Below are 57,671 nucleotides of genomic sequence, written 5' to 3'. Positions count from 1 at the left end.
TAGGGTGTTCTTTATGATACATTCCGTGTGTGCCGGAGAGTTGGTTGATCATGAAGGTCTACGATCATATGGACGGCAATTATGTTTACTTATAGGAGCATACATATGTTAACAGGTTGGAAACTATCTGTATTAGGTATTATTATTGTAGGCATTACAGGCATTATAGCGTCCGTTACCGGTCTGATCGAGCCTGGCCGTGCCGCCGCACTCTTCGTGGTATTCGTGCTTTTTATCGGGGCGCTGGAGCTGCTGGAACGAATAAAGAGCCGCAGGAAGAAGAAGGGAGACATGCGATCTCCCAAGTGAGAATATGAAGACGGCAAGGAGGGAGCTTGTGAATTGGGTAGCCGTACAGCCGTACTACAAAATCAACCGAATCGTGGACGGCATTGAACAACGAACGGAAGAGCAAGGGCGGGAGATGTTCCTGTACGAGGATCGAATCGTAACCAAATACCGGGAGTTTCCGATCCGGCAGGTGTTTGACCTGTCCTATCGGCCGATGGGAGACGGCGGAGGTTTCTTGTACCTGCATACCCAGCAAGGGGTGTATTCGTACACGGTGAAGGAGGATCCGGGGTCCTTCATTTCGGCATTTAAAAATCTCTGAACGAGCATAATCCCAAACAAACCTGGTCTCAGGTCCAGTTGATATCCTCGTCTACAGCACGTTTGCGAAAGCCGCGTTGTCATATAAGCTGATATATATTCCAGGGACGGATTAGGGGGCCAGGGCGTGGATACGCTATTGAATTTTATTGAACAAATCGGGCATTACGCATTATTCCTCGTATTATGCCTGGGATTGGTCGGGCTACCCGTGCCGAATGAAGTCGTGGCCATGACTGGCGGAGCGTTGGCGGCATCCGGGATATTATCGCCGGCCCCGTCTTTTATCATGACCTTTCTCGGCGTGTGCTCGGGATCGACGGTCGGTTTCATGCTTAGCCGCTTTACCGCCAGCAAGCTGTTAAACCGCGTAGGGGAAAAGTCGAAGATTCGCCAGTTTCTCGATGTATCCGAACGCTTGACCCGCCAATATGGCAATTACGCCATATGCATCAGCGCCTTTTTGCCCATCCTGCGCAATGTTACTCCGTATGCGGTCGGGATGAAGGGAATGCCGTATCGCCGGTTTGCGATCTACTCGTATACCGCGTCCTTGGTGTGGACCACCGGTTATTTTTCTTTGGGCATGTTTGTCGGCGATCAGGTGGTCGATCATATTGGGTTGCTGATTAACCGGTATGGATATTATGCGGCTGGAATCGTTGCGGCGCTGGCCGTCATCCTGATCATTTCGTGGTGGATGCGAAGAAATAAACGAAGCAAGGAGAATAATGAGATCCAATTTCATGGATAGTCCTACGGATTGGGTTCTGCGATAGCTTAAGGTTGATCCGGCAAGGTCTCGGGTGAATGGCGAATGATTTTCACGTATTCCCGGGGAGAGAACAAGAGGGATCCTCCTTGTGAATGCTGCATGTGATATACGCCGTTTGACGGGTTTTCTTGAAGGTAGGCGGACTGCGTGCGTAGATTCGTCACGATGGCCGCCGTCAATATCACAAGAAAGACGAAGGCGCAAACTGCCGCTTTTTTGATCATCATGGGAACCACTCCTTTACATACAGTAATTTCCCGAGAGCCTCCACTTCATTCCCCGACATACCCTTTGACAAAGATTTGATCTCAAGATATACTGATTTTCAGTGTGATTCGAAAAAATACCATATGGTTTTACCTGGAGGAGCCTGCCAACAGCGGGCTCTTTTTGTTTTTTTTTGGACTTATGCCTAAATTATGGGGAAATACTACTAATGAAGGAAAAATCGGACTATAGGAGGAGTAGACTTTGTCTTTGCTGCACATCGCCGTTTTGGCACCTTTTATCGTAGCGCTTGTGGTTATGCTGACCTACAAGCTCATCGGCCGCGTCCACACCGGATGGGTGGTTTTGCCGGTCCCGGTTGTCCTGTTCGCCTATTTTTTGGGACTTATCCCAACCATTCAGGGAGGTGAACAGCTCCAAGCCGTCCTGGAATGGATCCCAAGCGTGGGAATAAACTTTACCGTTTATTTGGATGGATTAAGCTTGATTTTTGCACTATTAATATCCGGCATTGGTTCACTCGTTGTCCTGTACTCTATCTTTTATATGGATAAAAACAAGGAAGCGGTCCACAGATTCTATGTGTACCTGCTTCTGTTCATGGGCGCCATGCTGGGCGTCGTGCTCTCCGATAATCTGATGGTGCTGTATGGCTTCTGGGAACTGACCAGTATCTCGTCATTCCTGCTGATTGCATTCTGGCATCATCGGGACCGCTCCAGATACGGAGCCTTAAAATCCATGCTCATTACCGTATTCGGCGGACTTGCCATGTTCGCGGGGTTTATCCTGCTTTATGTCATGACAGGTACCTTTAGTGTTAGGGAGATCGTTTCCAATGTGGGGAGCATTGCTGGCGATGCGATGTTCATTCCGGCCATGATTCTGATCCTCCTCGGGGCATTCACCAAGTCCGCGCAGTTTCCGTTCCATATCTGGCTGCCGGATGCGATGGAAGCACCGACCCCGGTAAGTGCTTATCTGCACTCCGCGACCATGGTGAAGGCCGGGATTTATCTGGTGGCCAGGTTTAGTCCGGTGTTCGCCGGGCAGGTGTCCTGGTTCTGGATCGTAGCGGTAACGGGCTTGACCACGCTGATTTATGCTTCGATCCGCGCGATCAAGCAGACGGATCTAAAAGCGCTGCTGGCATTCTCCACCATCAGCCAATTGGGGCTGATCATGAGCTTGCTCGGCCTGGGCTCTGCCGCCGCTTATTATGGAGGCGGCGTGGACACGCTGCTCTACGCGAAAGCGACGACGGCGGCCATCTTTCATCTGATGAATCATGCCATATTCAAAGGCTCCTTGTTTATGGTCGTCGGCATCGTGGATCATGAGACGGGCACCCGGGATCTGCGGAAGCTCGGCGGGCTGATGTCGCTCATGCCGATTACGTTTACCGTGGCGGTCATAGGGGCTTTTTCCATGGCCGGGCTACCTCCGTTCAACGGATTCTTGAGTAAAGAGATGTTCTTTACGGCGGTCCTTCAGGCCTCTGACATGAATTTCTGGAATGCAGAGACCTGGGGCATACTGATCCCGGTCGTCGCCTGGATTGCCAGCGTGTTTACGTTCCTGTACAGCATGATCCTGGTCTTCAAAACCTTCACCGGACGCTTCCAGCCTGAAAAGCTGGAGAAGAAGCCGCACGAAGCTCCGCTGGGAATGCTGATTCCTCCGGTCATTCTGGCATCGCTCGCCATCGTGTTCGGTTTGTTTCCGAACCTGTTGTCCCCAACGCTCATCGAACCGGCGATGGCCGCGATTCATCCAGGGCTGCTTGGGGCGGAGGATCGTTTTCACGTACACATCGAAATGTGGCACGGCTGGACGACGGAGATTTTCATGACCATCGGCATCATTGTTCTCGGTACCGTGCTGTATAAGCTTCACGGCAGAACTCGAATATTGAACACATCGCTGATGAAGCGATGGACATGGAACAAGCTGTATGACGGGGGATTGCGAGTCCTCGAAAGAGGCGGCGAAACGCTGACCTCAACCTACATGACAGGCTCTCTCCGTCATTACGTGATGTATATCTTCGTATTTTTTATAGCCGTTCTTGGCGGGGGGCTTCTACTGGTCGACAATATCGGGTTTGATAGGACCGCTTACGCGCCGATGTCCTTCTATGAGGCCGTTGCCATACTCGGCCTGGTCATTCCGGTCATCGCGCTGCCGTTCGTCCGGACGCGACTGATGGCGATCATATTGACCGGTGCTGCCGGTTACATGGTGACTTTGTTCTTCGTCCTGTTCCGGGCGCCGGATTTGGCGCTGACCCAGATGGTCGTCGAGACGGTATCCGTGATGCTGTTCCTGCTCTGTTTCTATCATCTGCCGAAGCTGAAGCGGGAGAAGGTGCCGATGAGCTTGAAATGGAGAAATCTGCTTATTTCGGTAGGCGTCGGTGCTGTCGTGACCTTGATCGCCCTGGCTGCGAGCAGCGGCAGGACCTTCGACTCCATTGCGGATTACTTCATTCAAGAGAGCTATCGCTCCGCCGGCGGCAAAAATATCGTCAACGTCATTCTGGTGGATTTCCGCGGCTTTGATACCCTGCTTGAAATTACGGTTCTGGGCATTGCATCCCTTGGAATTTATGCCTTGATCAAAATCGATTTGGGAGAAGGGATACTGGGAGAGCGGGATCGTTATGAAGGAGCATACCTGCCCAACAGCAATGATGTCATTCTTCGAACCGTATCCAAGGTGGTTATTTTTATCGTGGTAACCTTCTCCTGGTTCCTGTTCAACTCGGGACACCATGAGCCGGGCGGCGGATTTATCGGAGGACTGATGACCTCTGCGGCACTGGTTCTGTTATCCATGGCTTTCGGCATGGATATGACCCGCAAGATCGTGCCCTTCGAGTTCCGAAAGGTTACGGCGGCGGGGCTTGCCATCGCCCTGCTTACGGGGATCGGCTCCTTTGCCTTTAACGCACCGTTCTTAAGTCATTCCTTCGGTTATTTCAACCTGCCGCTTCTCGGGAAAACGGAGCTGGCTACTGCGGTTCTCTTCGACCTCGGCGTTTATTTGGCCGTAGTCGGCGTGACAATGACCATCATCAATTCGATCGGGAGGGATAACTGACCATGGAACTATATATGTCGCTTGCCATCGGAATTATTTTCGCGGTTGGGATCTACCAGATCTTATCCAAGAGCCTGCTGCGGATCATTCTCGGCACGTCGCTGTTAACCCACGGCGTCCATCTGCTGCTGCTCACCATGTCAAGGCTGAAGACCGGGGCTGCCCCGCTGCTTGGCGAGGAGGCTTCCTCTTACGTTGATCCGGTTCCGCAAGCATTGATACTGACGTCCATCGTCATCAGCTTTGGCGTCACGTCGTTCTTTTTCGTACTGGCTTATAAAGCATATCAACGCTTGGGCACGGACAACATGGAGGAGTTAAGGGGGACGGACGATGAATAACGTGATTGTGCTTCCGCTCCTGATTCCTTTGGTTACGGCCGTCATTCTTATTTTCTGTTCCAAATACGTCCGCGCGCAGCGGTGGATCAGTGCGGTTAGTATTCTAATCAACCTGCTTGGCGCCCTGTTCATCGTCAACCAGGTGAGTAACGAAGGCATCCAGACGCTTCATATGGGCGGATGGCAGCCGCCGTACGGAATAGTGTTCGTGGCGGATATGCTGGCGGCACTGCTGGTGCTTACGACGCTGATCGTTGCCGCAGCCTGCCTGTTCTATGCTTTTCGGAGCATCGGGGAAGAGAGAGAGAAGCATTACTTCTATCCCTTTTTTCAATTTTTGCTGGCCGGCGTGATCGGATCGTTTCTGACGGGGGATCTGTTCAACCTGTTTGTCTGCTTTGAGGTCATGCTGATTGCTTCCTATGCGCTGATCGTTCTGGGCGGAACCAAGCGGCAGCTGAGAGAAACCCTGAAGTACATGCTGATTAACATTATTTCATCCACCTTGTTTGTTGCAGCCGTAGCTTATTTGTACGGCACGGTCGGCACGCTGAACATGGCGCATCTGTCCCTGCGTGTGGCAGAAGTACAGCAGGACGGAATATTGTCGGTCATTGGCCTTTTGTTCCTGATCGTATTCGCACTGAAGGCAGGCTTGTTCCTGTTCTTCTGGCTGCCCGGTTCCTACAGCGCACCTCCGGCGGCCGTAACGGCTCTGTTCGGCGCCCTGCTGACGAAGGTCGGTTTATATGCGATTATCCGAACCTTTACGCTGATTTTCCATCACGATACCGGCAACATTCACGCCGTCATCGGCTGGATGGCTGCGGCCACGCTTGTTCTGGGCAGCTTGGGCGCGGTTGCGTATAAGGATCTCGGACGCATCCTGAATTACAACATCATCATTAGCGTGGGCTTCATCGCCTTTGGTGTGGCGGTTGCCTCCTCGGATTCCTTAAACGGAGCCGTGTTCTATTTGATGCATGATATGATCGCTAAGGCGCTGCTCTTTATTCTGGGCGGCATCATCATGGCGAGCGCGGGCGCGAGCAAGCTGAGCGATATGGGCGGCCTGATGAAGCGCCATCCCCTGGTAGGGTGGATGTTCTTCATCGTGGCGCTGGCGCTGGTCGGCATTCCGCCGCTTAGCGGATTTCTTGGCAAGGTCCTTATCGTTCGCGGCGGACTGAGCGAGGGGCATTATGCGCTGACGGGATTGGCGCTGGCATCAAGCCTGGCGGTGCTCTACTCCCTGATCAAAGTGTTTATGGGAGCATTCTGGGGCGAATTCCCAGGGCCTAACGAATCGCGGCCGGTCAGAATCCATCGGACCGCTTATGCGGGAGCGATCGGGCTTGCGATCATAGTGATTGTCCTGGGAGTCGGTTCAGAATGGGTATATACCTATACCTCCCAAGCAGGCGCCGTATTATCCGATCCGTCATTATACATTCAAGCCGTATTAAAGGAGTAGTGGATATGGGCCATCAAATCCTGTTGAATATCATCATTGCCATTGTCTGGATGTTCCTGAACAACAACTGGTCTCCCCAACAATTCATTGTTGGGTACCTGATCGGCATCTTGCTCATTTATATGCTGCGGCGATTCTGGCCGAACGACTTCTATTTGCGCAAGCTGTGGTCCATCCTGATGCTGCTGCTCCTTTTTCTAAGCGAACTGTTTAAATCGAGCGTCACGGTCATCGGTCAGATCATAAGACCGAAGCTGAACGTTCGTCCCGGCATCTTCGCTTACTCCACGGAGCTGAAATCCGATTGGGAGATCACGGTGCTATCGTGCCTGATCTGCTTGACGCCAGGAACGCTTACCCTGGAAGTGTCGCGCGAGGGTCAGACGCTTTACATTCATGCGATGGATATCGAAGACGTCGAAGAGCTGTCGAATCAGATTCGCGGTACCTTCGAACGGGCGATCAAGGAGGTGACCCGCACATGATCCAGAGCATGCTGATTGCTTCGCTGGTGATTTTGTCGCTTGCCATCCTGGGCTGCTTGTATCGCTTGATCAAGGGACCCTCCATGAACGACCGGATCATGTCGCTGGATACGATCGGAATCATCCTGTTGTCCATGATCGCCGTGTTGTGCATGCTCTTCCGCACAACGGTCTATTTCGACATCATATTGCTGATCGGAATTCTAACGTTTATCGGAACGACCGCACTCGCCAGATATATCGAAAGGGGTGACGTCATTGAGCGCACAAACGATGAGTCAGATCGGTGAGTTTCTGATTGCGCTGATGGTGCTGCTCGGAGCTTTACTCGGCGCATTGAGCGCATTCGGCCTGATTCGCCTGCCGGATGTGTACATGAGATCCCACGCAGCCACGAAGAGCGCTACCCTTGGCGTCCTCTTTATTCTTGCGGGCGCATTTCTATATTTCACCTTTTACTTGGAGCATGTCAGCGCGAAGCTGCTGCTGGGGATCGTGTTCGTTTTCATTACGGGTCCGGTTGCAGGCCACTTGAACGGGAGGGCGGCTTACCGGTCTGGCGTCTCCATGTGGGAGAAAAGCGTACATGATGACCTGAAGCCTGCTCTCAAGCGCGAACGTGAACGCATGCGCGATTCCCGGAAGGCCGAACATTCCGAGAAAGGATGACCGCAAACCGTAAACAAGGTCCCGATGAATAATCGAGAAGATGAGATGGGCTTTCCAAGCATATGGGAAGCCCATTTCTGGTTTCATGCTTGGCTCACGGATATCATTTCGTGGTAAAATTGACCAAAACGGATTCGCGGAGTGATGGGATATCACGCTAGGAAAGCTGATCCTGAACAAGGAGAATGTGTACAGATGGTATTGGATACAGATCAAACGAAATTAAGAGAGCTGTCTTCCTTTCTTGCCCGAATGAACGGGGATCGTCATCATCATGTCGGATATTGCGGCGAACAGGAAGGGGAGATTTATAGCACGCTGCTGGAAGATTTTTCGGAAAATGGCCGGCTGAGCAGCCAGCGATTTACCGTGATCTATGATCAAGATCAGATGGTAGGCGCGTTGGGATTCGATGTGGACGAAGAAGAGGGAACTGCTGAGATATGGGGACCTTTTATCGATGGACAAGGCGAGCTTTGGCATCGATTGGCGAAGGAGCTATGGGTTGAAGGAACAACGAAGCTGAATGGTAGCGTATCACGCTATTTCGGATTTTATAATGCAGCTCATCTGTCCGCTGCGAGGTTTATGGAGGACAAAGGGGGAAGAAAGACAGGCGTGCATCATGTACTGAGAATCCAAAAATCCACCTTGCTAACGAATGCCGCGTCTGGATTGCAGGATATCACGCCCGAATATTGGGATGAGTTCGCGGATCTGCATGGCAAAGCCTTCCCGAATACCTATCTCAACTCGGAGTCTATTTTGCAGAAGCTGGATGAGGATCACAGGCTCTTCATACTTACGGAAGAAGGCCGTTTCGCCGGGTATGTGTATGTGGAGGGAGACCCTGAATTTCAGGAAGGAAATATAGAGTACATCGCGGTATCCGAACATTTCCGGCGCAAAGGCTATGGCCGGATCCTGCTTGATCAAGCGCTCCATTATTTGTTCCAGGTCCTGCAGCTGGAAGAAATCTCGCTATGCGTGGACCAGGACAATGCAGGGGCGCTCCAGCTGTATCATCGTGCGGGCTTTGAGACGGTGCATAAACTGGCGGCATACGTATTGGAGTGAACATGATGATTTCCAACATAGCACGCCCATAAATAAGAAGACCCGCCCATCCCAGCAATCGGGACCGGCGGGTCTTGTTAACCTCTAACGCTTCGTCTTTTTACTGCTGATGACGACGCTTCCGGGCTGATCATCGTGATGGTAACGGTTTTCCATCTTTTTGCCGGCCAGCCACAACAGCCAGAGGACGACGGCCGCGATAAGAATGCGCCAAGGCTGCTGGATAAAGGCCTGCCAGTCATGTCCGATGAATGCCACCATGAAGATCATCACGGATTTGCCTGCCATAACGGCGATCGTGAACGTTGTAGCCGATACCGTGCTGATGCCGGATGCGATATTGATCAGCGAGGAAGGCGTAAAGGGAAAGCAGTACAGGATGAAGATCGGCGTAAAGCCCTTTTCTTCAATCCAATGGAAGAAACGCTGGGATCCCGGCATTCTTTTTTGTATAAGCAATCCCAGTTTGCCTCCCAGCTTGCGAACAATCCAAAACACCGTGACGGATCCAAGGCAAACGCCGATCCAGGACAGCAGGAATCCCCACCATAAACCATAGGCTGCGGAGTTTCCCATCACCAGGACGATGAGGGGCAGAAAGGGGAGAAACGCCTCTATAAATGGTAGCAAAATACCCGGAATGGGACCCAGCTGCGAGTACTGCTGCAGCCATCCCTGCACTTGATCCATGTCAATTTCTTTCATATGGGTCCACACGTTCTGAAGCCATTCCAACATGATGAGTAAATCCTCTCCCTGCCTAGGGTAAAATTATGTATTTTCTCGTCGATCGCGGATGGAATATATTATAGCATAACCGGAATCAATATTATAAATTGCAAGTATTGGCCCTACCCAGTTCCAATCGATTCGGTCTTGCCCCGCAGCGATGGGTCAGGAATAGATCGAAAGGTTTATAGGGCGGGACTGTACTCCTTATGTCAGGGGACCCGGCCATGGTCTGAAAGATCCATGTGACATGGTGTGTCAACATTGACACGCCATTCCTTTTTTTAATACAATGGTTCTTCGACAGGCTTTATCGTGTGAAAAATGATACAAAAGGAGAATGGCATGGTCAAAAATCACAAAAAACTGACAGTCGGCGAAATTCTGAAACGGTTCATCTTTATCACCGTCGGTGCAATTCTGATGGCCGTGGCGCTTGAGATCTTCCTGGTGCCCAACGAAATCATCGATGGTGGAATTACCGGTATTTCCATCGTATTATCATCGATTACGCCCATCAAATTGGGGGTTTTCCTGTTTATCATCAACTTACCGTTTCTGTTTATCGGTTATAAGCAGATTGGCAAAACGTTTGCGTTTTCCACGCTGTACGGGATCGTGGTGCTGTCGGTGGCGACAACCTTCCTGCATCATGTAGATCCGTTCACGAACGAGAAGATTTTGGCGGTATTATTCGGCGGATTGGTTCTGGGCCTCGGGGTCGGTCTTGTCATCCGTTACGGCGGTGCGCTTGACGGGACGGAGATCGTAGCCATCCTGCTGTCCAAGAAGCTGCGAATGCCGGTCGGTCAGATCATCATGATCATCAACGTTTTCATATTCATTACCGCAGGGTTTGTATTCGGTGCAGATTCGGCGATGTATTCGATCTTCTCATACTACATAGCGGCAAAAGTGATGGATATTGTGGTAGAGGGCTTGGACGAGTCCAAATCCGTTACGATTATATCCAACGAATATGAGGAAATTTCGAGTGCCATCATGCAGCGTCTGGGACGCAGCACGACCATGATCTATGCTAAGGGCGGATATTCGAAAGAGGACACGCAGATGATTTATTGCGTCATCACCAGGCTGGAGATTGCGAAGCTGAAGACCGTGGTGCAGGAGATAGACAAAAACGCATTTATTTCGATTCAAAATGTCGCGGACGTGCTGGGCGGAAGCATGGCAAAGTCCGATATTCATTAGGGATACGTTTAAGCTATCGTCTTGATATGCTGATTAACGAAGCGGCCCTCTGCAGATAAGTTCTGCAGAGGGCCGCTGTTTTAGTTATCGGCAATCCGCCGATCACTTCCGTACTTCAAAAAACTCGCATTCGTCCCGCTTGTGATAGCCGATCGAACTGACGCTGGATTGCGTAATGACGGTATCGTCGGTGAAACGGATGACAAGACTCCCCGAATCAATCAAATGATTATCCTTGAAGATGCGTATACGGATCTGCTGCTCCATGACTTCTAGAAAGTCCTGGTCGGTCAATAACGGTCTGACGATCGGCATGGATGACCAACTCCTAACGTAAAAAGGTGGTTTGATTGCGATAACGTCCTATACTAAAGGGGGATTGGTATGGCATTTGCGGCAGACAGGGAAGTAGGTATCATTCCCGCCGATCAGGATCTGTTCGCCGGCATAGACGGGCTTGCCGTCGATGACGCGAAGGTTCATGATCGCTTTGCGCTCGCAGAACCAGCAGATCGTCTTCATTTCCTCGATTTTATCGGCGTAAATCAGCATCCAGCGGCTGCCTTCAAACAGCTCGTTGCGGAAGTCGTTCTTTAGTCCGAAGCCCATGACAGGCACGTTAAGCTCATCGACGATTCGAACGAGCTGGAGGATGCTGTCCTTGGACAGGAACTGGCATTCGTCAACAAGAACGCAGTAGGGCTTAGGCTGATGATCCTTCACGATCCCGTAGATATCGGTCGTATCGGATATAGGTATCGCTTCACGGCGCAGGCCGATTCGCGACGATACATAACCGACGGCATCCCGGTCATCGAGAGCGGACGTAAAGAGAAGCACCGGTTTGTTCTGTTCTTCGTAGTTATGGGCGACTTTCAAAATCTCGATGGATTTACCACTGTTCATGGAGCCGTACTTGAAAAATAATTGAGCCATGCTTTCGTTCCCTTCCTATAGATGCAATGTTGCTTTTATAAGCGTAATGGTGCAAATTTCGTTATTCTTACTATATAAGATATGACATGCAGAGTATATTGTCGCATTATTGGGCGGTATTTGTCCATTGCTGGTGTTGAATATATTCTGACAAACCTGTTAGCAGGGAACGAAAAAAAGGTTTGACAACCATTACCAGCAGTTGTAATATAACGGCATACCAAATGAATACCAAGATTATCGACCAGATAACTGGAGATATCACGCGAAGGAACAAGTACGACGGTTGAGCGTACTTTGACCAGCGTGATATCTCTTTTTTTTTCACCTCTTAACCAAGTAAACAGGTGTGAATAATTATAATAGGGGATGGTGAGGAAAATGTCAGCAGACACATTGATTATTCAACAGGTAAACAAAATTTTTCAAGCCCCGACAGGGAATGTTACGGCGCTGAAAGGCATTGACTTGCGGGTTCGTAAAGGGGAATTCATCACATTGATCGGACCGAGCGGCTGCGGGAAGAGCACCTTGCTCAAAATCGTTGCGGGCCTGGATACATCGTACGAGGGAAGCGTCCTGCTGAATGACAAGCCGATATCGGGCCCGAGCATCGAGAAGGGGTTTATTTTTCAAGAGCCGCGCTTGTTTCCATGGCTGACGGTGGAAAAGAATATCGCAGGCAATTTATCGCTGAAGCAGAAGGACGTCCGGAAAAAGGTGGATGAATTCATTGAGCTCGTTCGGCTGAAAGGCTTCGAGAAGGCATATCCCAGGGAGCTGTCGGGAGGGATGGCCCAGCGGGTAGCCATCGCCAGGGCGCTGCTGCGGAATCCGGACGTGCTGCTGCTGGATGAACCTTTTGGCGCGCTGGATGCGTTCACTCGCTCCCATATGCAGGAGGTGCTGCTGGACATCTGGCAAAATAACCGCACGACCATGCTATTTGTTACCCATGATCTGGATGAGGCTGTGTTTCTTGGCGAGCGGGTCGTCATTATGAACCCGAGACCGGGCCATATTCGTTCCATCCTGCCGATCGATCTGCCGTTTCCGCGGAAACGGACCGGATCCTCCTTCCAGGAGCTGCGAACCAAAGTGCTGCGAGAGTTCGAGAAAGTGGAAGAACCGGAGTTCGATACCGGTGCAGGAATTTAATCGGTCCAGGGTTGTCGAGCCTCAAATCAAATGAACGATAGAGAACAGGGGAGAGAATCTGATCATGCATACAAAGAAAAAGAACGTCGCCATTATGCTATTGCTTATCCTTTCCGTCTTCGCATCCGGCTGCGCCGGAGCAAACAGCCAGCCCGCGGCTGGAGCCGTTAAGAAGGGAGCAGACGGCAAATACACAGATTTGACCGTACGGCTCGGGGTCCAGGGAAGCGGCGGTTTGTTTGGCAAAGCTCGCGAGGAGAGATGGTTCGAGGAGGAGTTCGGCAAGCTAGGCGTCAAGGTGGAGTGGGCAGAATTTCAGAGCGGCCCTCCCATGACCGAAGCGATGGCTTCGAATCGTCTGGACTTTGCGGGGCTCGGCAATATGCCGATTATCGCCGCCCAGGCGGCCGATATTCCGTTTAAGGTCATCTCCCAGAGCTTGCACGGCCAGAAGAATGTGGCCATCATCGTGCCGCCGGACAGCACCGCGCAGACCCTCAGTGATCTGAAGGGAAAGAAGGTAGCGGTAACCAAAGGGAGCAATGCCTTTAACTTTTTGTATAGGGGATTGGCGGATCAAGGGCTCAAGGTATCCGACATCGAAATCATTCAGCTTCAGCCTGACGAAGCCCAGCCTGCATTCGAATCGGGCGGCGTCGATGCTTGGGCAACCTGGGACCCGTACATTACCTTGAACACGCTGACAGGCAAAGGCAACGTGCTGGCGGACGGCGAGCAGCTTGGCGTCCTGTCGCCTTCGTTCAATATCGTACGGAAGGATTTTGCCGATCAATATCCGGATCTCGTCACGCTCTATCTGACCGTGCTGAACAAAACTCTCGCCTGGGAGAAAGAAAACGAAGCGGAGGCGATTAAACGTTACGCCGATGAGCGCGGCATCCCGCAGGAAGTCATTCAAGGCACGTTTGACCGTTCAAGGTCGATCAACATTCCCGTAACGGATGACATCATCGCGGAGCAGCAGAAAACCGCCGACTTCCAATTCGAGCAAAAAACGATCCGCAAAAAAATCCAGGTCAAAGACGTGTTTGATAATCAGTATATTGAGGCTGCAACCCAATAAGCGGCACATCATCTGAAATTGAAAGGAGGTAGCGCTTATGCTCCCGGAAGGGATCAGCAAAGGGGCGGTTGTCGTGACCGCCGACCCCGTCGAAACCCGTCTCCGTCATAAGCGGATTGACCGCAGGTTCCTGTTTAAACTTACCCATGCATGGATCGGCTGGCTTGTTCCGCTCTTTATCATCATCGTGTGGCAGGCGGCTGGGGCCATGGGTTGGCTCAATCCGATCCTGCTTCCGACTCCGCTCGATATCTGGAAGGAATTTGTTTATTTAACAAGCTCCGGCGAACTGATTCGGCATCTCGGCATTTCATCCTGGCGAGCGCTGCTCGGGTTTCTGCTCGGCGGCAGCCTCGGTTTGGCCGCGGGGATATGGGTTGGTTTCTCGTACAAGGCCGAGCGGCTTGTCGATCCTTCCTTGCAGATGCTGCGGACGCTTCCCCATCTGGCCATTGCGCCGCTGTTCATCCTATGGTTCGGTTTCGGGGAAACCTCGAAAATCCTGCTTATTGCCAAGGGCTCGTTCTTTCCGCTCTACGTGAACACATTCCTCGGCATTCGCTCCGTGGACAACAGGCTGTTTGACGTAGCCCGCGTCCTGCAATTCAGCCGTTGGGATATGATCCGCAGGCTGATCGTTCCCGCTTCGCTGCCCCATATTTTCCTAGGCATCCGTCTCTCGATCGGGGTGGCATGGCTTGGCCTGGTTGTGGCGGAGCTGATGGGTTCCAGTTCCGGCATCGGTTATATCATCAATGACGCGCGTTCCTTCTCCTGGACCACGGTGGTCTTCGTCGGAATTTTGGTGTTTGCGCTCGTCGGGAAGCTGTCGGATTCCCTCGTCAAAGGGCTCGAAGGCAGACTTTTGCGTTGGCAGGACAGCTATAAGGGAGGTGATCCATCATGAGAAGTCATGCAGCCACCTCAGAAACAGGGGGGCGGGACTGGCTGAAGGCCATTCCAAAGCCCCTCCATGCCTGGCTTGTACCCGCAGCGATCGTGGCTTTATGGCAGGCGGCGGGCGGCTTTGGCTGGATTTCGGCGTCCCTGCTGCCTACGCCGCTTACGATAGCCAAGCAATTCGCGAATTTGGGGGCCAGCGGCGAGCTGTGGGAGCATTTTCGGATCAGTCTTCTTCGAGCGCTATCGGGCTTTTTGCTGGGCGGCTTGACGGGTCTGGCTCTGGGATTGTCCACGGGGCTTGGCAAAATGGCGGAGCGTACGCTGGACCCTTCATTTCAAATGCTGCGTACCGTTCCGCTTTTATCGCTGATTCCGCTGTTTATTCTGTGGTTCGGCATCGGGGAATTCTCGAAGATTCTCATGATTTCCCTCGGAGCCTTTTTCCCGATCTATGTGAATACCTTCCTTGGTATTCGCAGCGTGGATGCGAAGCTTTATGAAGTATCGAGGATCTTTCAATATTCCAAGCTGCAGCTGCTGATCCGGTTGATCGTACCGGCTGCGCTGCCGAACATCCTGCTCGGCATCCGCCTGTCGCTCGGCGTTTCTTGGCTTGTGCTGGTCGTAGCGGAGATGATGGGGACCAGCGCGGGCATCGGATACATGATTCAAGACGCCCGAGCCTATTCCCAAACGGACATTGTGTTTGTAGGCATTATTATTTTTGCGGTCGTGGGCAAGCTCTGCGATTCCGTTGTACGCCGGCTGGAATCCAGGCTGCTGGGCTGGAGAGAGACATATAAGGGCTGATCAAGGATGGTTGGCTGACTATTTTATATGAACAGGAGTGGTTACGAAGATGGGGACAACCAACCGCAGAGCTCATCAGATGCATTTGGGAGCGTTTATCTATTATGCAGGACATCATCACGCCGGGTGGCGTCATCCAGCCTCGGACGTGGAGGGCATGTTTGGCATTGAGCTGTATAAGCAGCTGGCGGCCACGGCAGAGCGGGGAAAGTTCGACATGATGTTTTTTGCCGATTTGCTGTACGTGACCCAGGTCGAAAATTCCGCTTCCGGCATGCTGGACCCGTTAACGCTGTTATCCGCACTCTCCGCCGTAACGGACAAACTGGGGCTGACCGCTACGGTCTCCACTACGTACAATGAACCGTATAACGTGGCTCGGAAATTTGCTTCTCTCGATTGGATCAGCGGGGGAAGAGCGGGCTGGAATATCGTGACGTCCCAGCTGGATATCGAAGCCCATAATTACGGGAAGCCGAAGCACCCGGAGCATGGCTTGCGTTACGAAATGGCACGCGAGTTTGTTGAAGCGGTTACCCGGTTATGGGACAGCTGGGAAGACGATGCCCTTGTGCTGGATCGGGAGTCCGGGAAATTTGCCGATGGAGCGAAGGTGCGTCCCGTGGACTTTAACGGGCAATGGTATTCCACGAAAGGCCCGCTGAACGTTCCGAGGCCGCCGCAAGGCTACCCCGTCCTGATACAGGCCGGTTCTTCTGGTCCGGGACAGGACTTTGCCGCCCAATATGGCGAGGTCATCTTTACGGCACAGCAGTCCAAGAAGGCAGCGCAGGCGTTTTACGCCAGCGTGCACTCGAAGCTGTCCCATTATGGAAGGGCAAGCGGAAGCCTGAAAATCATGCCGGGCCTGTCGCCTGTCATCGGCTCAACCGAGGAGGAGGCACGGCGCAAAGCGAACGAGCTGCTGGAATTGATTCCGCCAGCTTCGGCGATCGCCGTTCTGTCCGGGTTCCTGAATTTCGATCTGAGCGGTTATCCGCTGGACCAGCCGCTGCCTAGAAACATCCCGGACCCCGTGGCCGCCTCCAACGGCATGAAAAGCCGGGTCCAGTTATATATGGACATGGCTTATCAGGATAATCTGTCGATCCTAGAGTTAGGGAGAAAGATACTAACCTCGAGAGGTCACATGCCATTTGTCGGGACGCCCGAGCAGCTGGCCGACATGATGCAGGATTGGTTCGAAGGTTATGCCTGCGACGGATTTAATATCATGCCTCCGGTGCTGCCGGGAGATCTGGACGAGTTCGTGGATGCGGTTATCCCGGTGCTGCAAGAACGGGGCCTGTTCCGTTCCGAATACAGCGGCAATACACTGAGGGAGCATCTGGGCCTAACGCGTCCTGAACCGGGACATTTTCGCCGGGAGGCTCAACAGGCAGCCGCAGATGCCATATAAGCGTGAAAAGCCGGAGAACGTTCCAAGCGACCGAGGGTGCAGGTCAGCTTGGAACGTTTTTTTTGTCGCTTCAAATGCAAAAAAAGCTATACTATTTCTCGGGTGATATTGTCAGAAATGACGATCTTCTCAAGTCATATAAGTAGTCAACGATACGAAAGAGGGTTCGAGCAATTGGAAACGACCGCAGACTTAGCGATTCAATGGGATGAGATGGAAGATGACGAACTGGTGAAATACTCGCAGGCAGGGGAAAGGGAAGCATTCGGGGAGCTTGTTCGGCGCCATCGCTCCAAGGTGTATGGCTATGCCAGAGCGATAACGCGGGAGTCTTACTTAGCAGAAGACGTGGTGCAAGATGCCCTGATCCGAGCATTCATGCATCTTGGCAAATTGGTGGATGCCCGGCGGTTCCTTCCATGGATGCACCGCATCGTCCGGAATCAGGCCTATACCCGCCTTAAAGGGAGCTCCGCGTGCAAAGAGCAGACTTTCACCGAGCTAGAAGGCATGGGAAGAGTCAACGGTTCAGGGAGTCTGGAGCAATGGAACGATCTGGACAGCATTCTGGGCAGGCTCAACCATTCCGCAAGCGAAGCGGCCACGGGTTCTAACGTACCGGAGGAGCGTATCGTGCAGCAGGAAACGCTGCGTGCTTTAACCGGCATCATTCAATGCCTGAAGCCGCGCGAAAGGCTTATTTTCGAATCCCATTTTTTCGATCAGCTGTCCCCGCAGGAAATTGCCGACTTGTTTCAGCTCTCTTCGGCCAATGTGTATCAGATTATTTCGAGATCACGGAAAAAAGTGATCCAAGAAAAAATCCGCGTTACCGTTGACTCTTATATTAAGACGAGAAGGGACTTGGGAATTATGAAGAAGAACATATTGCCTTACGAAGGACCGATGAAGGAAACCAAAACCTGGACATCCGCAGCGGACGCCACGTACAAAATGCTTCAGTTTACAGACCGCAAGCTATCGCTGCCAATGGTCATGGGGCTGACTGGGCATGCATTCCGGATCAATATCATACCGAATGATGTCCATATCGCGGGCCCGACCGCCTATTTTTTCGGCGAATCTTTATCCCGCGGCCTTCATAATATCGGCTTCCATTCCAAATTCGTCGACGGCATGTCGGACGGCATCGGGACAAACGCCAATCTGCTGGATCCTGCCCTTATGGAAAAGGGAGCGATGAATAAACGCAGCATTCATCAAGAGCTGCCAAGAGCCCTTGATTTGATCCATGCCTCATTGGATCGCGGATATCCCGTCCTGGCCTGGGATATTTTCTTTCCGGAGTTCGGAACGCTGTACGGGTACGATGACGAGACGAGAACCTTATATGCGGAGGAGTGCGGAAGAGTTGATACGCTCCCATACGAAAATCTAGGCAAGAGCGTCTTGGAAGAAATATTCGTCCTGGCGATTGAGGGTTCCGTGGATTTGACGCTTCGGCAGCAGCTGCGACTGGCACTGGAAACCGCCACCGCTTTATATGAAGGAAAGGAAAACGCGGTGCCGACGGCTGTGAAGGGAATTGCGGCCTACGATGCTTGGATAGAATCGCTGCATGGTCGTGAAATAGAGCCGAATGGTCATGCTTACAATATCGAAGTGCTGCGGGACGCACGGTACTATGCCGCCGAGTTCTTCAAGGAACTGGTGACCGCCTGGCCGAAAGCCATGGAGGACGGGCCGGATCTGACGACATCGTTCGAAGATGCCGCTGCGCTGTATACGGAGATTTGCAAGAAGTTCACCGTTTTGCATGGGATGTTTCCATTTCCGAAGGGGGGCGAGCCTAATTCGGCAGAACAAGCAGCAACGGCGATATCGCTGGTAGAGGAGATCAAGGCCTTGGAGATCGAAGCTGCTGCAAAATTGAGCCAGATGTTTGCTGGATTGTCCTCCTGATTCCAGGTTGGTTTAGCGGCTTAATCCTTGCCGCAATAATTGGAATGAATAAGCATAAGATAAAGACGCCTGCAACGTTTGTAGTTGCGGCGTCTTTTTGACGTTATTGCACTAAAGTTGCAGTCGCACCTCAATATCAACTACTATTTAAAGAGGGACAGAACTTCTAGAATGTTAGCAACGCGTTTTGTTTTTATTTACTACTCGAGTCGTCACGGCTCTGAATCACACAATCGAAAGGAAGTATCCCATGAATTCTTTGCAAATCGAACAGCTCAAAATCATTCGGAACGAAATTACCCGATTCATGATGAAATACAAATTCGCCTTAGATGAGATCGAAACCAAAATGGAGATATTAAAAGAAGAGTTTCAGGCTCTTCATGACTATAGCCCGATCGAGCACACGAAATCCCGCTTGAAATCGCCGGAGAGCATCATGAAGAAGCTGCTTCGCAAGGGCGGAAACATATCGCTCCGTTCCATAGAAGATAACATTAAGGACATTGCGGGTTTACGAATCACCTGTTCATTCATTACCGACATTTACAAAATCAGCGACATGCTGCAGAATCAAAGCGATTTAACGGTCCTGAACGTCAAGGACTACATCAAGAATCCGAAGCCGAACGGATACCAAAGCTTGCATCTGTTAGTGGAAGTGCCCGTCTTTTTCTCTGACCGGGTGGAGAAGGTATGCGTTGAAGTCCAGATTCGAACGATTGCCATGGATTTCTGGGCGAGTCTGGAGCATAAAATCTTTTACAAATATAATAAGTCGGTTCCCCAGCACCTGCTCGAAGAGCTTAAGAAGGCGGCGGATACCGCCAACGCGCTGGACCGTCAGATGGAGCAATTGCACCGCGAAGTGCAGGCCATTAAGGATTCGGAAAGCGACGATTCGCTGCTGGAGGAATTAAAAAGCATCCAGATCAACAACCGCAAGTATGAGCTCCCGGCGGGCTTGCTCGAAGTATTGACCGAGGATAATTAAGACGTACCCGGGCGGCGCAAAAAAGGAATGCCTGACCTGTTTCATCGCCCATGCACCGGGTATATATATCCTAAGTGGGAAGTGGAAACACATCAACACCAGACGGATAACAAGACGTTAAGTCGGAATTACCGAAAGGATTTGATACCCATGTACAACGAAACAAGGAATAAGGACGACACAGCCTGAATTATTCCGGCGTACACCTTAAGCTATTAAAGCAATGGAATGATAGCGTCAAAAAGGATATAACCGCTTCCCACGAAAAAAACTCTGCGAGTGATCTCGCGGAGTTTTTTGCTGTCGACGACCATCCCAGCACCTGGATCATGAGTTCAGCACGAACAATTATAGATTGTTCAGGGGTGATGTCCGGGAAATCGGTGGCTGTGAACGGTTCTGTTCACAATATTGAGGGAATGGCACCCAACGAATGAACGGTCACTATGATATACTTAGGAATTGGATACAATGGTAACGTAACATTATATATTATTGATATAAACCTACATAATAGAGGTGTATGTACAGTGACAACTACCGTAGTCATCGGCGGCGGCATTACCGGACTTTCGACCTTATATTATCTGCAAAAAGAGCTGAAACATCATCGACGGGACATGGACTTGGTGCTGGTTGAGGCAAGCGATGTGCTGGGAGGCAAAATCCGAACCGTCCAGAACGGTGAATTTATTATGGAAACCGGAGCGGATTCGATCGTATCCCGGAAAACGAATGTGGCGCCGCTTCTGGAGGAGCTTCAGATAACGGACCAGGTTGTGTACAATGCCACGGGGACTTCTTTCATATATACAACCGACGGCCTAAAAAAAATTCCCGAGGAGAGCGTATTCGGCATACCGCTTAGCTTGAAATCCTTGGCCGAAAGCGGGCTGGTATCCGCGGAGGGGAAGGTGGAAGCGCTCAAGGACTATTACACGCCGAATGAGACGTTCACCAAGCATGATTCCCTGGGAGAATTCCTGGAGTCCTTTCTAGGAAAGGAAATTGTTCAGAACCAGATCGCTCCGGTCATATCGGGCGTCTATTCCGGGGAGCTCCATGACCTGACCATTGCGTCCACATTCCCCTATTTGCTGGAGTACAAAAATACCTACGGCAGCATCATGGGCGGTTTGGCCGAGAATAAACAGAAGTTCCTTGGCACCGGCAATAAGAAATTTATTTCCTTCAAAGACGGTGTCTCGGTGTTGATTGACGCACTGGAACGGAGCCTGACAGAAGCAGGCGCAAAGATCTCCAAGGGCGTTGCCGCTGAGAAGCTGGAGAGAACGCCTAACGGCTATCGATTGATGCTGGCGAACGGCGAACAGATGGAAGCGGATTTTGTTGTAATAAGCACGCTGGGATCAAGCGCGAAGGAGCTGCTGGAAGATCCGCGGCTTCACGAGGATTTTGACCAATTGTATACGAAGTCGCTCATTAGCGTGTATCTGGCCTATGATATTCGAGATGAAGAGCTTCCTTACGACGGCACGGGATTCATTACGGCCAAGGGGACGAAGCTGAAGTGTGACGCATGCACCTGGACGAGCCGGAAATGGGAGCACACCTCCGAGAATAATCGGCTATTGATGCGTTTATTCTACAAAAGCTCCAATCCGTATTATGACCAATTAATCCGATTGTCGGACGAAGAATTGAAGCATGTCGGGATGGAGGATATCCGTCAGAGCTTAGGTTTAGAGGCTGAACCCGTGTCCTGCGAAGTTACCAAATGGCATGAGAATATGCCGAACTATCATCTGAAGCACAGGCAGGTCGTGGAGTCGCTGGAGCTCGCAATGGAAGACCTTTATCCTAACGTGATGCTTGCCGGCTGCTCATATTATGGTGTGGGGATCCCGGACTGCATCGCGAACGGCGAGAAGACGGCAGGTATGATTATGGAAAGGATACTCAAATGACCATCTATATCGCTTTGCTTCGAGGAATCAACGTCGGCGGACACAATAAAATCAAAATGGCCGATTTAAGAAAAATGCTTGAAGGCATGGGCCTAGCCCGCGTGCAAACATACATTCAGAGCGGAAACGTGCTCTTCGAATCTGCGGATTCCAAGGAAACGCTGCAGGTCCAAATGGAGCAAGGAATACAAGAAGCGTTCGGCTTCCAGATAACCGTGATACTCAGAACCTCGCAGGAAATCGAGGGCATCGTCCGGCATTGTCCTTTTTCGGAAGAAACGATACGTGCGGCGGAGGCAGCATCGGAGTTTGAGAGTCTTTATGTTGCCATGCTGCCGGAAGCACCGACTCCCGATGACGTTGAGAGATTGAGGCTCTACGTGAACGATAAAGAAACTTTTGAAGCGATCGGAGAAGAAATCTATTTGCTGTTTAAGGAAAGCGTTCGGAATTCCAAGCTGGCGGCGCAAATGGCAAAGTTCGGCGTACCGATGACGATGCGGAATTGGAAAACCATGAACAAGCTGGTAGAGCTGTCCCGAACGATGCAAAATGAACAGCCGCTATAGTGGATTCAAGGTGACGGAGGAGGCATAGGCGGCATCCGATTTCGAAGGAAATTTGGGCCGGCGTGTTTCACTTCCCGTGGACCGGGTAAATATAGAACAAGTGGGAAGTGGTATTGTCAATCGACGGACGGAAGAACATCATGTCATTCCGAAAGGCAGTTGATTCGCCATGAACACTCGCAAAAGGAGAAGGAGAGCGAAGTTTCTTCGATTCTTTTCAGGTAAGGCACCCTAGCAATTGGAAAATTGCTGCATAATGAATAATAAAATCGCTTCCCACTGATAAGGATCCTGCGATATCATTCGCGGGGTCTTTTTTTGTGCGGATTAAGCAATAGTTACAGTATGTAAGATACGCCGGAGCGGGAGTTGTTGCTCAAAGATGTATTGAAAATAAGTCGTTCATAGTGCTGAAGTATCGAACAATAGAGGTTGTTGGATCCCGAAATATGTACCTTGAGAAACGGATGAGCCATATGCCATGGACAGAAAGACGCGGCGTTAAGTTGTCCTATTGTACTAGAGGTTCAGCGAATATCGGGACCTTTATATCATTTATCAAATTTTACATAAAGTGGTTTAAAAAACGATCGGAATATGCAATTATTGATCTTGGGAGGTGAAGAGGAAAAGGACCCCTCAAGGGGAAAAGCCTAAGTTGAAATCGCGAGGGATTTTATGTTGAAAACGCTTTAATTATAATTTGGAGATCCCATGGAGACCTGGAGAATTGGGAAACTGAATTGATTGCTCAAAAAATCATTTCTAGGAGGTTTTCCATGTCTAAGATCGTCCTTAAACGATGTATTTCCTGTTTCTTGATTCTTTGTATCGTTATGTCTGCCTCGTTTACTGCTCTCGCAGGACAAGCTTCCGCCCAGACACCCACTGCGCTTAACCCAGTGCCCGAGCTGCTGATCACCGAGCTTGTGCCTGATTCCACGAACGTAGGAACCGCCGACGGTTACGAATTTATCGAGGTTTACAACAATTCCGATCAAGCCATCGATTTCAGCAATTATAAGATACGCTACCGTTACTTGGAGAGCGACACCCTGTGGGCTCATGTACCCGACGAGGTGACCATTCCATCCGGAGGCACGCTGGTCTTCTGGATCATAAACGGTCAGAACAGCAAATCCACGATTGCTGATTTTAATCATAATTACGGTACCAACCTGAACGAAAACACCGATGTCGTCAAAATATTCTCAGGCGGCATGTCCAATTCGCGCATGCGGGAGCTCGTGGTCGTAACGAACACCGGCCGCCCGGTCGTGTCCGCGTTTTACAACGACGGTGAAGTTCATAACGGTCCCGATCAGGGTATCTTCTATAAATATCCCGAAGACGGAAGTCTAAAAATGCAGCGGATCTCCCAGCTGGAGCATAAGGCTACGCCGGGTTCGCTCGCGCATTCGGAAGTGCCCGCGGAGCCGGTACATATCGACGTGACCAAGGAGCCGTCCGTTGTCAATCGGACGACCACCACGAACGTGGAGCCGGGAGACAATCTGGAAATCGCCGCAGAAGCGCACGATGACCGAATGGTGACATCGCTCGCGTTATCGTATCGTGTCGACGGACAGAACGATTACAAGGTCGTACAGCTTCAGGAAGGACAGCAAGGCTATCATCATACGATACCTTATCTGGAGCTGCTGGGACATGCCAAGCTGGAGTATTTCTTCACGGTGTCCAACACGTTTAAGAAAGTGGAGAGCCCTAAATATGAGGTTGATCTCACGGGCAGCGGTGCAAGCGCGAGCCTGAACGTTAAAGATCAACAAACGGTTACGGGCATCACGTATATTCGGGGTGCAGCTGATGGGGCTGGGCCTTCCGATTTGGAGCTTCAAGTGGACGGAACGCCGGTTCAAGGCACTCCCGCCATGGAGCATTCCGCCTATTTTATATTTGAAGGCGACGGCATTGACGATGGAATCAACACGGTAACCATCGGCAAGGAGGTTCTTTTCGAGACGGAGGCGAACATTGACGGTTATCAAACCATCGTGGTCCCGATCGAACCGCAGTGGCTGACAAGCGGATCGAACGAAATTACCCTTCGGGCCGGCGATAACGAGAAGACCTATTTCGATGACGACAAGCCGACGGGCAATATGGATGATTTCAATGCGCGCAACGTGCGGCTGCTCCTGGGCGACGGAACGGAAATCCGGGATCCGCAATACAGCGATCCCGCACGGATCCATGACCTGGGCGACGATGGACGTTTCCTGCCTTTCGTAACTTTTCAATTCGACATTCCTGCCGAAAAAGTAAATGCATTGTCCTACGCATGGGATACCTCGGCCGTCTCTGACGGAACGCATTCCATTCAATTGAAGGTCAATGGTCAGTCTGAAGCAGCTGCCGATGTTCAGGTAGATAACCACGGACCGGAAATTAGCGAAACCGTTGAAGAGGGCAAGAGTTACAAGGGCGGCATCCCGATCGATGTGACCGCCACGGATCGCGTATCGGGCGTGGACCGGGTCGAGGTTACGCTCGATGGACGCGCCATCCAGCTGCCGTACAATACTTCCTCGGCTGAGCTTGAACCAGGCGATCATAAGCTGGAAATTCGAGCAGTGGACAAGATCGGCAACCGCTCGGAACGAACCGTGACGTTTAACACGGCTCAGGAGCATCCGAATAAACCTGTGTTGGTGTCGCCGGCAGATAAGGAGAGCGGCACCGGGCTGTCGCCGGAGCTGAAGGTTCAAGTCAGCGATCCATCGGATGACGAGCTCGAGGTCTCCTTCCATCAGGCTTATTCGTATCATGCTTTAAGCGGGGATCGGGTGAAATTGTCCAAGAACGCTTCGGACGAAGAACCGCCAAAGGATAGATTCCCTGCGGGCGAAACTGTGCTGACCGAAGAGGAATTGAAGCGGGTATCCGAATCCAACGATGAATATGTCACCGTAGATTCAACGTCTCAATTCCCATACATCCGGTTCGAGGCAGAGCTGGAGCATGCCGTCGAGCCCGGCGACAGCGTCGAAGTCGCTTGGGAAGGACACACGGTGTCCGGCCGCAAGGTCACGATGTATGCGTGGAACCACAAGCTGAGCAAATGGACGGAAATAACCAAGCATATTGCCCAGTCTGAAGATGATTTTACGCTTCGAGGCGAACTGACGGCAGCGGACTATGTACAGAACAACAAAGTCGATGTGATCGTACAGGATGAAATTCCTTCCCGAGGGGATTATGATTACACCTTTGTATGGGTATCCGATACGCAGTTCTTGACGGAGCTCTATCCGCATATTCAGCAAAAGCAGTTCGAATGGATCGTTGATTCCATCGATGAGATGAACATCAAATATTTGTTCCATACCGGTGATATCGTGAATGATCCAACAGCCGAATACCAATGGAAACGTGCCGATGCTTACATGAACATGCTGGAGGATGCCAAGCTGCCGCACGGCGTGCTTGCCGGGAATCATGACGTGGGCAGCTACGATTGGGATTACACGACCTACGGTCAATATTTCGGGGAAGACCGTTATAAGGATCAGCCCTATTACGGAGGCTCCTACAAGAACAACCGGGGACATTACGATCTGGTCTCCGTCGAAGGCAACGACTTCATCATGATGTATATGGGATGGGGCGTCGAAGACGAGGATATCAAGTGGATGAACGAGGTTCTGACTGAATATCCGGATCGTATCGCATTCCTGAATTTCCATGATTACATGCTCGCGAACGGAACGCGTTCCGGCGTAGGCAACAAGTTGTACAAGGAAGTAGTCGTCCCTAATCCGAACGTGGTTGCCGTATTGAGCGGCCATTACACGGGAGCCAGCCTGCTTAAGAACGAATTGGACGATGACGGTGACGGCAATACGGACCGAACCGTGTATCAGATGCTGGCGGACTATCAAGGACATGCGGACGGCGGCAGCGGATATTTGAGACTGCTGCATTTTGATAAGGAAAGCAATCAGATTTACGTGAATACGTACTCTCCTTATTTGGATAAGTACAATTATTATACGAATCCGGGCGTGGATGAATTTACGATGAACCTGGATCTTGAGCCGAAACTGAAGCGGGTAGCCACCGATTCGATTCAGGTGAATCATCTGAGAGGAGAGGCCATCGGTACGCCGCAAAAGGCAGCGAGCGGCACGGAGGTTACTCAGCCGTGGGCAGGACTGTTATCCAATGGAACCTATTCCTGGTATGCCGTCGCCCAAGATGAATTCGGGGGAAGAACGGTATCGGACGTATGGACATTCACAACGGATGAAGGGGATCTCGCGGCCCCAACTAATCTGAAAGCACTTCAGGTCACGTCGTCCTCGGTTCAAATCGGTTGGGACCCTGTGAACCGTCCGGACCAGCAAGTCGTGAGCTATCATGTGTATCAGGACGGACAGCAAGTGGCTACCGTTACGGACAGCGTATACGAAGCGACAGGGCTTACGCCGGATACCCCGTACGAATTCAAAGTAACCGCCTCGGATCAGCATGGAGCGGAATCGCCACCAAGCGAGATCTTAACGGTGATCACGAGCGCTGTAGACGTACCGGGTGCGCCGGTATGGACGCCCGGGGAGCTGGAATTTTCGGAGATCACATCGAGCCGTGTAACCATGAGCTGGCCGGAGGCGGCTGCAAGCGATGGCGTGGAAGGATATCGCGTATATTTGAAAGGCCGGGAGGAACCGGTGGTGACCGTGACCAGCGATGTGTATTCGCATACCGCAGCCGGGCTTACGCCGGATACGCGTTATCATTTTACCGTCAAAGCTTATAACGCTGCCGGCGAGAGCGTGGGACTCCATAACTCGGTCACGACTTCGGCTGCAGGAGTGGACAAGAGCGAGTTAATCGGATTAATCGCCTCGGCGCAGCAAAGGCTCGACGAAACACGGGAAGGCTCATCGCCAGGGCAGTATCCGGCAGGCGCAAGGTCAGCGCTCCGTGACGCGATTGCAAACGCCAGCGCCATAGCGCAGCAGGATCATGCAACTGCGAAGGATGTCAAGGACGCAATGACCGCACTGCAAGCCGCGATCCGCGCCTATAACGCTTCGGTGATCCCTTCATCCGAGAATCCTCCGTCATCGGGATCGGAATCCTCTGGCGGTGGAGTCCCCTTGTCCGGAAACAATCAATTAAAAGCGCTGGAAGTCATCATTGGCGGCGTAGCGGCTGCATTAACCCCTGCGTTCAACGAAAGCACGACGGAGTACCGGCTTGAAACGGATGCGGAATCCGTGCAGCTCCGCGTTGGGGCTGCGCATGGCAAGGCCGCTGTCCTTCTGGAAGGAGAGGTTTTGAAGAATGATCAGGTCATCAAGCTGAAGGAAGGGGATAACGTCCTGAAGCTGGTGGTTAGGGCCGAGAACGGTGCGACCAAAACCTATCAATTAACCATACACCGTAAGGCGAAAGCAGGGACAGAAGAACCGAAGCCGGAACCCCAGCCGGTGCTGTTAACCGACATCGGCGGACATTGGGCTTCATCCGCGATTGAGCAGGCGGTTTCGCTCGGCATCGTTGGCGGCTATCCGGATCAGACCTTCAAACCGGACCGTCAGGTCACGCGTGCCGAATTTATGGTGATGATGGCAAAAGCACTGAAAGGTCAAGCGGGATCTGAGAAACTGAACTTCAAAGACAGCTCCTCCATCGGATCCTGGGCGCTTGAAGCGATTCAATGGGCCGTATCCGAAGGCATCGTGAAAGGATATCAAGACGGGACATTCAAACCGAACGAATCCGTTAACCGTGCGGAAATGGCGGTGATGATCGTACGCTACCTAGGCCTTACCCAGCCAGGTGCCGGAACGGACTTCCGCGATCAGCAGAATATTCCGGCTTGGGCAGAGAAGGAAATCGCAGCCGCGGGCGAGGCCGGCATCGTGAACGGACGTTCGGGTAACCGGTTTGCACCTCAGGAATCTGCGACCCGTGCGGAAGCGGTCATGATGATACTTCGAATGCTGGAGCATGCAGAGTAAAGTAACCATACGAATGTAGAACATAGAAAAAGGCGGACATGGAGCAATTGCTCCAGTGTCCGCCTTTTTTACAGTTGTAGGCTTAAAGGGTTGCCCCTGGTCATATGACGCCAAACGGCACGCTAAGGCGCCCCAATTTACCCAAACGAACTTTAGACCCACCGTCCACCGCGGAATACGGGTTCAATCGTACCGTCCGCCAGCACGCCGTCAATGTCCAGTTCAGCGGAACCGATCATGAAATCGACATGCGTCAGACTGACATTGGCTCCGCGAGCCAGCAGTTCTTCCTTGCTCATCTTGGTGCCGCCTTCGATATTCACGGGATAGGCGCTTCCCAGCGCAAAGTGGCAGGAGGCGTTCTCATCGATGCCGGTGTTATAGAAGACGCGGTTTAGCTGCGAGATCGGCGAATCATGCGGCACGAGTGCCATCTCTCCAAGATACGAGGCGCCCTCGTCCGTTTCCAGCAGCGTCGTGAGATGCTCCCGTCCGGATTCGGCTTCATATGCAATAACCTTGCCGTCCTTGAACGTGAGCTTTATGCCTTCCACCAGGCGGCCGTTCAGATTCAGCGGAAGGGTACTGGATACGGTCCCGTTCACGCCCGTGCGATGAGGCATTGTATAGATTTCTTCGGTGGGCATATTCGCTACGAAATACACCCCGGCCTCATTCTCGTCACCGCCGCCGAGCCAAAGGTAACCTTCCGGCATGTCGACGCGCAGATCCGTTCCCGGCGCACGATAGTGGAAACTCTTGTAGCGTTTGGCATTCATGTGGTTCTGGCGCAGCTTCAGTCCGGCGATATGATCCCGCCACGCGGCTACCGGATCTTCGCTGCCTACCCGATTCATCAGGAATACGGCATCCCACATCGCTTGGATGCGCTCTTCTTCGGGGAGGTCCGGGAATACTTTATTGGCCCAGGCTCGGGTAGGCGCCTTAATGAGCGACCAGCTGATCTTATTGTTGCGGACGTATACCTGATATTTTTCGTTAGCCATGGCAGCAGCCTTAACGGCTGTAGATACTTTTACCGAATCAATGCCGCGGAACAGCTCGGGATCCGGAACCTTAATGCGCAGAATGGCTCCTCCGCCTTCAGCGAGCTGCTGCATGGCGTCGGCCTGCCACTGCGGATAATAATGGAAGGAGTCTTCCGGTGCCTTCTCATAGCGAATTCGGGTGATTTTTTCGTCTTCCCAGTCGACTTGCACATATTTGGCGCCTGCATCATATGCTTTGGCCACGATGCGGCGTGTCAACTCTACGGTCTCGATTGGAGCATTGATGATCAGCACTTGGCCCGGTTGAACGTTTACGCCAACCTTCACGACCAGCTCCGCGTATTTCTCCAGATTTTTCTCGAAATTGTCCATATGTAGATATCCTCCATTTCAGATGTACACTTCATTCTATCACGTTGCGGAGGGCTGCTGCTGACTCTTCTTTTTGCCAAGGGTCCGGGAGATTTGCCTTTCCAGCAGGTGTTTCAATTCATGGAGCGCTGCAATCTGACTGTCCACGCTGCTTAATTTGTCCTCATAAAAGGAGAGCATTTCTTCGCAATATTCATAATCGTCCGGCGAAGCGACTTCACCGCGAAACAATACGCGAATTTGATCCGTGGTCAAGCCCAGCTTTAAGTACAATTGGATCATTTTGACCCGTTCGATGGCGGACGCGTTAAAATGGCGGTAATCATTATCGAGTCTGTCGGCTTCCAGCAGGCCTTTTTGTTCATAATGCCGGATCGAGCGTGCGCTGACCTGGCTGCGCTGCGATAATTCACTGATCTTCATATCACATGACCTCCTTGGCATGAGCTAAGATAAACCGATTATACGCTACCCTGCATGCGAACATAAAGCCATTAGGCTGCTTGAATAAGAGCGTTTGATAAAAAATAACGGAATCGGGGACAAAAGTGTGACAGTCACCTGTCATACTTTTCGATTTACAATGACTGCAGTACTAAGGAAACCTACTTAGAAGGAGTGTATGAGAACTTGAAGACACAAACAGCCAACAACAACAAACTGCCTATCGTGCTTGCCGGCCTGCTGCTCGGCATCTTGATGGCCTCCATGGACAATACGATCGTAGCAACCGCCATGGGAAACATCGTCGGGGAGCTCGGAGGACTTGATCATTTCGTATGGGTGACCTCCGCGTATATGGTTGCCGAGCTTGCGGGGATGCCGATCTTCGGCAAACTGTCCGATATGTATGGGCGCAAAAAATTCTTTGTGTTCGGGATGATTGTATTCATGCTGGGCTCCGTGCTGTGCGGTACGGCAAGCTCCATCACGGAACTGGCGCTGTATCGGGCCGTGCAAGGCGTAGGGGGCGGTGCGCTCATCCCGATTGCATTCGCGATCATGTTCGACACCGTGCCGCTGGAGAAGCGCGGAAAGCTCACCGGTTTGTTCGGAGCCGTCTTTGGATTATCCAGCATTTTCGGGCCGCTCGCAGGCGCTTATATTACGGATCATATTACCTGGCAATGGATATTCTATATTAATTTGCCGATCGGCATCGTGGCCTTCCTGATGGTGACGGTATTCTATAAGGAATCGCATGAACGTTCCAAACAGCCGATTGATTGGAAGGGAGCAACCACGCTCCTTGCGGGCGTGATCTGTTTCATGTTCGCGCTTGAGCTTGGAGGGAAGCAATGGGCATGGGATTCCTGGTTCATCCTGGCTTTGTTTGGTGCTGCCGCCGTTATGCTTGTGCTCTTCGTGCTTGCCGAGAGAAGGGCGGAGGAGCCGATCATCTCGTTTCATTTATTCAAGAATAAACTCTATACCTCAAGCGTGCTGTGCGGCTTGTTTAGCGGAGGATCCTTCATCGTGGCTTCCGTTTACATTCCGATTTTCATACAAGGCGTGCTCGGCGGAAGCGCAACGAACTCGGGGCTGGTCCTGCTGCCGATGATGGTGGGCTCGGTCGTCACGGCGACGGTCAGCGGTTTTCTGATGAGTAAAATCTCGTATCGAAGCATCATGATCCCGACGCTGATCCTGTTTACGGGAGGGATGGTGCTCGCTTCGACGTTAACCGCGGAATCCAGCAGGTTCATCGTTACCCTGTACATGGTTCTGATCGGGCTTGGCATCGGCGGATCGTTCTCCGTGCTGGGAACGGCGGTCATGCATGGCTTATCCTATAAACAGCGCGGGATGGCGAGCTCGACCTTCAATTTCACGCGGTCGCTTGGAATGACCATTGGCATTACGGTGTTCGGGTTGATACAGAGCCGATCCTTCACCGGTTCCTTAACATCGGGATCGGACGTGATGAACACCGGTGGGCTTCCTGAAGGATTCGATCTTAAGGATCCTCACATCTTATTGGCACCGGAGACGAGATCATGGATTCCGTCCGACCTGCTCAAGCCGATCTCGGACACGCTCGCTTCCTCCATCGCGGCTACGTTTGCCTGGGCTATCGTTCCTGCAGCGTTAGCGCTTCTGGCAGCAACTTTAATGGGACGCAAAAAGCTGGATGAAACGGCAGAACTGAAAAGGGAGGAGACAGCCGATTCAGCAGAAGAGGCAGGGACGAAAGAAAATGAACAGCTGGTCATGGTGCCGTAGCGCGTACGTCTTGGACCGGAATATAGAAAGGAGCTGCCTGTCAGGCATAACACCTGGAGGCAGCTCCTTTGCCGTTAACTCTTAATCGCGCCTGCGGCGATATCGGAAATGAATTGCTTGCTGATGAACAAGAACATGACGATCAGCGGGATGACCGCGAGCAGCGTGCCGGCAATGACCATCGAATAGTCGGTGGTATATATTCCGTTTAATGATGATAACGCAACCTGCAAGGTGAACTTGTTCTCATCATTTAGAATGATGAGCGGCCACAGATAGTCGTTCCATACCCCGATGAACGTGAAGGCTGCCAAGAACGATAAAGCGGGCCGCAGAATCGGCAGCGATATGTTCCAATAGAGGCGGAAGAAACCGCAGCCGTCGATTTTACCGGCATCGAGAAGCTCCGAAGGTACCGATTCCTGTGCATACTGCCTGATCCAGAAGATTCCGAAGGCGTTGACCATTCCCGGAATGATCAGGGCCTTGTAGGTGCCCACCCATCCGAATTCTGCCATAATGACAAACGAAGGCACCAAGGATAATTGTGCGGGCGCCATCATGGTGGCAAGCAGCAGGACAAACAGCCATTTTTTGCCCGGGAACTGGAATTTGGCGAACGTGAATCCGGCCAGGGAATCGAAGAATAAGACCAGCAGCGTACAAGCGGAAGCGACGAACAGGGTATTCCAGAAGGCGCCGAAGAAGTCGATGCTGCTCAGAACCCTCGACACGTTATCAAGCAAGTGCGGACCGAACCATAGTTTCGGAGGAAAGCTGTAGATATCCGAAGTGGTGCGCGTCGCCATCACAAGCAGCCAGTAGAAGGGAAAAATGGATAAGATCAATCCGGCGATCAACCCGGTGTGCAGCAGAATGGATTTCCATTTGAACATACGATTCACCCCCATTTTCAGTCATTGGAAGGACTGCCCTGCACCATTTTCCAGTTCACGATGGAAAAGAGGGCGATGAGCAGGAACATGCCCCAGCCGACGGCAGCGCCATATCCGAAATAGTTGTTCACGAAGGCTTCGCGGTACAGGTAGAGGACGATGGTCATCCCGCCGCCGCTTACGCCGCCGTCATTGCCGACCAGCACTTGCGGCTCGGTGAAGATCTGCATGCCGCCGATGGTTGACGTAATGACCGTAAAGAGAATGATGGGCCTTAGATTGGGAATGGTGATTCTGAAAAAGGATTGAATGCCGGTGGCTCCGTCGATCTTGGCTGCCTCGTACAGAACCGTCGGGATGCTCTGCAGCCCGGCAAGATAGATGATGGCGTTATATCCCGCCCATCTCCATATAACCATGACCGAAATGGCTAGCTGAATGCCCCACGTCTTATTCAACCATTCGACGGAGTTGAGGCCGAGCAAGGACAACATATAGTTGAGGAGACCGTAGTTGTTCGAGAAGACCGTGCCGAACACGATGGCAACCGCAACAAGCGAGGTGACGTTGGGCAGGAAATAACCGATGCGAAAGAAGGTGCGGAAACGGACGAACGATGCATTTAGCAGGAAAGCCACGACCAGCGCGATGAACAGCATCGGTATCGTGGAGTAAATCCAGATCAGCAGTGTATTGCCGACGGCTCTCCAAAATTCCGGATCGGTCAGCATGAATTGATAGTTATTGAGACCGTTATAGGTCATCTCGCCGATGCCGTCCCATTTTTGAAAGGACAGGAACATGGAAAAGGCGATCGGGAACAGCCCGAAGATGGCAAATAGAATGTAAAAAGGGGATATCGCCAAATATTCTTTGCGGTGCTTCCAGATCTGTGCAGACAGTCGGTCTTGGGATTTCGGATGCTTGGGAACAGGCTTCTGTTCCACGGGCGTGCGATTCAGCATTGGATTATCCATCGTACTGTACCTCCTGTAGCGGTTGGTATTTAAGTACTCCTAACAATCGGAAAGCCATACCTCGCAAAACAAGAACCTTGGTCAGCGCAGCAGTTCTTTTTTGACCCTGGCCAGCGCGTCGGCCCAGGCTTTATCGGGATTTTTGCCCTGAAGGGCAACCGAGGACAGCTCTCGATTGACAATGCCGTTGACATTCGCGAACTTCCCGCCGAAATAAGCCGGCTTAACGTTTCGTGCAGATTCCGAGAACACCTCGCCGGTCGCCTGATTTCCGAAAAATTCTTCGGGTTCCTTCATGACGGGTGCATCCAGCGCGTCCTTGGCGGAAGGGAAGAGGTTGATCTTCTTAAAGGACTGAACCTGATTTTCCGGGTTCTGAATGTATTTCATGACATCAAATGCTTCCTGCGGATATTTACTTGTCTTCATAATGGCAAGGAAGGAACCGCCGTTGTTGCCGTCACCGCCAGGTGCACGGGCTACCCTCCATTTGCCGGTGGTGTCCGGCGCCGCCTGCATGAGTATTTCCTTCATCCAGACCGCACCGACAAAGGAAGCGACCCGCCCGTTGTTCATGGCGGCATTCCACTCTGAGGAAGAAGTGTTGACGTTGGCGCTCAGCTTCATTTGGGAGGCCTTTACCGCCGTATTCCAGGCCGTTTTCATCGAGGATTCCGCAGACTCGCCGATGAACGTTCCATCCTCGGCAAAATAGATGCGATCGGATTGGGCATTGATTTGGGTATAAATGTTCGTGATGTTATCGAGCATTTTCACTTTTTGATCAAAATGCTCCTGCAGCTTCTGTCCCGCCTCGAAATATTGAACCCAGGAGCCGAGCTGCTCGTGGACATCTTCCGGTTCGGTCGGAAGTCCGGCTTCCTCGAACAAATCCGCTCTGTAGTATAAAGCCGTTGGCCCCGTATCGATCGGCAGGGCGATCATGGCGCCTTCCGGCGTAACGCCGAGCTTCCATTTCCAATCCAGGAAATCCGGTTCGATTTCTTTGGCGCCAAGCTCATACAGATCGTAGAAGCGATCCGAACTCGTAAACAGCTCCGCCACCCAGTCGTTAAATGCGACGATGTCCGGCCCTCCGGAGCCGGCGGCCAGCGTTGTTTTTAATTTCGATTTGAAGTCGCCTCCGATTTTTTGCGCGTCGATGCGGATACCCGGAAACTCCTTTTCAACAGACTTAATCAGCTCATCGTCCAGGCTTCGGTTCCAATACCAAAGTGTAAGCGTTTTCGTTTTTTCGGTTGAAGCATTTCCCGTACAACCGCTGATGATCAAGACAAGAATCAGTAACCCTAAGCTAACCATCCTGCGTGTATTCACTATCGTCAGCCTCCTAACGTGGTGAAGTCGGTGATGCTTAAATCTTATTCAGTTACCAAGCTTGCGTGAGTAAAAATATATGATTACCTTAATACAATAGACTAAAAATTAAAACATCCAAAATAAGGATTTGGCACGTTCCGGCGTATAATTGCCTCCTTCCAATGCACGTTATGTACTGCCGATGTAGTTGAAACAAGCATCGCGTGCCCGAACGCTTCCGGACGGCAATGCATGGAACGGCAAAACCTCCTTCCTTTGACTTTCTTATAGAATAGCTTCAAACTATTTTCATTATAAGTTAATATTGTATGGAAAATGAAGTGCTGGATTGGTAAATCCAAAGACCTGATTTTGGAGCACGGCGTGAATCGCTGAACCGGTTCATCCTTGGCTAAAAAGAGACATAGGATGAATATACGAAAAGCAACTCCGCCATAACCATAGCAAACCGAAATAAACAAAGTTTGGAGGCCGGCTGATGGCGCAATTTGCATTAATCTCCGACATACACGGAAATATCCCTGCACTGGAGGCGGTTCTTAGGGATATCCAACGCCGCGGAATAGAAACCATCTATTGCCTGGGCGACTTGATCGGCAAGGGCCCGCACGGCGATGTGGCGGTGGATATGGTACGAACCCATTGCCAGCAGGTCATTAAGGGGAATTGGGACGACTTTATTGGCAATGAGACCGATGATCCGTCGCTGCTATGGCATCAGCATAGACTCGGAAGCGAGAGGCTGCAATATCTTGCCGGCCTCCCTTATGTCATAGAATTCATGATGAGCGGTAAATGGGTCCGGCTGTTTCATGCTTCGCCGCGAAGCGTGTACGAACGGATCCAGCCCTGGGATGACCAGGAGAAGCGGGCTACCTTGTTTCACAGCTCCCCGCTGTGCGGCAGCCCGAGAATTGCGGACGTCGCCGGTTACGGCGATATCCATAATGCCTATCACCAGCATCTGGACGGGAGAACGCTGTTTAATACCGGCAGCGTCGGCAATCCACTTGAATTGCCCGAGGCGTCTTACGTCGTTCTGGAGGGAGTCTATGGAAGCGAAGATCCCGCGCCGTTAAACATTCAATGCATCCGTGTGCCGTATCCGATCGAACAAGCCGTGCAGGATGCGTTGGAGTCCGGCATGCCCCACCCTGAATCGTATATTCTCGAGATTCGAACAGGGCGGTATCAAGCGCGAAAAGACTAACGGCATCGGAGACAAAAGGGATAAGCGAACGCCGGAGGCGATCTTTAAGTCCGCATTGCGCGCGTTCGTCTACTCCTGGGTGATAGCAAATTTCGAAGAACCGGCTAAGCCGGCTCTTTTTTATTTTAACGGCAGCATAATATAACAATATGTTCCATTTAAGGAGGAGGATGATGGATTAAATAGGAATGGGTGTTCTTAAATAGGTCTTTAGAAGGGTAGGGAGCAGGGCGAAGATTCGATATGATTAAACGTAATGGATATTATTGCTGTTTATTGAACGCAGCGATTTGATTTAGGAGGGTATGAGTTTGGTCGAGATTACAGAGACATGGATCGATTCGCAGGCACCGAATAGCGCCGCCATTAAGAACGGGCAAGGTCTGGTAAAAAAAGGACGTTTCCTCAAGCTGCATCATTCCGAGGATCAAGCCGTGTTGTTCGGCACCTGTGCCGGCAGCGGAAGTTCCGATTACCAGCCGTCTGCCGATTTTGCGGTGCCGGAGAAGCCGGTCATGCGGTGCACCTGCCCGAGCCGGCAGTTTCCGTGCAAACATGTGCTTGGACTGCTATATGCTTATGCAGGCGGAGCGTCGTTCACCCCCGCCGAGGTGCCGGAGGATTTGGCCGCCAAGCGGGAGAAGGCGGAGAAGCGGGAAGAGCGCAAGCTCAAAGAAGCAGCCGAAGGAGCAGCACCCAAACCGAAGAAGGTTAACAAATCGGCGTTAAAAAAGAAACTCCAAGCGCAGCTGGAAGGCTTGGACGTATTGGAAAAGCTTATACACTCGTTGATCCGGAACGGTCTCGGGACATTGGACAAAAAAGAACATAAGCGGATCCAGGAGCATGTGAAGCAGATGGGCAATTATTACTTATCGGGTGCTCAGACGGAACTCCGCCGCCTGGCGCTGGTTCTGTCATCCGAAGACCAGGAGAAAGCTTATACATATGCGGTGGGGCAGCTTGCCGTCATGAACGCAATGATCAAGAAGGGCAAACAGTTCCTGACCACAAAACTTGAGGATCCGGATATGAGGCTGGACCACGAGTCGACGATAGAGGAATGGCTGGGGCATGCATGGCAGCTGACCGAGCTGCAGAGCTATGGGTTAGTGAACGAAGGAGCAGAGCTGGTGCAGCTTTCATTTCTGAGTTATGCCGACGATGCGCGGCTGGAGCATGTGGATACCGGATATTGGATCCAGAAGGACAGCGGCGAAATCCACCGAACGATCCAATACCGTCCTTATAAAGCCGCCAAGCTGATGCGGGAAGAAGACAGCTTCTTTGATAAAGCCCATGTCCCTGTACTGTATCGCTACCCGGGAGATATGAACCGGCGTGTTCGCTTTGAAGAAATGACCTCAAGTCCGGTAACGGAAGAGGATCTGGAATGGATTCGCAACCATGCGGCAGGTTCTTATGCTGAAGCCGTTAAAAAGGTGAAGAACCAGCTCAAGAATCCGCTTAGCGACAGCAACCCCGTCATGCTGCTGCATGTATCCGGGATCGGCCGGAACGCTGAAGGGCAATACGCCATTACGGATGAATCCGGGCAGTCGATCGGGCTGGCCGATGTGTATATGGAACCAACCGTGCCGATGCTGCGGTATTTGCCGGAGGAGAAGCTGAGCAGCGTATCCATGCTGGTTATGTTTGAGCACAACCTTGCGACGGGCCGTCTCTGGGCACAGCCGCTAAGCATCATTACGACGAACGAAATCATCCGGCTATTGTACTAAGCAGGGTAACGAAGGAGGAAAGCGAACATGAGTACGGCATTACTGCAGGAGCTTAACCAAGAGGTTAGGCGTTTATATATCGCCGGCAGCGAGCTCGCGGCAGGCGATTTCCGCCTGAAGCGGCTGCTGCCGCAGTTTCAACAACTGGGAGAACGCGCTCCCGTGTTCAAACGATTGGGCGAAGGAATCCTTGCCTTGATCGAGCCGGATTCCGGGAAGGAAAACCAGTCCGCACAGTTGCTTCAGGATTTAAACCAGCTGCTGAGCTCCGTGCTGCATACGCAAGGAACGACAGCACCCGAGGGAGAACTGTTTCAGGCAGACCATCATCCGGTTCCGCTGTCATCCCATTTATCCTACCGCAAGCTTTCAGCAGTACAGACCGCCCTGACCACGACGGGCAGCGGCCGTTACGAGATCATAGAAGAAGCGTGGAAGGAAGGGGTGTTCCGGGATTTCCGTCTGGTATACCTTGCAATCGAAGCGTTGAATGACCCCTACGTCGAGATTGGCGAGCTCGCGGCCAATGAGATACTGCCGGCGTACGGCCCGGAAATCGTTCCGTTTCTGATGGAAAGCTTTAATCCGGCGGGCGGAAAGCCGGAATCACGCAAGCTGAAGGTGATGGCGGCAGCAGGCGGGAAGGAAGCGCTGGAGCTGATCCGCCAAGCGGCCGAGATCGGCAGCGACGAGGTGCGGTGCATGGCGATCAAATTGCTTGCGCCGTACGAAGAGTTTGAAGCGGATCTGATGGAATGGAGCAGGAGCAAGAAGAAGGTCATCCGCGAGGCGGCCTACGGCGCGCTGGCCGAGAACGGTTCCGATCAAGCCGTGGGGCGGTTGTATGAAGCCGCTCAAGGAAAAGACAAAGAGCTGGTGAATCCTGCCTTAGGCAGATGCCGTTCCGCCCTGTTGACGGATTGGCTTGTACGAGACTTGTCGGCGGAGCTTCAATCGGTTTCCGAATCCCTGGGCGACAAGCAAAAGCTGGAGGAAAGCTGGATCAAGGTGAAACGCTGTTTGTGGGCCCTGCACGACAAACAAAATCCGGAGCTCGAGGAGCTGTACCGGAACGTGCTTCAGCAGTATGCCTTATACATCAAGTCTCTGGGATGGACCTATCTGATGAATGAAGCGGTCATCTACATGAATCGCGTGGATTCCGGGGAAGCCAGGGAACTGCTGCGCCAAAATGCGGAGAATGATTTAGAGCAATATAGACACAGCGGCTCTTATGTCCGCGAGGTATTCCAAAAAGCAACGCGCGTGCTGCCGCCTGAACGCGTATATGAACAATACAAGGACGTTCTGTTGCAAGGCTTCGCCTCGTCGCCGCTCAGCAACGCGGCCAAAGAGCGGAAAAAGCTTTTGGATACCCTATCTGATCTGGTAATCACCAGGCAGTATAAGCGTTATGAGGAAGTAATGCCGTTTGCGGGCAAGGAGAGCTACACGTATTACGTGGAGATGCTCCCGCAAGAGCAGCTGCTGGCGTGCTGGGATGACAGATGGCTGGAGCTGTTGATCGAGCAGGATGAGCTGGCGCTGGTCAGCGCGTTCGCCCGCCGGGGACATCGGAAAGCCGAATCGTATTTGCTGGCAAAGCTGCAGAATTCGCCGGAATTCCGCAACCGGTTTGCCAATCTGATTATTATGGGTCTTGTTCGTACCGGCATAAAGGATGAAGAGCTGTTTGAAGCTGTTGTGGCCGCTCTTGAGGATAAGCGCAATCAGGACTGCTACATGATCGAGCCTTTTACATTCTCGCAGCTGTGCCGGTTGCCTGCAGATTATCATGACCGCGTTCATGCGGTCCTGGGCAACTACAAGGACAACGCCGAGGATCAGCTTCGATATATCCTTCGCAAGATGAAAGAACAATAAATATTAAGGAGTGGAACCATGGGAGCAGGTCAAGAGCAATTGGAAGATATCATGCGTCAGCCCGCGGAAATACTGTTTCGTCATGAGCTGGAAGCGCTGCGCAAGGAGGATACCGGGAAAATTCCTGCCGGATGGCAGATGTCCCCTCAATCCGTACTCAAATTCATCGTTGGCGGCAAGGCCGGCAAGACGGAAATCACGCCTAAATATATCGGAAACCAACGACTGATCGAGATGGCGGTCGCTACCCTGGTAACCGACCGCGCCCTGTTATTGATCGGGGAACCGGGCACGGCCAAATCCTGGCTGTCCGAAAATCTGGCGGCAGCAATCTATGGAAATTCCGGATTGGTCGTACAGGGCACGGCTGGAACAAGCGAAGAACACGTGCGGTATTCCTGGAACTACGCCATGCTGCTTGCCCAAGGCCCTACCCCCGAAGCGCTGGTGCAGAGCCCGATCATGCGGGCGATGGAAGCGGGCGGGATCGCCCGGTTCGAAGAGATTTCCCGCTGCGCCTCGGAGGTACAGGATGCCCTCATCTCCATTTTGTCCGAAAAGACGATATCAGTGCCTGAACTCGGAAAAGAAATGAATGCCCGAAAAGGCTTCTCGATTATCGCTACAGCGAATACAAGAGACCGCGGGGTCAATGAGATGTCGACCGCGCTGAAGCGCCGTTTCAACATCATCGTGCTTCCGGCTCCTGCGGATCTGGAAACCGAAATCGAAATCGTGAAGAAACGGGTGTCGGAGATTGCTTCCTCTTACGATCTTCAGGCTGCTGCTCCTGCAGATGAAGCACTGCTTAAGGTAGTTACCATCTTTCGCGAGCTGCGCAGCGGCATGACCCTGGATAAAAAGGAAAAAGTGAAGTCTCCTGCCGGGGTAATCTCGACGGCTGAAGCGATTTCGCTCCTGACCAACAGCATGGCGCTGGCAGCCAGCTTTGGCAGCGGGGAGCTCACCGACGAGGATTTGGCAGCAGGACTTCAAGGCGCGATCGTGAAGGATGATGATAAGGACCGGCTCGTGTGGAAGGAATATCTCGACAACGTGATGAAAAAGCGCGGTGCCGAGTGGCGGGGCTTATATCAAGCATGTAAGGAGATAAACAAGTGAATGCCGCCGGCATCCATGTTTTTGGCGTTCGGCATTTGTCACCCGCCGGTGCGAAGCATTTAGTAGATTTTCTGGATGAGATTGATCCCACCGCCGTCCTCATTGAAGGACCGTCTGACGCAAGCGGGGAAATCCGGCATCTGGCCCATGCCACGACAAAGCCGCCGGTTGCCATATTGGCATTTACCGAAGAAGTGCCGGTACAAACCGTACTTTGGCCTTTTGCGGTATATTCTCCGGAATATCAGGCGATGAAATGGGCGCAGAAGCACGGAGCCTACGCCGCATTTATCGATCTGCCGTCGTCCTCTGCCGTATGCCTTCAGGAGCTCCGCCGCAGCCCGGTAGGCGGTTCTGGCGGGGAAGAGTCCGAAGCCGGGAAGCCGGGAAGCGTTTCAGGTGCAGCAGAGCCGTCGAATGATAGCCTGCCGGCCGGAAAATCCGTATATGAGCGGATAGCCGAGCTTGCTGGCGAATACGATTACGATATGTACTGGGAGCGGAGTTATGAACATAATTTAAACGCGGGGTCTTACCGGCAATCCATAACGGCTTTTTCCGGGCATATGCGAGAACTTTCGGAGGAGAGAGAACGGCTTGAGGATACAGTGGAGTACGCCTACAATGCCGTCCGGGAGTCTTACATGCGCCGTCAGATTGTTGAAGCGATTGCGGCGGGGCATGAGCCCGAACGCATTGTCGTCGTCTGCGGGGCATACCATGCCCCTGCCCTTAGCGATTTGTCTAACCCGATGAGCGACGAGGAATTAACTCAGCTGCCTTCCCGGGCAACCAAACTGACCCTGATGCCATACTCTTACTATAAACTGTCGTCTATTTCCGGCTATGGCGCAGGAAATGCGGCTCCCCATTATTTTGAAATGATGTGGGAACGGATGCTGAAAGGCGCGCTAACGGAATTGCCGCATCAGTATTTATCCTTGGTGGCGGGCTCGATGAGAAAGAAAGGGACCCACCGGTCAACGGCAGAAGTGATCGAAGCCGTCCGGCTGGCGGAGTCGCTCGCCGCGCTCCATGGGGGCGGCATCCCCACCTTGCGGGATTTGCGGGATGCGGCCCAGACGCTGCTTGGGCGCGGTGAGCTTGCCGTCGTGGCAGAGGAGCTTGCCCGAACGGATATCGGCACGGCGATCGGCGAGCTGGCCGAAGGCGTCAGCCAGACGCCGATCCAGGACGACCTGAACCGCCAGCTCAAAAGGTTGAAGCTGGAGAAATATAAATCGGTTGTGGCCAACGATGTAATTCTGGATTTGCGCGAAAACCGGAGGGTTGCTTCGAAAGAATCCGCCTATCTGGATTTGAACCGTTCCTTCTTGTTTCACCGCTTGAAGCTGCTGGGGATTGACTTCGTCAGCGCGAGGCCGAGCGGGCAGGAGCAGGCGGCGTGGGCGGAGCACTGGGTTGTGAAATGGACGCCTGAGGTTGAAATCCAGGTCGTGGAGTCTACGCTGCTGGGAGAGACGGTAGAAGTAGCTGCCGCTTATATGCTCCAACAGAAGCTGGCGGACTGCAGCTCGATTGCCGAAGCCTCTTCGCTTATCCGAATCGCCTATGAGTGCGGGATGATTCACCAGATGGAAGCAGGCAGGCAGACCCTGCAGAAGCTGGCTGTGGACAGCCGTGATGTCGTACAGATCGCGGCCGCTTCCCGGTCGTTATCCGTGATGATCCGTTATGGCGGGGTCCGGCGAATGGATACGGAGCCGTTAGTGCCGCTGCTTCAGCAGCTGTTTATGCGCGCTTGCTTGTTCCTGCTTGATGGCAGCCAGTGCAGCGATGAGGTGTCCGGCTCGATGATCACCGCTATGAATGAGCTGAACAGCGTTGCGATGGAGCATGCCGAGCAGGTAGACGAGGAACTTTGGCTGCAAGAGCTTCGGCATTTGTCGGAAAGGGATGACCTCAATGCCCGTCTGTCGGGGTATGCCTGCGCGGTCTTAATGGAGCGGAACGCGATTTCCGCGCAGCAGTGCGCCAAAGAAGTTTCGCGCAGACTCTCCCCCGGCATTCCGGCCGATTTGGGGGCTGGATGGTTCGAGGGCTTATCGATGCGGAACCGTTATGCCCTGCTATCACGGTTAAGCTTGTGGGAGCAGCTGAATGAATACATCCTGTCCCTGGATGATGAGGAGTTCGCGCGCGCCCTTGTTTTTCTGCGCAGGGCGTTCAGCAGCTTCTCGCCAAAGGAAAAGACGATGATTGCCGAGCTGCTTGGCGAATTATGGGGCGTGAACGCAGAGCAGGCCGCCGAGATTTTGACCGGTGACTTGAAGGAGGAAGAAGCGAAAATGCTGGACGAATTGAATGATTTTGATTTTGAGGATTTTTAGGCGATGAGCAATATACGCGAATCAAACCAAGTATCGCGATGGCGGCTCATTCTGGGCCAGTCGGCAGAGTCTCAGTTAGCGGGCTTCAGCCCCGGCGGGAGCATCGAGCTATCGGAGGAAGAACGCATTATGGACCGCGCGCTGGCCGCAATTTATGATAATACGGACGGCGGGACGGATGCAGGCGGCGCGCCATCGGGACAGCGGGGAGCCGGACAGGGGAAGTCGGCCCCTCGGCTCGCGCAGTGGCTGGGTGACGTCCGCTCCTTTTTCCCGGAAGACGTGGTGTCCATCATCCAGAATGATGCCATGGAACGAAAAGGCTGGAAGCAGCTGCTTTTTGAGCCCGAGGTGCTGGCTACGGTCAAGCCGGATATACAACTGGTCGGCACGCTGCTGTCCCTAAAGGGGAAAATCCCCGAGAAAACGAAGGATACGGCACGCCAGCTGGTGAAGGCGGTTGTGGATGAGCTGGTTCAGCGCCTTCACGAGGATATCCGCCGGGCGGTGACCGGGGCCTTGAACCGCAGGCAGCATACGCCGCTCCCTTCGCTCAGCGGGATCGACTGGAAGCGGACGATACAGCGCAATCTGAAAAACTATGATGCGGACCGCAAACAGATCGTGCCGGAGCGTTTTTACTATTTTGACAGAGCCAAACGGAGCAAAGAATGGACCGTCATCGTGGATATCGACCAAAGCGGTTCCATGGCGGAATCCGTGATCTGGGCTTCGGTTGTAGGATCCATATTTGCCAGCATTCCCTCGCTGGACACCCGCGTGGTGGTTTTCGATACGGAAGTCGTTGATCTGACCGAGCAGTGTGCCCATGACCCGGTGGATATGCTGTTCGGGATCCAGCTCGGCGGCGGGACGGATATTCATAAATCGGTCGCTTATTGCGAGCAGTTTATCGAGGAGCCGAAAAAGACGCTGTTCATCATCATTTCAGACCTGTATGAAGGCGGCAATCAGGCCGGACTGATCCGGCGCATGCGCGAATTGCGGGAAGCGGGGGTCAAGACGATGTGTCTTCTCGCTTTATCCGACGAGGGTAAACCCTTCTATGACGAGCAGGTAGCCAAACAGCTGTCCCGGGACGGCACCCCTTGCTTCGCATGCACTCCTGCGCTTCTTCCGCAGCTGGTGGAGGGCGCCCTCAAAGGGCAGGATTTGGCGGAGCTCGCGAAACGGATTGGCACCAAAGGGATATAAACGATGATCCTAGGCAGGGTGGTTTAATCCTCAAATCCGGTTCGCTTGTTAGATGACCGACTAAAAAGACCTCACCGTGATCCCGTAAACAACAGATCATCGATGAGGTCTTCTGCATGTTATTATGACTGGTTTTCGGTGTTTTGACCCGCGCTAGGCTGCTGCTGTTCAAACACCTCGGCTGCTTCTTCGGCAGAGAACTCGGTGTCAAATTCACCTGGAACCGGCATTTTGTTCAATTTCGTAGTCTGGACTTCCGCTTTTGTCGGTTCGTTGCTGTTACGGTTTTGTTCGCTCATAGTGGCACCTCCTTATGCTAGTACGACTTCTGTATTTTGCCAAGGATGCCTAAATTTTATGCAAAAAGGGCAGCAACAGCATCCGGCGGCATGTTCGGCACGGAGCTGCCCGTTTCTCATGATTCATCGATGATAATAGAATTTCGTATTCAAAGAATGCCTGTTTCTCTGCTATCATAGGGATAGTCCTTTCAGGATAGACGGAGATCAGGCAGTACATACAGAACGGAGGATGTACGATGAGCAAGTCCTATACGTTCTACCCCCTTGGGGATTCGGCCGTCCTCATTCAATTTGCGGACTTCGTGAGCGAGAGGGTGCATCGTCAGGTCACAGACATGACGAGGCGATTGGAACGGGAGCCATTTATGGGCTGGATCGAATGTATCCCGTCGTTTACGAGCATCGCGGTTTACTACGATTTTGATAAGATCGAAAAGCCTGCCGGATTCGATACGGTATTTGCATATGTATGCTCGATGCTGGAACAGCGGATGGAGGCGAACACGGCAGACGAGAACCGGACGCCTTACGAGGTTGTCGATATTCCGGTTTGTTACGGAGGCGAATTTGGGCCGGATTTGGACGAGGTGGCCCGGAAGAATCATCTGTCGCCCTTGGATGTCGTCAAGATTCATTCCGGGCAGGATTACTTGATCTATGCCATCGGTTTCGCCCCCGGGTTTCCGTATGTAGGAGGAATCCCGGAGCAAATCGCAACCCAGAGGAGAAAGACGCCCAGACTGCGAATACCAGCTGGTTCCGTTGGAATCGCCGGGACGCAAACCGGCATCTATCCGATTGAAACGCCGGGCGGCTGGCAGATTATCGGCCGGACGCCGCTCGCATTGTTTCGTCCCGGCGCCGAGCCGCCAACGCTGTTGAAAAGCGGGCAGTATATTCGGTTCCGGCCCATTCAAGCCGAGGAATACGAGCGGTTAAGGGAAGTGAGCCTATGAGTTTGACCGTCATCAAGCCGGGTCTGCTGGCGACTCTTCAGGATACAGGGAGACGGGGCTACGGCAGATACGGTATCATCACGGCTGGAGTCATGGACGCCTATGCCTATCGGCTTGCCAACCGACTTGTCGGCAATGAGGGTGAACACGCCGTTCTGGAGATCACATGGTCAGGATTGGCCGTTGAATTTCACGACAATTGTTGGATTGCCATTACAGGCGGGGATTTATCGCCGCTAATCGATGGCGTAAAGGTGCCCATGTGGCGCCCGGTGCTGGTCAAAGCGGGCCGTGTGCTGAGCTTTCAACAGCCGGCAGCGGGGTGCCGCGCTTATATGTCCGTATCCGGCGGATTTGATGTCCCGCCGGTCATGGGCAGCCTCAGCACGTATTTAAGGGCAGGAATCGGCGGATATGAGGGAAGAGCACTCAAGCAAGGGGATACGCTGCATGCCCATCCTTCCCGGCTTCCGGTGGATTCGTCTGAACGAAACCTTCATGTTGATGATTCCGGCAGTTTTCTCACCGCGAAATGGTCCGTTTCTGCTTCAGGGTATGACTTCACCGGGCAAGATGCGGTGGTGCGCGTGCTGAACGGACGTCAATTCGATGATTTTGACGACGACAGCCAGCAAGCGTTGTTCCGGGATCGGTTCACCGTTACTCCGCAATCGGATCGTATGGGCTACCGATTGTCCGGTCCGCCGCTGACATTAAGGCAAGCAAAGGAATACGTATCCGAGCCGGTTGCATTGGGAACGGTACAGGTTCCCTCCGATGGCCAGCCGATTATTCTGATGGCGGATCGGCAGACGCTTGGCGGCTATCCCAAAATCGCGCAGGTGGCTTCGGTCGATATTCCGCTGATCGCCCAGCTGCCGCCAGGCGGGAGCATCCGGTTTGCGGAAATTTCCTTGGCGGAAGCGGAACGGTTATACGCGGTCCGCGCTCGGGAGCTTCGAATGATGGAAGCGATGATCAAGCATAAATTAAAGGAGTGGTGATTTCGCCATGGTTCGAGTGGACCTGAACTGCGATATGGGAGAGAGCTACGGAGCTTACAAGCTGGGCAACGATAAGGAGCTGCTTCGAAGCATCACCTCGGCTAACATCGCTTGCGGGTTCCATGCAGGCGATCCGGCCGTCATGCGGGCAACGGTGCGTCAGGCGGTCGAGAGCGGCGCCGCCATCGGCGCGCATCCGGGCTTGCCCGATTTGGCCGGTTTCGGAAGAAGAAGGATGGACATTACGCCCGTTGAGGCTTATGACATGGTTACCTATCAGGTGGGGGCCTTGATGGCTTTTGCGATACAGGAAGGAGCCGGGCTTCAGCATGTAAAGCCGCATGGAGCCCTTTATAACATGGCAGCAGCCTCCAGGCCCCTGGCAGACGCGATTGCCTTCGCCATCAAACAAATCGATCCGACCCTCATTCTGTTTGGATTGGCAGGCAGCGAGCTGATCGCGGCAGGGGAAGCAGCAGGGCTTCGAACAGCCAGTGAAGTGTTTGCGGATCGCACGTACCAGGACGACGGCTCCCTCACGCCGAGGAATCGGCCGGATGCCGTCATCACCGATCCCGAAGCTTCCGTCGCGCAGGTGGTGAGGATGGTTAAGGATAACGTGGTGGTATCCTTGACCGGCAAGCGGATCCCGATAACAGCGGACACCGTTTGCATACATGGAGACGGTGCGCACGCATTGCTATTCGCCACCACCTTGCGATCCCGGCTTGAAGCCGAGGGCGTCAACGTACAAGCGATCCAATCGTAATGATCAGTAAAATATTTACGAATGACCCAGGCAGCTTACATAACGAGTACAGGAGATATGCCATATGCTAAAAATATTAATTTCAGGCTTTGAGCCCTTTGGCGGGAGTTCCGTCAATCCTACGGAGAGACTGGTTGAGGAGATCCGGCAAGAGGACTTTCCTGGCGCCGAGATCCGGACGCTGCTTCTTCCCGTGCATTACGACGAATGCGCGGACATTCTGCTGCAGGAGATGAAGGCATGCGAACCCGATGCGGTCATCGCTTGCGGTGTGGCGGGGGGACGGACCGCCATTACGCCGGAACGGATCGCAATTAACATCAAGGACATACCGCCGGAATCGACGATGACGGATAACCGGGGTGCACGGCCCCAAGACGAGCCTATAGACGTTGACGGACCGGACGGATTATTCTCAACCCTTCCGATCCGTTTGATGGTCGACCGGCTGAAGGAAGCAGGGATACCGGCAGCGGTATCCAATACAGCCGGAACGTATATTTGCAACAATACGATGTATGCGATTCTGAATGAAATCCGGCGCGAGCAACGGTCTGCTATTGCCGGCTTCGTGCATTTTCCGGCTTCGACGGAGATGGCCGTGGAGAAGCCGACCCTGCCGACCTTATCGCATGAAACGATGCTGAATGGCCTACGGATCATCGTTCAAGCAACGATCGATGAATTGAATGGACGTGTTTAAGGGCTGTTTAAAAGCTCGTTCGCCAAGTATTACATCGAACCAGGCCATATTCAGATAAACCAGAAATCCCGCACCCCGTCTTCCATGGAAACATGGCATGAAGGGATGCGGGATTTTTTAAGACAACGAAACGCATAGATTCGAAGCAAGGACCCTACGGATATCGTCGTTAGTCGACTTCATCTTCGATCACCGGCACGCAAGGAGAGAGGAACGCATCGCGCTGCTCCTGTAATTGTCCGCGTGCCAGCACTTGAACACGGAACTCGTTATCATAGCCTTCCAAGTTCTCATCGTCCCGGGTGTACAGCAAACCGTATGAACCGGGAGCAATCTCGCCGATCAATTGGTACAACGCTACAATCTCGGCAGCTTCGGCTCCCTTGCGGTTGGTAAACCCGCCGACATGAAGATAATACGAGCCGTTGGCCGCATTTAAGGATAACAAGCCGCTGCCCCATGCGAATTCGGTAATTTTAAGCTGTATTTTCTGAATGATCATATCGAGCTGCCCGGCATCCGCTTCCGCAGGACTCTCTTGAATGGTAGCCCAGCCGTGAAATTCATACATGAATGCTCACTCCTTGTCGTTATAATGGATCGGTATCAATGTGGACTTCTATTCCATATCTTTGGCTGTATTCATGCAGTTTGTCAATAACCGATTGGGCAGGCTCCCCTTCAAAATGATAATAGACCTTTCTGCCGGTTTGCTCGGCAGCTTCGAAGGTCGCTTTCATTTGATCGCGTACCTTTTTGTTCACCTGCTGGAGGGCAGGCTTGGTCTGAGCGACGTATTCATCGCTAATTGCGTCGAATTCCCGGCCGATGGGATCGGAATCAAACTTCATCCTCGATTCTCCGCCGAGCCGCTCCGCCAGCGCATCGGCCGCTGCGTCCGGCTTGTTGACCTTCTGCAGCTCTCCGGAATATCTCGGTACCTCTTGAGGGGTGTCGTTTGATTCGTCCGGCTTATCTTCATCCGGCTTATTTTCATCGGGCTTATCGTTATCCGGTTTATCTTGATTCGGTTTGTCTTCGTCCGGCTTAGCATTCTCATGTTCATCATCAGGCTTCCGCGGGTTATCTCCTGGTTGTTCATGGGGTCCATCCGGCTCATCGCGCGTCTTCGAGCCGAACTTTTCGGTGAGCGAGTCCAACCACTTTCTTGCCCGCGGGCCCAGTTTATTGGACAACCACGAGAGACCTTTGCCGACCGGGATCCGGCTGAGGATCACGGCTAACACGGCAGCGGCCGCATTTTGAGGAGAAAGCAGCTTCTTCGGATCGCGGATGTATCCAGCGATTTCGTGTCCCCCTGCCGCAATGCCGGCACCTGTCATGGCAATGCCGAGTGCAGGCCAGAAGCTGACAAACAGCAGGGACAGGGCAAAGGCGCCCAGTATGATTCCCGCTTGTTCCCAGCCGCTAAGGCGATCCCACCAATTTTGGAGGGAGTCGAACAGGCACGCAAAACAGGAAGAGTCCGCTGCCGTCATGAAATCGCCAACGCTGGATAGGATCCCGGCAGCTAGCATGAGGATTCCGATGGCTCCCAGAGCGGCTGAATACGTTCTTACATTGTCCTGAACCTGATCCCTTTGGCCCGCGGCTTCGAGATTGCCGTACAGCAGCGAGTATCCGAGTTCGCGCCGTTGGCGGTAGAAACCGAACAAGTAGCCCAGGCGTTTCCGGTCCGTAAACAAAGCCCGCGTCATCTGCCAAAACTCCGTTATCGGGTTGATGAGGGCTTCCCCTTTAAGCACAGGCAGTCGGTCACGTATTCGGTGCAGGTCCCAGTAGTCGATGAACAAGCCGATAACAAGCAGGGTCAGGAAGAATCCTTCGGTTCGGTAGCCCTCCCCGGTCCACTCATGAAGGGTAAGTATCCAATCCGGCAGCCGATTCTGGCCATTCCAGGCTGCGTGATTCAGGACAGCCCAGAGCAGCAGGATCGCCGGAAAAGCATAGGCCCAACGAGTGAGGCGTTTGGAGAAACGAAAAGCGAGGCCGATGCCGAGCGCGATCATGGCACTATGTACAGGATGCGTAACATTCATCATGGTAGGAATAAAGCTTTCCTCGAAGTAGCCGGGAAACCAATCGAAGAACTCCCAATGCAGCGTTTTGCCGCCAAGAAAAGAAACTCCGTAATTGCTTTGGACCAGCCGTCTAGACAGCTCCTCCATAAATTGAAAGCCAATGCCGGGAGCAGCGCCCAATAATACGTAATCGCCGAGGCTCAATGAAGTGGCTCTTCTTGAAAAAAACAAATATACTGCCAGCGGCAGCAGCTTGTAAATTTCCTCGATGATGGGGGTCATGACGGCAAATGACCATGTGTCGGTCGTCCGTCCTTCGAATATCATATGCAGACCCTGCATGGTCCCGTTGGTCAAGGGAATGACCAAGAGAACGCCCGAGAGAACAAATAAGCTGACCTGCTTCCAGGCGACCGTTTTGCTCCGGCTTAACAGCCAAAATTGCAGCAGCACGTAGAAGGACCATAAATATTGAACAAGCATGGTACGCGATTCTTCGATCAGAACCAGACTTACAACGAGCACCGCCAAGGAAATCCAGGAAAACAAGTGATATACCTTGGAAAGGATAGGATATTTTCCGATCCATTCCCTCAAGACCCCGTATATCCGCTCCATGGTGTCCCTGACTCTCGTCCGAATACCCGCTATTGACGATGTAATGGAATTCACCCCCCGCTGAATCAACCACGAACTTTCCCATGGCTCCCGATAGACAGTTTGCTATATATTTACACAAATGGTCCTCATAGTGAAACATTTCTTTGATCAGCATATGCGGTTCGAGACGGAGGTAGTGCTGCTCATAAAATAAAACTCCTCTGGCGGCCGGCGGAAGATCCGGTTAACCAGAGGAGAGGGTTCATTATTTATATTTTACGACGATAGCATTGCTGATCTGACGGCCTGGCGTCGTTAAGTAAGAGCCGTTATAATACAATCCGCTGGAGGCCCCGCCATCTAGATTCATCGCTTGGTAGGCACCTGCCTGCTTCATGATTTCCGCCAGTTGGGGAATGGTAGCGCCGCCTGTCGTCAACAAAATCAGCTTGTGGTCCTTCGTGATGCCGAGCGCGCTTCGCGCCCCGCCGCCCGTCAGTATCTTCGGATCCTTGAATCCTTCCTTCTTGACGTCCAGCGTCACCTTGCCATTGGTCAACAGACGCGGACCCGCTTGAAGTGCTCCTTCCATACGGCCTGTTTCATATACGGATTTGAAGTCGAGTCCCGGCATCATCGTCGCCAGATTGTTGCTGTCATAGGTGAAGATCGTCCGGTTATCTCCCGAGGCCTTGTGAAAAATATTGCCTTTGCTGACCAAATAACCGTACGGTGCTTTGTACGCTCCCGAAGTATAGGCGTCAAAGAACGTCCCGTTGATGGCAACCACGGCATTGCTGCGCTTCGCTATGCTCCGCAAGTCTTCGACTTTGCCTGCTTTATTGCCAGCCAAAACAACGTCCAACTCCACCTTCGGATGGAGCAGCGAAACGGTGACAACCTGGGCGCTGAAGGAACGCGCTCCTACTTTAAATGTTTTTCTGGCCGACGTCACGGCCTTGGATGAACCGGTCATCATGTTCCCCGAAAGAACGGGGAGGGTGTTTGACACGCTGCCGTCCGTAATGTTCAGGGTGGATCTGTTATTGCTCCAGGACAGCTTAAGGCCAAGATGCTGGCTGACAAATTGCAGCGGTACATATGTGGAGCCGTTCTCGGAGAACGGGGCCGCTTTTGCTTGCAGCTTTTTGCCGTTTACATAAGCATTTCGACTGCCCAGGTATAGCGTGAGGGCTGTATCGTCTCGTGTGATGTTGAGTTTCTTCTCTGCAGCTGTATAAGCTACCTTTACACCGTCATAGGTCTTGAGTACCCCGACCGAGATGAAGGACTGGCTGTTCTTGTCCACGTAGGCCAAATTTTTGGGGGCGGATGCGGCATAAAGCGGCGTGATGACCGTCAGCATGGCCAGTACAACGATTGCAATGATTCTTTTCATGTTTCCTCTCAAGCTCCTTTGTGTCTTTATCTGTAATGGGCGTAGTATTAGTGCCTATATTTTATCGGCTTGCAGGGACTATTTGTTTAGGACAAAAGTCCATGTTCATGGCATGGCGTTGTAAAAAAATTCCGATCACCCATTGACAAAGAAGCTCATCTCTTATATGGTTAATTACATAAGTAACTAACCAATTATGTAACGAGGTTATAAACGAAAGTTGGTGAGGTAAATGGCATTTCAGATTGATGACAGCAGACCGATATTCATGCAAATAGCCGACAAAATTGAAGACGACATCATCGAAGCACGACTGCCTGAGGAAACGCAGGTTCCATCAACGAATCAGTTTGCAGCCTTTTACCAGATCAATCCGGCTACAGCTGCCAAAGGGGTTAATCTGCTGGTCGATCAAGGAATTTTGTACAAGAAACGGGGGATTGGCATGTTTGTAGCTTCTGGAGCTCGTGAACTGCTGATGGAGAAACGCAAGACGGAGTTTTATGAACAGTATGTGGTCGCCATGGTTAAGGAAGCGGCCAAACTTGGGATTACCAAAGATCAATTGTCGGAAATGATTCGCAGAGGGGAGCAAGACTGATGAGCCAAACCGTGATCGAAGTAAAGAATTTGAGCAAGGCATACAAGGATGCGACGGCTGTCGATAATGTAAGCTTTACCATCGAGGCGAATAAGATCTATGGATTGCTGGGCAGGAACGGAGCGGGCAAAACGACCATTATGCAGATGATAACGGCGCAGCTGTTCCCGAGCCAAGGGGAGATTCGCGTTTTCGGAGAACATCCATACGAAAATCATAAGGTGATCCGGCAGGTATGCTTCATTAAGGAAGGCCAGAAATATCCGGATATCTTTACGGTCAAGGACGTTTTGGGAATTGCCGCTAACGTTTATCCGAATTGGGATGCGGCATATGCGAATAAACTGATCGAGGTATTTCGGCTGCCTATGAAACGACTCGTAAAGAGATTGTCCCGCGGCATGCTCTCATCAGTAGGCATCATCGTCGGACTCGCCAGCCGCGCGCCCGTAACGATCTTTGATGAACCTTATCTTGGACTGGACGCCGTGGCCAGAGAGCTGTTCTATGATCATCTGATCGAGGATTACACGAATCATCCGCGCACGATTATTCTGTCCACGCATTTGATCGATGAAGTCAGCAGATTGCTGGAGCATATTATCGTCATTGATTCCGGCCGAATCTTACTTGACGATGCTACGGATGACTTGCGCGGACGTGCGTTTAAGATCGTCGGTCCTTCCGGAACGGTTGAATCGTTTATCCAAGGGCATGAAGTGATACATCGGGAATCGTTCGCTTCCATGTTGTCCGTCACGGTGATGGGAAACGCGACAACGAAGCTGCAAAAAGAGGCGGAGGAATTGGGCTTGGAAACAACCCCGGTGTCCCTTCAACAATTGATCGTATATTTAACTAAGCACGAAAAGGTGGGGATCCAACCATGAACGGAATTCCTGGCGTAATCCATATTTATTCGAGACAGAAACTATCCTGGTTTTATTTGCCCTGGGCCATCACGGCATTCAGCTTTCTGGTCAACTACATTATTAGCGTATTGGTTAATGGTGAAGCGATCTATGCCGGGGGTTTGGCAACAATCTTTATCTATGTGTTTATCGCGGCTCTGGTATCGGTGCTGCAGCTGTTTCCCTTCTCCCTCGGATTCAGCATTCGAAGAACGGACTTCTATCTGGGTTCTGTTCTGATGGTGGTAGCGTACAGCGTCCTAACGTCGATTATATTATTGGCATTAGCCGAAATAGAAAGCTTAACGAGTTCTTGGGGAGACCGGTTATCGTTTTTCAAACTGCCGTATTTGAATGACGGCACGTTATTCGAACAATTCATCATTTATTTCATATTGCTTCTTACATTTGCCTTTATCGGGATAGGAATCGGCGTGTTCTATCTTCGTCATCGCGGCATTAAGACCTTTGTCATGATGGCGGCCTATTTCATTCTATTGTCGGGGGCCAGCGTTCTGGTCACCCACTACGGCTGGTGGAGGCAAGTGATTGACTGGGTTGTCAGACACACTGCCTTTGAATTGTCCCTGTGGCTCATTCCCATCTCGGTTATCCTCGCACTCGTCAGCTACCGCTCGATTCGTAAAAGCTCGGTGTAAAGGCAAAAGACGTCCGATTACTCGGACGTCTTTTTGTTGTCTTTGCGTTTGTTAAACGCCTTCGATCCGGCAAGGGTCGTGCCCGGCGGGTACGAAAGCTGCGGGTGTTTGGAAGTGCCTATAAGTTGCGATGTGTATATGCCGGAGTGACCAGAAAAGAGGTAGCTGATGACGCAGGCCATAAACATATACACCGCGCCTTCACCGCCGAACAGCTCGATTCCCATAATAAAGCAAGCAATCGGGGTGTTTGTCGCTCCGCAAAATACCGCGATGAAACCTAAAGCAGCCAAGAAAGGGGCATGCAATCCGATCCACTCCGACAATGCGCTGCCCAGCGTTGCCCCGATAGCAAACAACGGGGTGACTTCGCCTCCCTGGAACCCTGCTCCGAGCGTCAGCGAGGTAAAGATAATTTTGCCCAGAAAAGCAAAAGGCGAAACTTCGCCAGCGAAGGCCGCTTCAATCAGCGGGATGCCCAGCCCCAGATAATCGCGGGTTCCGAGCAGGTAAACCAGCCCAATGATGATGACGCCTCCTGCAGCGCTTTTGACCATCGGATTGTGAAAAACAAAACCGTACCACCGCTTGAGTGAATGGGTTAGCTCACTGAACAGCCGGCTTGTCAGACCGAATAGCATAGAGGCGAAGACGACTTTCATGATTACCATAAAACCCAATGCCGGAATATCTCCGATCGGATAATGCAAATGGCTGACGCCCCATAAAGAGGTAGCGGTCAGATTTCCGACCATACTGGCAGCGAATGCAGGCAGGAGAGCCTGATGCGAGACCAGCCCGATGGCAAGGACTTCAAGCCCGAACAGCGTGCCGGCCAGCGGCGTGCCGAAGATCGATCCGAAACCGCCGCTGATTCCGCAGATCAGCAGTATTTTTCGATCCGACGGCGTTACGCGGATAAGTTTGCCGAGCCACTCCGATAAGCTGCCTCCCATCTGAACGGCAGTGCCTTCACGACCTGCCGATCCGCCGAATAGATGGGTAATTAAAGTACCGATCAGGACCAACGGCGCCATTCGCAATGGAATGCTTTCGGTTCCGCCATGAATTTGTTCCAGGATGAGATTATTTCCCTTGGCACTGCTCTTGCCGAACTTGTAATAAAGGAAGCTGACTGCGGCGCCTCCCAAGGGAAGAAGGTATAACAGCCATGGATTTCCCAAGCGAAGGGAGGTCACGTAGTCCAGACTGTAGAGAAAGAAGGCGGAGGCACTGCCCGTCATCAATCCCACGAGGCTTCCCAGAACGACCCATTTGATGAAGTAACCGGATAACATGGCCAATGACCATTTCCCGGCGCTCTCAATCCATTTTTTCATCATGCAAGCTCACCCGTTTCTATAGATTCGCCGCTAACCCCCCATACACAAACAGACTCCTACCAGGAAAGCGACCTCTGGTAGGAGTCATTAGCTATGGAAGCGGTTATGGCGAACTCCATCGCCTCATTCAATTAGCATTTATTGTAATGGACCGGCGGCTTATATGTCAACAGACAACAAATCAGGGTTTAAACGAACACTTAATTCGGATTGCTGCGATTGACCTGGAAAAAAGTGCTTGACTTGGACATGGACTTTTTTCCAAGGAGAAATTCAAATTGTCCATGGACGAAGAAAGGTGTCTATTTTATAGTTACCAATGATAATGATAATCAATATCATAAAATTGAGGGGAACATGATGTCATCAAACACGTCCAATCCAAGTATTACGGATGCCAAGACCCACGCCAATATCAAAGGGCGCCCATGGGCTGCGACCCTGATTCTTACCGGGGGCGTGGCAGCATTGGTGCTTGGCATAGCTTTATCCATATCGCTCGGCGCGGCCGACATCGATCTGCGAAATGTATGGGAAGCGGTGTTCTTCTTTAATCCCGATGTGACGGAGCATCAGATTATTCAGGAGCTTCGGCTGCCGAGGGTCCTCGGCGGAGCGATGGTGGGTGCCTGCTTTGCCGTATCGGGTGCGATCATGCAGGGCATGACCCGAAATCCGCTCGCTGATTCGGGTCTGCTCGGATTAAATGCGGGAGCCGGATTTGTCATTGCGATCTGCTTTGCATTTTTTCCGGGATTGCCGTATATGTACCTGATTCTGTTCTCGTTCCTGGGGGCTGGCCTGGGTGCCGTGCTCGTGTACGGAGTCAGTTCCATGGCAAAAGGCGGTCTCACACCGGTTCGTCTCGTTCTGGCGGGTGCGGCGCTGAGCGCTCTGCTAAGCGCGCTGAGCGAAGGCATCGCATTGTATTTTCAGGTCGGACAGGACATGGCGTTCTGGTATGCCGGCGGTACGGCGGGGATTAAGTGGGTTCATCTGAAAATTATGCTGCCTTGGATAGCAGCTGCTATATTGGGCGCAATAGCATTGTCGCGTTCCATTACCATGCTCAGCCTCGGCGACGATATCGCCAAGGGACTCGGTCAGCGAACGGGACTTGTCAAGCTGGGCGGTACGGTAATCGTGCTGGTGCTGGCGGGGGCTGCCGTCTCGGTTGTCGGTGCGGTAGGCTTCGTCGGTCTGATGATTCCGCACCTTACCCGGAAGCTTGTCGGCGTGGACTACCGGCTCATCATTCCCTGCTCGGCCGTACTGGGAAGCTTGCTGGTCGTCATAGCCGACCTGGCGGCAAGAATGGTGAATCCCCCATACGAGACGCCTGTGGGCTCGATCATCGCACTGATCGGTGTGCCCTTCTTCCTTTACTTGGCACGCAAAGAAAGGAGGGAGCTGTAGATGGATGCCGTTACCAATACCATGCACGAGCGTAAAGGCAGGAAGCGCAAGATTATGACGCTATCTGTCCTGGGTGCATTAATCATACTGGTGTTTCTCATCAGCATGAACACGGGGGTCATTCGCTTGTCGCCACTTGAGGTTATAAAAACCTTGTTTGGCGGCGGGACGGACAAACAGGAGCTTGTGCTGTTCGAATTCCGC

General features: G+C 52.3%; 52 protein-coding genes, 1 pseudogene and 1 riboswitch (1 of these 54 cut by a window edge). Of the genes and pseudogenes, 39 read left to right on the top strand and 14 right to left on the bottom strand.

What is annotated here, in order from left to right; all coding sequences use genetic code 11:
• The first annotated feature begins 105 nt into the window (after positions 1–105).
• The 3 genes from GYMC10_RS19095 (at position 106) to GYMC10_RS19085 (ending at position 1,366) form a co-directional block, all read left to right on the top strand.
• Positions 106–309, top strand: coding sequence for a hypothetical protein (locus GYMC10_RS19095; RefSeq protein WP_015736059.1), 204 nt, complete (start codon positions 106–108; stop codon positions 307–309).
• A gap of 28 nt (positions 310–337) precedes the next feature.
• Positions 338–613, top strand: a complete 276-nt coding sequence (locus GYMC10_RS19090; RefSeq protein ID WP_015736058.1) for a hypothetical protein — start codon at positions 338–340, stop codon at positions 611–613.
• Positions 614–739: 126 nt separating this feature from the next.
• Positions 740–1,366 (top strand): DedA family protein, encoded by a 627-nt coding sequence (locus GYMC10_RS19085; protein WP_015736057.1) that lies wholly within the window; start codon positions 740–742, stop codon positions 1,364–1,366.
• Between the two features lie 26 nt (positions 1,367–1,392).
• Here the strand turns inward: GYMC10_RS19085 and GYMC10_RS19080 are convergent, their stop codons facing one another.
• Positions 1,393–1,614, bottom strand: coding sequence for a hypothetical protein (locus tag GYMC10_RS19080; protein WP_009592432.1), 222 nt, complete (start codon positions 1,612–1,614; stop codon positions 1,393–1,395).
• Positions 1,615–1,858: 244 nt separating this feature from the next.
• Between GYMC10_RS19080 and GYMC10_RS19075 the strand changes: the two genes are divergently transcribed.
• The 7 genes from GYMC10_RS19075 (at position 1,859) to GYMC10_RS19045 (ending at position 8,763) form a co-directional block, all read left to right on the top strand.
• Positions 1,859–4,717 (top strand): Na+/H+ antiporter subunit A, encoded by a 2,859-nt coding sequence (locus GYMC10_RS19075; protein WP_015736056.1) that lies wholly within the window; start codon positions 1,859–1,861, stop codon positions 4,715–4,717.
• A 2-nt stretch (positions 4,718–4,719) separates the two neighbouring features.
• Positions 4,720–5,058: a Na(+)/H(+) antiporter subunit C gene (locus GYMC10_RS19070; RefSeq protein WP_009592433.1), complete on the top strand. Its 339-nt coding sequence runs from the start codon at positions 4,720–4,722 to the stop codon at positions 5,056–5,058.
• Positions 5,051–6,532: a Na+/H+ antiporter subunit D gene (locus GYMC10_RS19065; RefSeq protein WP_015736055.1), complete on the top strand. Its 1,482-nt coding sequence runs from the start codon at positions 5,051–5,053 to the stop codon at positions 6,530–6,532. The genes GYMC10_RS19070 and GYMC10_RS19065 overlap by 8 nt, the downstream gene beginning before the upstream one ends.
• 5 nt (positions 6,533–6,537) lie before the next feature.
• Entirely contained in the window at positions 6,538–7,017 is a 480-nt protein-coding gene (locus GYMC10_RS19060) for a Na+/H+ antiporter subunit E (RefSeq protein ID WP_015736054.1), read from the top strand.
• Positions 7,014–7,307: a Na(+)/H(+) antiporter subunit F1 gene (locus tag GYMC10_RS19055; RefSeq protein ID WP_009592424.1), complete on the top strand. Its 294-nt coding sequence runs from the start codon at positions 7,014–7,016 to the stop codon at positions 7,305–7,307. Before GYMC10_RS19060 ends, GYMC10_RS19055 begins: the two co-directional genes overlap by 4 nt.
• Positions 7,291–7,686, top strand: coding sequence for a monovalent cation/H(+) antiporter subunit G (gene mnhG / locus GYMC10_RS19050; protein ID WP_015736053.1), 396 nt, complete (start codon positions 7,291–7,293; stop codon positions 7,684–7,686). Before GYMC10_RS19055 ends, mnhG begins: the two co-directional genes overlap by 17 nt.
• A 195-nt stretch (positions 7,687–7,881) precedes the next feature.
• Positions 7,882–8,763 carry a GNAT family N-acetyltransferase gene (locus tag GYMC10_RS19045; RefSeq protein WP_015736052.1) on the top strand — a complete coding sequence of 294 codons (882 nt, stop codon included), beginning with the start codon at positions 7,882–7,884 and terminating at the stop codon, positions 8,761–8,763.
• An 84-nt stretch (positions 8,764–8,847) separates the two neighbouring features.
• Here the strand turns inward: GYMC10_RS19045 and GYMC10_RS19040 are convergent, their stop codons facing one another.
• On the bottom strand, positions 8,848–9,501 hold the full coding sequence (locus tag GYMC10_RS19040; protein WP_015736051.1) for a TVP38/TMEM64 family protein: 654 nt from the start codon (positions 9,499–9,501) through the stop codon (positions 8,848–8,850).
• 336 nt (positions 9,502–9,837) lie between these two features.
• On the opposite strand from GYMC10_RS19040, the gene GYMC10_RS19035 reads away from it, so the two are divergent.
• Positions 9,838–10,704, top strand: coding sequence for a YitT family protein (locus tag GYMC10_RS19035; RefSeq protein WP_009592439.1), 867 nt, complete (start codon positions 9,838–9,840; stop codon positions 10,702–10,704).
• Between the two features lie 102 nt (positions 10,705–10,806).
• Here the strand turns inward: GYMC10_RS19035 and GYMC10_RS19030 are convergent, their stop codons facing one another.
• Positions 10,807–11,019: a hypothetical protein gene (locus GYMC10_RS19030; RefSeq protein ID WP_015736050.1), complete on the bottom strand. Its 213-nt coding sequence runs from the start codon at positions 11,017–11,019 to the stop codon at positions 10,807–10,809.
• 48 nt (positions 11,020–11,067) lie between these two features.
• Complete coding sequence (locus GYMC10_RS19025; protein ID WP_015736049.1) at positions 11,068–11,640, bottom strand: thymidine kinase; 573 nt, start codon at positions 11,638–11,640, stop codon at positions 11,068–11,070.
• 381 nt (positions 11,641–12,021) lie between these two features.
• On the opposite strand from GYMC10_RS19025, the gene GYMC10_RS19020 reads away from it, so the two are divergent.
• From GYMC10_RS19020 to GYMC10_RS33340, 12 genes and pseudogenes are all read left to right on the top strand, one after another.
• Positions 12,022–12,798, top strand: a complete 777-nt coding sequence (locus GYMC10_RS19020; protein ID WP_015736048.1) for an ABC transporter ATP-binding protein — start codon at positions 12,022–12,024, stop codon at positions 12,796–12,798.
• A 64-nt stretch (positions 12,799–12,862) separates the two neighbouring features.
• Positions 12,863–13,882, top strand: a complete 1,020-nt coding sequence (locus GYMC10_RS19015) for an aliphatic sulfonate ABC transporter substrate-binding protein (RefSeq protein WP_015736047.1) — start codon at positions 12,863–12,865, stop codon at positions 13,880–13,882.
• 37 nt (positions 13,883–13,919) lie between these two features.
• The gene (locus GYMC10_RS19010) at positions 13,920–14,789 is read left to right on the top strand and encodes an ABC transporter permease (RefSeq protein ID WP_015736046.1); all 870 of its coding nucleotides are present in this window, start codon (positions 13,920–13,922) and stop codon (positions 14,787–14,789) included.
• Complete coding sequence (locus GYMC10_RS19005; RefSeq protein ID WP_015736045.1) at positions 14,786–15,595, top strand: ABC transporter permease; 810 nt, start codon at positions 14,786–14,788, stop codon at positions 15,593–15,595. The genes GYMC10_RS19010 and GYMC10_RS19005 overlap by 4 nt, the downstream gene beginning before the upstream one ends.
• 49 nt (positions 15,596–15,644) lie before the next feature.
• Positions 15,645–17,015: an LLM class flavin-dependent oxidoreductase gene (locus GYMC10_RS19000; RefSeq protein ID WP_015736044.1), complete on the top strand. Its 1,371-nt coding sequence runs from the start codon at positions 15,645–15,647 to the stop codon at positions 17,013–17,015.
• Positions 17,016–17,189: 174 nt separating this feature from the next.
• Positions 17,190–18,938 (top strand): RNA polymerase sigma factor, encoded by a 1,749-nt coding sequence (locus GYMC10_RS18995; RefSeq protein WP_015736043.1) that lies wholly within the window; start codon positions 17,190–17,192, stop codon positions 18,936–18,938.
• A 250-nt stretch (positions 18,939–19,188) separates the two neighbouring features.
• Positions 19,189–19,932 (top strand): GTP pyrophosphokinase family protein, encoded by a 744-nt coding sequence (locus GYMC10_RS18990; protein WP_015736042.1) that lies wholly within the window; start codon positions 19,189–19,191, stop codon positions 19,930–19,932.
• A gap of 530 nt (positions 19,933–20,462) precedes the next feature.
• Entirely contained in the window at positions 20,463–21,860 is a 1,398-nt protein-coding gene (locus GYMC10_RS18985; RefSeq protein WP_015736041.1) for a protoporphyrinogen oxidase, read from the top strand.
• A complete protein-coding gene (locus GYMC10_RS18980; RefSeq protein WP_015736040.1) occupies positions 21,857–22,429 on the top strand; it encodes a DUF1697 domain-containing protein in 573 nt (190 codons plus the stop codon). Before GYMC10_RS18985 ends, GYMC10_RS18980 begins: the two co-directional genes overlap by 4 nt.
• A gap of 779 nt (positions 22,430–23,208) precedes the next feature.
• Positions 23,209–25,053: pseudogene (locus GYMC10_RS33350) on the top strand (lamin tail domain-containing protein); the annotation flags it as partial.
• Between the two features lie 1,222 nt (positions 25,054–26,275).
• Positions 26,276–26,362, top strand: a complete 87-nt coding sequence (locus GYMC10_RS33345; RefSeq protein ID WP_368087158.1) for a zinc finger domain-containing protein — start codon at positions 26,276–26,278, stop codon at positions 26,360–26,362.
• 107 nt (positions 26,363–26,469) lie between these two features.
• Entirely contained in the window at positions 26,470–28,419 is a 1,950-nt protein-coding gene (locus GYMC10_RS33340; RefSeq protein WP_410002346.1) for an S-layer homology domain-containing protein, read from the top strand.
• 152 nt (positions 28,420–28,571) lie between these two features.
• On the opposite strand, the gene GYMC10_RS18970 is transcribed toward GYMC10_RS33340, so the two are convergent.
• Complete coding sequence (locus tag GYMC10_RS18970; protein WP_015736038.1) at positions 28,572–29,801, bottom strand: aminopeptidase; 1,230 nt, start codon at positions 29,799–29,801, stop codon at positions 28,572–28,574.
• Between the two features lie 39 nt (positions 29,802–29,840).
• Positions 29,841–30,224 (bottom strand): MerR family transcriptional regulator, encoded by a 384-nt coding sequence (locus GYMC10_RS18965; protein ID WP_009591074.1) that lies wholly within the window; start codon positions 30,222–30,224, stop codon positions 29,841–29,843.
• A 207-nt stretch (positions 30,225–30,431) separates the two neighbouring features.
• Between GYMC10_RS18965 and GYMC10_RS18960 the strand changes: the two genes are divergently transcribed.
• A complete protein-coding gene (locus tag GYMC10_RS18960) occupies positions 30,432–32,024 on the top strand; it encodes an MDR family MFS transporter (RefSeq protein WP_015736037.1) in 1,593 nt (530 codons plus the stop codon).
• Positions 32,025–32,098: 74 nt separating this feature from the next.
• Here GYMC10_RS18960 and GYMC10_RS18955 read toward each other — a convergent pair whose 3' ends face one another.
• The 3 genes from GYMC10_RS18955 to GYMC10_RS18945 form a co-directional block, all read right to left on the bottom strand.
• Positions 32,099–32,920, bottom strand: a complete 822-nt coding sequence (locus tag GYMC10_RS18955) for a carbohydrate ABC transporter permease (protein WP_015736036.1) — start codon at positions 32,918–32,920, stop codon at positions 32,099–32,101.
• A gap of 17 nt (positions 32,921–32,937) precedes the next feature.
• Positions 32,938–33,897, bottom strand: coding sequence for a carbohydrate ABC transporter permease (locus GYMC10_RS18950; protein WP_015736035.1), 960 nt, complete (start codon positions 33,895–33,897; stop codon positions 32,938–32,940).
• Positions 33,898–33,978: 81 nt separating this feature from the next.
• Entirely contained in the window at positions 33,979–35,235 is a 1,257-nt protein-coding gene (locus tag GYMC10_RS18945; protein ID WP_015736034.1) for an extracellular solute-binding protein, read from the bottom strand.
• A gap of 481 nt (positions 35,236–35,716) precedes the next feature.
• Here GYMC10_RS18945 and GYMC10_RS18940 point away from each other — a divergent pair, with 481 nt between their 5' ends.
• From GYMC10_RS18940 to GYMC10_RS18915, 6 genes are all read left to right on the top strand, one after another.
• Positions 35,717–36,448, top strand: a complete 732-nt coding sequence (locus GYMC10_RS18940) for a metallophosphoesterase family protein (protein ID WP_015736033.1) — start codon at positions 35,717–35,719, stop codon at positions 36,446–36,448.
• Positions 36,449–36,759: 311 nt separating this feature from the next.
• Positions 36,760–38,190 (top strand): SWIM zinc finger domain-containing protein, encoded by a 1,431-nt coding sequence (locus GYMC10_RS18935; protein WP_015736032.1) that lies wholly within the window; start codon positions 36,760–36,762, stop codon positions 38,188–38,190.
• Between the two features lie 27 nt (positions 38,191–38,217).
• Positions 38,218–40,074: a HEAT repeat domain-containing protein gene (locus GYMC10_RS18930; RefSeq protein WP_015736031.1), complete on the top strand. Its 1,857-nt coding sequence runs from the start codon at positions 38,218–38,220 to the stop codon at positions 40,072–40,074.
• An 18-nt stretch (positions 40,075–40,092) separates the two neighbouring features.
• Entirely contained in the window at positions 40,093–41,196 is a 1,104-nt protein-coding gene (locus GYMC10_RS18925; RefSeq protein ID WP_009591055.1) for an ATP-binding protein, read from the top strand.
• Positions 41,193–43,547 carry a DUF5682 family protein gene (locus tag GYMC10_RS18920; protein WP_015736030.1) on the top strand — a complete coding sequence of 785 codons (2,355 nt, stop codon included), beginning with the start codon at positions 41,193–41,195 and terminating at the stop codon, positions 43,545–43,547. Before GYMC10_RS18925 ends, GYMC10_RS18920 begins: the two co-directional genes overlap by 4 nt.
• 3 nt (positions 43,548–43,550) lie before the next feature.
• Positions 43,551–44,762 (top strand): VWA domain-containing protein, encoded by a 1,212-nt coding sequence (locus GYMC10_RS18915; protein ID WP_015736029.1) that lies wholly within the window; start codon positions 43,551–43,553, stop codon positions 44,760–44,762.
• A 122-nt stretch (positions 44,763–44,884) separates the two neighbouring features.
• Here GYMC10_RS18915 and GYMC10_RS32585 read toward each other — a convergent pair whose 3' ends face one another.
• Complete coding sequence (locus tag GYMC10_RS32585) at positions 44,885–45,061, bottom strand: hypothetical protein (protein WP_015736028.1); 177 nt, start codon at positions 45,059–45,061, stop codon at positions 44,885–44,887.
• A gap of 239 nt (positions 45,062–45,300) precedes the next feature.
• On the opposite strand from GYMC10_RS32585, the gene pxpB reads away from it, so the two are divergent.
• The 4 genes from pxpB to GYMC10_RS18895 all read left to right on the top strand — a co-directional run bounded on the left by pxpB (position 45,301) and on the right by GYMC10_RS18895 (position 48,496).
• Positions 45,301–46,020, top strand: a complete 720-nt coding sequence (gene pxpB / locus GYMC10_RS18910) for a 5-oxoprolinase subunit PxpB (protein WP_015736027.1) — start codon at positions 45,301–45,303, stop codon at positions 46,018–46,020.
• Positions 46,017–47,024, top strand: a complete 1,008-nt coding sequence (locus GYMC10_RS18905; RefSeq protein WP_015736026.1) for a biotin-dependent carboxyltransferase family protein — start codon at positions 46,017–46,019, stop codon at positions 47,022–47,024. Before pxpB ends, GYMC10_RS18905 begins: the two co-directional genes overlap by 4 nt.
• Before the next feature lie 7 nt (positions 47,025–47,031).
• The gene (locus GYMC10_RS18900; RefSeq protein WP_015736025.1) at positions 47,032–47,793 is read left to right on the top strand and encodes a LamB/YcsF family protein; all 762 of its coding nucleotides are present in this window, start codon (positions 47,032–47,034) and stop codon (positions 47,791–47,793) included.
• A gap of 64 nt (positions 47,794–47,857) precedes the next feature.
• Entirely contained in the window at positions 47,858–48,496 is a 639-nt protein-coding gene (locus tag GYMC10_RS18895; protein ID WP_015736024.1) for a pyroglutamyl-peptidase I, read from the top strand.
• 169 nt (positions 48,497–48,665) lie between these two features.
• On the opposite strand, the gene GYMC10_RS18890 is transcribed toward GYMC10_RS18895, so the two are convergent.
• The 3 genes from GYMC10_RS18890 to GYMC10_RS18880 form a co-directional block, all read right to left on the bottom strand.
• Positions 48,666–49,067, bottom strand: a complete 402-nt coding sequence (locus GYMC10_RS18890; RefSeq protein WP_009591043.1) for an immunity 7 family protein — start codon at positions 49,065–49,067, stop codon at positions 48,666–48,668.
• A gap of 19 nt (positions 49,068–49,086) precedes the next feature.
• On the bottom strand, positions 49,087–51,156 hold the full coding sequence (locus tag GYMC10_RS18885) for a restriction endonuclease fold toxin (RefSeq protein ID WP_015736023.1): 2,070 nt from the start codon (positions 51,154–51,156) through the stop codon (positions 49,087–49,089).
• Positions 51,157–51,403: 247 nt separating this feature from the next.
• Positions 51,404–52,537: a phosphodiester glycosidase family protein gene (locus tag GYMC10_RS18880; RefSeq protein WP_015736022.1), complete on the bottom strand. Its 1,134-nt coding sequence runs from the start codon at positions 52,535–52,537 to the stop codon at positions 51,404–51,406.
• Positions 52,538–52,769: 232 nt separating this feature from the next.
• Here GYMC10_RS18880 and GYMC10_RS18875 point away from each other — a divergent pair, with 232 nt between their 5' ends.
• From GYMC10_RS18875 to GYMC10_RS18865, 3 genes are read left to right on the top strand one after another with little or no spacing between them, the layout of a single operon-like run.
• Positions 52,770–53,138 (top strand): GntR family transcriptional regulator, encoded by a 369-nt coding sequence (locus tag GYMC10_RS18875; protein WP_009591066.1) that lies wholly within the window; start codon positions 52,770–52,772, stop codon positions 53,136–53,138.
• On the top strand, positions 53,138–54,028 hold the full coding sequence (locus GYMC10_RS18870) for an ABC transporter ATP-binding protein (RefSeq protein ID WP_015736021.1): 891 nt from the start codon (positions 53,138–53,140) through the stop codon (positions 54,026–54,028). The genes GYMC10_RS18875 and GYMC10_RS18870 overlap by 1 nt, the downstream gene beginning before the upstream one ends.
• Positions 54,025–54,708: a hypothetical protein gene (locus GYMC10_RS18865; protein ID WP_015736020.1), complete on the top strand. Its 684-nt coding sequence runs from the start codon at positions 54,025–54,027 to the stop codon at positions 54,706–54,708. The genes GYMC10_RS18870 and GYMC10_RS18865 overlap by 4 nt, the downstream gene beginning before the upstream one ends.
• Positions 54,709–54,725: 17 nt before the next feature.
• On the opposite strand, the gene GYMC10_RS18860 is transcribed toward GYMC10_RS18865, so the two are convergent.
• The gene (locus GYMC10_RS18860; protein ID WP_015736019.1) at positions 54,726–56,051 is read right to left on the bottom strand and encodes a voltage-gated chloride channel family protein; all 1,326 of its coding nucleotides are present in this window, start codon (positions 56,049–56,051) and stop codon (positions 54,726–54,728) included.
• A 71-nt stretch (positions 56,052–56,122) separates the two neighbouring features.
• A riboswitch (Fluoride riboswitch) is annotated at positions 56,123–56,183 on the bottom strand.
• Between the two features lie 228 nt (positions 56,184–56,411).
• Here GYMC10_RS18860 and GYMC10_RS18855 point away from each other — a divergent pair.
• Both GYMC10_RS18855 and GYMC10_RS18850 read left to right on the top strand, forming a co-directional pair.
• Positions 56,412–57,467, top strand: a complete 1,056-nt coding sequence (locus GYMC10_RS18855; protein ID WP_049788715.1) for a FecCD family ABC transporter permease — start codon at positions 56,412–56,414, stop codon at positions 57,465–57,467.
• Positions 57,468–57,671 carry the start of a FecCD family ABC transporter permease gene (locus GYMC10_RS18850; RefSeq protein ID WP_015736017.1) on the top strand. The gene runs 831 nt beyond the window's last position, so the window shows 204 of its 1,035 coding nt (coding positions 1–204); the start codon lies at positions 57,468–57,470; the stop codon falls past the right edge of the window.

Source organism: Paenibacillus sp. Y412MC10 (assembly GCF_000024685.1).
Classification (GTDB): Bacteria; Bacillota; Bacilli; order Paenibacillales; family Paenibacillaceae; genus Paenibacillus_AQ; species Paenibacillus_AQ lautus_A.
The sequence above is the reverse complement of the archived record's forward strand: the minus strand, read 5'-3'. Positions and strand labels throughout refer to the sequence as shown.

What these genes read in the sequence shown, in the direction of transcription:
- GYMC10_RS19095 (WP_015736059.1), top strand. Translation starts at nt 106, where the DNA reads ATGTTAACAGGTTGGAAACTATCTGTATTAGGTATTATTATTGTAGGC.
- GYMC10_RS19080 (WP_009592432.1), bottom strand. Translation starts at nt 1,614, where the DNA reads ATGATGATCAAAAAAGCGGCAGTTTGCGCCTTCGTCTTTCTTGTGATA.
- GYMC10_RS19070 (WP_009592433.1), top strand. Translation starts at nt 4,720, where the DNA reads ATGGAACTATATATGTCGCTTGCCATCGGAATTATTTTCGCGGTTGGG.
- GYMC10_RS19065 (WP_015736055.1), top strand. Translation starts at nt 5,051, where the DNA reads ATGAATAACGTGATTGTGCTTCCGCTCCTGATTCCTTTGGTTACGGCC.
- GYMC10_RS19060 (WP_015736054.1), top strand. Translation starts at nt 6,538, where the DNA reads ATGGGCCATCAAATCCTGTTGAATATCATCATTGCCATTGTCTGGATG.
- GYMC10_RS19055 (WP_009592424.1), top strand. Translation starts at nt 7,014, where the DNA reads ATGATCCAGAGCATGCTGATTGCTTCGCTGGTGATTTTGTCGCTTGCC.
- mnhG (WP_015736053.1), top strand. Translation starts at nt 7,291, where the DNA reads ATGAGTCAGATCGGTGAGTTTCTGATTGCGCTGATGGTGCTGCTCGGA.
- GYMC10_RS19045 (WP_015736052.1), top strand. Translation starts at nt 7,882, where the DNA reads ATGGTATTGGATACAGATCAAACGAAATTAAGAGAGCTGTCTTCCTTT.
- GYMC10_RS19040 (WP_015736051.1), bottom strand. Translation starts at nt 9,501, where the DNA reads ATGTTGGAATGGCTTCAGAACGTGTGGACCCATATGAAAGAAATTGAC.
- GYMC10_RS19035 (WP_009592439.1), top strand. Translation starts at nt 9,838, where the DNA reads ATGGTCAAAAATCACAAAAAACTGACAGTCGGCGAAATTCTGAAACGG.
- GYMC10_RS19030 (WP_015736050.1), bottom strand. Translation starts at nt 11,019, where the DNA reads ATGCCGATCGTCAGACCGTTATTGACCGACCAGGACTTTCTAGAAGTC.
- GYMC10_RS19025 (WP_015736049.1), bottom strand. Translation starts at nt 11,640, where the DNA reads ATGGCTCAATTATTTTTCAAGTACGGCTCCATGAACAGTGGTAAATCC.
- GYMC10_RS19020 (WP_015736048.1), top strand. Translation starts at nt 12,022, where the DNA reads ATGTCAGCAGACACATTGATTATTCAACAGGTAAACAAAATTTTTCAA.
- GYMC10_RS19015 (WP_015736047.1), top strand. Translation starts at nt 12,863, where the DNA reads ATGCATACAAAGAAAAAGAACGTCGCCATTATGCTATTGCTTATCCTT.
- GYMC10_RS19010 (WP_015736046.1), top strand. Translation starts at nt 13,920, where the DNA reads ATGCTCCCGGAAGGGATCAGCAAAGGGGCGGTTGTCGTGACCGCCGAC.
- GYMC10_RS19005 (WP_015736045.1), top strand. Translation starts at nt 14,786, where the DNA reads ATGAGAAGTCATGCAGCCACCTCAGAAACAGGGGGGCGGGACTGGCTG.
- GYMC10_RS19000 (WP_015736044.1), top strand. Translation starts at nt 15,645, where the DNA reads ATGGGGACAACCAACCGCAGAGCTCATCAGATGCATTTGGGAGCGTTT.
- GYMC10_RS18990 (WP_015736042.1), top strand. Translation starts at nt 19,189, where the DNA reads ATGAATTCTTTGCAAATCGAACAGCTCAAAATCATTCGGAACGAAATT.
- GYMC10_RS18980 (WP_015736040.1), top strand. Translation starts at nt 21,857, where the DNA reads ATGACCATCTATATCGCTTTGCTTCGAGGAATCAACGTCGGCGGACAC.
- GYMC10_RS33345 (WP_368087158.1), top strand. Translation starts at nt 26,276, where the DNA reads ATGACGGTGACGGCAATACGGACCGAACCGTGTATCAGATGCTGGCGG.
- GYMC10_RS33340 (WP_410002346.1), top strand. Translation starts at nt 26,470, where the DNA reads ATGAACCTGGATCTTGAGCCGAAACTGAAGCGGGTAGCCACCGATTCG.
- GYMC10_RS18970 (WP_015736038.1), bottom strand. Translation starts at nt 29,801, where the DNA reads ATGGACAATTTCGAGAAAAATCTGGAGAAATACGCGGAGCTGGTCGTG.
- GYMC10_RS18965 (WP_009591074.1), bottom strand. Translation starts at nt 30,224, where the DNA reads ATGAAGATCAGTGAATTATCGCAGCGCAGCCAGGTCAGCGCACGCTCG.
- GYMC10_RS18955 (WP_015736036.1), bottom strand. Translation starts at nt 32,920, where the DNA reads ATGTTCAAATGGAAATCCATTCTGCTGCACACCGGGTTGATCGCCGGA.
- GYMC10_RS18950 (WP_015736035.1), bottom strand. Translation starts at nt 33,897, where the DNA reads ATGGATAATCCAATGCTGAATCGCACGCCCGTGGAACAGAAGCCTGTT.
- GYMC10_RS18940 (WP_015736033.1), top strand. Translation starts at nt 35,717, where the DNA reads ATGGCGCAATTTGCATTAATCTCCGACATACACGGAAATATCCCTGCA.
- GYMC10_RS18930 (WP_015736031.1), top strand. Translation starts at nt 38,218, where the DNA reads ATGAGTACGGCATTACTGCAGGAGCTTAACCAAGAGGTTAGGCGTTTA.
- GYMC10_RS18925 (WP_009591055.1), top strand. Translation starts at nt 40,093, where the DNA reads ATGGGAGCAGGTCAAGAGCAATTGGAAGATATCATGCGTCAGCCCGCG.
- GYMC10_RS18915 (WP_015736029.1), top strand. Translation starts at nt 43,551, where the DNA reads ATGAGCAATATACGCGAATCAAACCAAGTATCGCGATGGCGGCTCATT.
- GYMC10_RS32585 (WP_015736028.1), bottom strand. Translation starts at nt 45,061, where the DNA reads ATGAGCGAACAAAACCGTAACAGCAACGAACCGACAAAAGCGGAAGTC.
- pxpB (WP_015736027.1), top strand. Translation starts at nt 45,301, where the DNA reads ATGAGCAAGTCCTATACGTTCTACCCCCTTGGGGATTCGGCCGTCCTC.
- GYMC10_RS18905 (WP_015736026.1), top strand. Translation starts at nt 46,017, where the DNA reads ATGAGTTTGACCGTCATCAAGCCGGGTCTGCTGGCGACTCTTCAGGAT.
- GYMC10_RS18900 (WP_015736025.1), top strand. Translation starts at nt 47,032, where the DNA reads ATGGTTCGAGTGGACCTGAACTGCGATATGGGAGAGAGCTACGGAGCT.
- GYMC10_RS18895 (WP_015736024.1), top strand. Translation starts at nt 47,858, where the DNA reads ATGCTAAAAATATTAATTTCAGGCTTTGAGCCCTTTGGCGGGAGTTCC.
- GYMC10_RS18890 (WP_009591043.1), bottom strand. Translation starts at nt 49,067, where the DNA reads ATGTATGAATTTCACGGCTGGGCTACCATTCAAGAGAGTCCTGCGGAA.
- GYMC10_RS18885 (WP_015736023.1), bottom strand. Translation starts at nt 51,156, where the DNA reads ATGGAGCGGATATACGGGGTCTTGAGGGAATGGATCGGAAAATATCCT.
- GYMC10_RS18880 (WP_015736022.1), bottom strand. Translation starts at nt 52,537, where the DNA reads ATGAAAAGAATCATTGCAATCGTTGTACTGGCCATGCTGACGGTCATC.
- GYMC10_RS18875 (WP_009591066.1), top strand. Translation starts at nt 52,770, where the DNA reads ATGGCATTTCAGATTGATGACAGCAGACCGATATTCATGCAAATAGCC.
- GYMC10_RS18870 (WP_015736021.1), top strand. Translation starts at nt 53,138, where the DNA reads ATGAGCCAAACCGTGATCGAAGTAAAGAATTTGAGCAAGGCATACAAG.
- GYMC10_RS18865 (WP_015736020.1), top strand. Translation starts at nt 54,025, where the DNA reads ATGAACGGAATTCCTGGCGTAATCCATATTTATTCGAGACAGAAACTA.
- GYMC10_RS18860 (WP_015736019.1), bottom strand. Translation starts at nt 56,051, where the DNA reads ATGATGAAAAAATGGATTGAGAGCGCCGGGAAATGGTCATTGGCCATG.
- GYMC10_RS18855 (WP_049788715.1), top strand. Translation starts at nt 56,412, where the DNA reads ATGTCATCAAACACGTCCAATCCAAGTATTACGGATGCCAAGACCCAC.